Annotated in this window: 50 protein-coding genes (1 of these 50 cut by a window edge); 27 read left to right on the top strand and 23 right to left on the bottom strand. The window is 59.5% G+C overall.

Translation table 11 applies throughout. The features are described 5' to 3' along the window. From nuoE to ACIQU2_RS14235, 16 genes are all read left to right on the top strand, one after another. The coding region (gene nuoE, locus ACIQU2_RS14310) for an NADH-quinone oxidoreductase subunit NuoE (RefSeq protein WP_403141724.1) at positions 1-428 on the top strand (428 nt) is incomplete at its 5' end. Then, complete coding sequence (gene nuoF, locus ACIQU2_RS14305) at positions 425-1,780, top strand: NADH-quinone oxidoreductase subunit NuoF (RefSeq protein WP_008146041.1); 1,356 nt, start codon at positions 425-427, stop codon at positions 1,778-1,780. The genes nuoE and nuoF, both read left to right, overlap by 4 nt. Before the next feature lie 137 nt (positions 1,781-1,917). Continuing rightward, positions 1,918-4,632: an NADH-quinone oxidoreductase subunit NuoG gene (gene nuoG, locus ACIQU2_RS14300; RefSeq protein ID WP_403141720.1), complete on the top strand. Its 2,715-nt coding sequence runs from the start codon at positions 1,918-1,920 to the stop codon at positions 4,630-4,632. After that, on the top strand, positions 4,629-5,636 hold the full coding sequence (nuoH, locus tag ACIQU2_RS14295; protein ID WP_008146046.1) for an NADH-quinone oxidoreductase subunit NuoH: 1,008 nt from the start codon (positions 4,629-4,631) through the stop codon (positions 5,634-5,636). Before nuoG ends, nuoH begins: the two co-directional genes overlap by 4 nt. A 12-nt stretch (positions 5,637-5,648) precedes the next feature. Continuing rightward, positions 5,649-6,194 carry an NADH-quinone oxidoreductase subunit NuoI gene (gene nuoI, locus ACIQU2_RS14290; protein WP_218570730.1) on the top strand — a complete coding sequence of 182 codons (546 nt, stop codon included), beginning with the start codon at positions 5,649-5,651 and terminating at the stop codon, positions 6,192-6,194. 9 nt (positions 6,195-6,203) lie between these two features. Beyond that, complete coding sequence (gene nuoJ / locus ACIQU2_RS14285; RefSeq protein WP_095631557.1) at positions 6,204-6,707, top strand: NADH-quinone oxidoreductase subunit J; 504 nt, start codon at positions 6,204-6,206, stop codon at positions 6,705-6,707. Positions 6,708-6,709: 2 nt separating this feature from the next. Continuing rightward, positions 6,710-7,018 carry an NADH-quinone oxidoreductase subunit NuoK gene (gene nuoK, locus ACIQU2_RS14280; protein WP_133838688.1) on the top strand — a complete coding sequence of 103 codons (309 nt, stop codon included), beginning with the start codon at positions 6,710-6,712 and terminating at the stop codon, positions 7,016-7,018. Beyond that, the gene (gene nuoL / locus ACIQU2_RS14275) at positions 7,015-8,868 is read left to right on the top strand and encodes an NADH-quinone oxidoreductase subunit L (RefSeq protein WP_403141714.1); all 1,854 of its coding nucleotides are present in this window, start codon (positions 7,015-7,017) and stop codon (positions 8,866-8,868) included. The genes nuoK and nuoL overlap by 4 nt, the downstream gene beginning before the upstream one ends. Positions 8,869-8,907: 39 nt before the next feature. Beyond that, on the top strand, positions 8,908-10,440 hold the full coding sequence (gene nuoM / locus ACIQU2_RS14270) for an NADH-quinone oxidoreductase subunit M (RefSeq protein ID WP_403141710.1): 1,533 nt from the start codon (positions 8,908-8,910) through the stop codon (positions 10,438-10,440). A gap of 7 nt (positions 10,441-10,447) precedes the next feature. Further along, a complete protein-coding gene (nuoN, locus tag ACIQU2_RS14265; RefSeq protein ID WP_283180873.1) occupies positions 10,448-11,911 on the top strand; it encodes an NADH-quinone oxidoreductase subunit NuoN in 1,464 nt (487 codons plus the stop codon). 249 nt (positions 11,912-12,160) lie between these two features. Further along, on the top strand, positions 12,161-12,511 hold the full coding sequence (locus tag ACIQU2_RS14260; RefSeq protein ID WP_403141734.1) for a toxin: 351 nt from the start codon (positions 12,161-12,163) through the stop codon (positions 12,509-12,511). Beyond that, complete coding sequence (locus ACIQU2_RS14255) at positions 12,501-12,815, top strand: transcriptional regulator (RefSeq protein WP_347805083.1); 315 nt, start codon at positions 12,501-12,503, stop codon at positions 12,813-12,815. The genes ACIQU2_RS14260 and ACIQU2_RS14255 overlap by 11 nt, the downstream gene beginning before the upstream one ends. A 451-nt stretch (positions 12,816-13,266) precedes the next feature. After that, positions 13,267-13,395, top strand: a complete 129-nt coding sequence (locus ACIQU2_RS14250; RefSeq protein ID WP_256667330.1) for a hypothetical protein — start codon at positions 13,267-13,269, stop codon at positions 13,393-13,395. A 44-nt stretch (positions 13,396-13,439) separates the two neighbouring features. Next, entirely contained in the window at positions 13,440-14,675 is a 1,236-nt protein-coding gene (locus tag ACIQU2_RS14245; protein WP_403141703.1) for a YcaO-like family protein, read from the top strand. After that, positions 14,672-15,631 carry a class I SAM-dependent methyltransferase gene (locus ACIQU2_RS14240; RefSeq protein ID WP_403141699.1) on the top strand — a complete coding sequence of 320 codons (960 nt, stop codon included), beginning with the start codon at positions 14,672-14,674 and terminating at the stop codon, positions 15,629-15,631. Before ACIQU2_RS14245 ends, ACIQU2_RS14240 begins: the two co-directional genes overlap by 4 nt. Then, on the top strand, positions 15,631-16,506 hold the full coding sequence (locus ACIQU2_RS14235) for an alpha/beta fold hydrolase (RefSeq protein ID WP_403141696.1): 876 nt from the start codon (positions 15,631-15,633) through the stop codon (positions 16,504-16,506). Before ACIQU2_RS14240 ends, ACIQU2_RS14235 begins: the two co-directional genes overlap by 1 nt. A gap of 45 nt (positions 16,507-16,551) precedes the next feature. Here ACIQU2_RS14235 and ACIQU2_RS14230 read toward each other — a convergent pair whose 3' ends face one another. Genes ACIQU2_RS14230 through ACIQU2_RS14205 form a run of 6 tightly spaced genes read right to left on the bottom strand, consistent with a single transcriptional unit; the run spans position 16,552 to position 22,489 of the window. Beyond that, positions 16,552-18,294, bottom strand: a complete 1,743-nt coding sequence (locus tag ACIQU2_RS14230; protein WP_403141694.1) for a carbohydrate ABC transporter substrate-binding protein — start codon at positions 18,292-18,294, stop codon at positions 16,552-16,554. A 48-nt stretch (positions 18,295-18,342) separates the two neighbouring features. Next, positions 18,343-18,615: a DUF2160 domain-containing protein gene (locus ACIQU2_RS14225; protein ID WP_008146061.1), complete on the bottom strand. Its 273-nt coding sequence runs from the start codon at positions 18,613-18,615 to the stop codon at positions 18,343-18,345. A gap of 10 nt (positions 18,616-18,625) precedes the next feature. After that, positions 18,626-19,426 carry a carbohydrate ABC transporter permease gene (locus ACIQU2_RS14220; protein WP_017339615.1) on the bottom strand — a complete coding sequence of 267 codons (801 nt, stop codon included), beginning with the start codon at positions 19,424-19,426 and terminating at the stop codon, positions 18,626-18,628. Between the two features lie 8 nt (positions 19,427-19,434). Further along, a complete protein-coding gene (locus ACIQU2_RS14215; RefSeq protein ID WP_283180876.1) occupies positions 19,435-20,301 on the bottom strand; it encodes a carbohydrate ABC transporter permease in 867 nt (288 codons plus the stop codon). A 2-nt stretch (positions 20,302-20,303) separates the two neighbouring features. Continuing rightward, entirely contained in the window at positions 20,304-21,395 is a 1,092-nt protein-coding gene (locus tag ACIQU2_RS14210) for an ABC transporter ATP-binding protein (protein ID WP_403141685.1), read from the bottom strand. Beyond that, the gene (locus ACIQU2_RS14205) at positions 21,395-22,489 is read right to left on the bottom strand and encodes an ABC transporter ATP-binding protein (protein WP_347805077.1); all 1,095 of its coding nucleotides are present in this window, start codon (positions 22,487-22,489) and stop codon (positions 21,395-21,397) included. The genes ACIQU2_RS14210 and ACIQU2_RS14205 overlap by 1 nt, the downstream gene beginning before the upstream one ends. Positions 22,490-22,916: 427 nt before the next feature. Between ACIQU2_RS14205 and ACIQU2_RS14200 the strand changes: the two genes are divergently transcribed. Next, positions 22,917-24,752, top strand: coding sequence for a sigma-54-dependent Fis family transcriptional regulator (locus ACIQU2_RS14200; protein WP_347805076.1), 1,836 nt, complete (start codon positions 22,917-22,919; stop codon positions 24,750-24,752). Between the two features lie 171 nt (positions 24,753-24,923). On the opposite strand, the gene cysS is transcribed toward ACIQU2_RS14200, so the two are convergent. Both cysS and ACIQU2_RS14190 read right to left on the bottom strand, forming a co-directional pair. Next, positions 24,924-26,306 (bottom strand): cysteine--tRNA ligase, encoded by a 1,383-nt coding sequence (gene cysS / locus ACIQU2_RS14195; RefSeq protein ID WP_403141678.1) that lies wholly within the window; start codon positions 26,304-26,306, stop codon positions 24,924-24,926. 17 nt (positions 26,307-26,323) lie between these two features. After that, entirely contained in the window at positions 26,324-28,021 is a 1,698-nt protein-coding gene (locus ACIQU2_RS14190) for a glutamine--tRNA ligase/YqeY domain fusion protein (protein ID WP_403141674.1), read from the bottom strand. Between the two features lie 260 nt (positions 28,022-28,281). Between ACIQU2_RS14190 and ACIQU2_RS14185 the strand changes: the two genes are divergently transcribed. After that, positions 28,282-28,788, top strand: a complete 507-nt coding sequence (locus ACIQU2_RS14185; RefSeq protein WP_347806254.1) for a peptidylprolyl isomerase — start codon at positions 28,282-28,284, stop codon at positions 28,786-28,788. Then, positions 28,785-29,537 (top strand): UDP-2,3-diacylglucosamine diphosphatase, encoded by a 753-nt coding sequence (gene lpxH, locus ACIQU2_RS14180; protein WP_347806253.1) that lies wholly within the window; start codon positions 28,785-28,787, stop codon positions 29,535-29,537. The genes ACIQU2_RS14185 and lpxH overlap by 4 nt, the downstream gene beginning before the upstream one ends. 123 nt (positions 29,538-29,660) lie before the next feature. Here lpxH and ACIQU2_RS14175 read toward each other — a convergent pair whose 3' ends face one another. The 7 genes from ACIQU2_RS14175 to ACIQU2_RS14145 form a co-directional block, all read right to left on the bottom strand. Then, positions 29,661-31,190: a DHA2 family efflux MFS transporter permease subunit gene (locus ACIQU2_RS14175; RefSeq protein ID WP_403141670.1), complete on the bottom strand. Its 1,530-nt coding sequence runs from the start codon at positions 31,188-31,190 to the stop codon at positions 29,661-29,663. A gap of 76 nt (positions 31,191-31,266) precedes the next feature. Beyond that, positions 31,267-32,472: an efflux RND transporter periplasmic adaptor subunit gene (locus tag ACIQU2_RS14170; protein WP_403141669.1), complete on the bottom strand. Its 1,206-nt coding sequence runs from the start codon at positions 32,470-32,472 to the stop codon at positions 31,267-31,269. Between the two features lie 15 nt (positions 32,473-32,487). Further along, a complete protein-coding gene (locus ACIQU2_RS14165) occupies positions 32,488-33,957 on the bottom strand; it encodes an efflux transporter outer membrane subunit (protein ID WP_403141666.1) in 1,470 nt (489 codons plus the stop codon). Further along, positions 33,954-34,427 (bottom strand): MarR family winged helix-turn-helix transcriptional regulator, encoded by a 474-nt coding sequence (locus ACIQU2_RS14160; protein WP_134422670.1) that lies wholly within the window; start codon positions 34,425-34,427, stop codon positions 33,954-33,956. Before ACIQU2_RS14160 ends, ACIQU2_RS14165 begins: the two co-directional genes overlap by 4 nt. 236 nt (positions 34,428-34,663) lie before the next feature. Then, complete coding sequence (locus ACIQU2_RS14155; RefSeq protein WP_403141662.1) at positions 34,664-38,332, bottom strand: translocation/assembly module TamB domain-containing protein; 3,669 nt, start codon at positions 38,330-38,332, stop codon at positions 34,664-34,666. Then, on the bottom strand, positions 38,329-40,056 hold the full coding sequence (locus ACIQU2_RS14150) for an autotransporter assembly complex family protein (protein ID WP_403141660.1): 1,728 nt from the start codon (positions 40,054-40,056) through the stop codon (positions 38,329-38,331). Before ACIQU2_RS14150 ends, ACIQU2_RS14155 begins: the two co-directional genes overlap by 4 nt. A gap of 65 nt (positions 40,057-40,121) precedes the next feature. Further along, the gene (locus ACIQU2_RS14145; RefSeq protein WP_223432571.1) at positions 40,122-40,772 is read right to left on the bottom strand and encodes an N-acetyltransferase; all 651 of its coding nucleotides are present in this window, start codon (positions 40,770-40,772) and stop codon (positions 40,122-40,124) included. Positions 40,773-40,945: 173 nt separating this feature from the next. Between ACIQU2_RS14145 and xthA the strand changes: the two genes are divergently transcribed. Both xthA and ACIQU2_RS14135 read left to right on the top strand, forming a co-directional pair. Continuing rightward, on the top strand, positions 40,946-41,758 hold the full coding sequence (xthA, locus tag ACIQU2_RS14140; protein ID WP_347803385.1) for an exodeoxyribonuclease III: 813 nt from the start codon (positions 40,946-40,948) through the stop codon (positions 41,756-41,758). Between the two features lie 152 nt (positions 41,759-41,910). After that, entirely contained in the window at positions 41,911-43,251 is a 1,341-nt protein-coding gene (locus ACIQU2_RS14135; RefSeq protein WP_347803384.1) for a phosphate ABC transporter substrate-binding/OmpA family protein, read from the top strand. Between the two features lie 163 nt (positions 43,252-43,414). Here ACIQU2_RS14135 and ACIQU2_RS14130 read toward each other — a convergent pair whose 3' ends face one another. Both ACIQU2_RS14130 and ACIQU2_RS14125 read right to left on the bottom strand, forming a co-directional pair. Continuing rightward, the gene (locus tag ACIQU2_RS14130) at positions 43,415-43,933 is read right to left on the bottom strand and encodes an ankyrin repeat domain-containing protein (RefSeq protein WP_123366263.1); all 519 of its coding nucleotides are present in this window, start codon (positions 43,931-43,933) and stop codon (positions 43,415-43,417) included. A 111-nt stretch (positions 43,934-44,044) separates the two neighbouring features. Further along, on the bottom strand, positions 44,045-45,883 hold the full coding sequence (locus ACIQU2_RS14125; RefSeq protein ID WP_403141652.1) for a long-chain-acyl-CoA synthetase: 1,839 nt from the start codon (positions 45,881-45,883) through the stop codon (positions 44,045-44,047). 344 nt (positions 45,884-46,227) lie between these two features. Here ACIQU2_RS14125 and ACIQU2_RS14120 point away from each other — a divergent pair, with 344 nt between their 5' ends. After that, positions 46,228-46,506: a DUF3509 domain-containing protein gene (locus tag ACIQU2_RS14120; RefSeq protein WP_347803381.1), complete on the top strand. Its 279-nt coding sequence runs from the start codon at positions 46,228-46,230 to the stop codon at positions 46,504-46,506. 119 nt (positions 46,507-46,625) lie between these two features. On the opposite strand, the gene mtnC is transcribed toward ACIQU2_RS14120, so the two are convergent. Genes mtnC through aroC form a run of 5 tightly spaced genes read right to left on the bottom strand, consistent with a single transcriptional unit; the run spans position 46,626 to position 50,788 of the window. Then, a complete protein-coding gene (gene mtnC / locus ACIQU2_RS14115) occupies positions 46,626-47,309 on the bottom strand; it encodes an acireductone synthase (RefSeq protein ID WP_403141647.1) in 684 nt (227 codons plus the stop codon). 4 nt (positions 47,310-47,313) lie between these two features. Next, a complete protein-coding gene (locus tag ACIQU2_RS14110) occupies positions 47,314-47,859 on the bottom strand; it encodes a 1,2-dihydroxy-3-keto-5-methylthiopentene dioxygenase (RefSeq protein WP_403141644.1) in 546 nt (181 codons plus the stop codon). Positions 47,860-47,893: 34 nt separating this feature from the next. After that, positions 47,894-48,520: a methylthioribulose 1-phosphate dehydratase gene (locus tag ACIQU2_RS14105; protein WP_403141641.1), complete on the bottom strand. Its 627-nt coding sequence runs from the start codon at positions 48,518-48,520 to the stop codon at positions 47,894-47,896. Further along, complete coding sequence (locus ACIQU2_RS14100; protein WP_403141639.1) at positions 48,517-49,662, bottom strand: MFS transporter; 1,146 nt, start codon at positions 49,660-49,662, stop codon at positions 48,517-48,519. Before ACIQU2_RS14100 ends, ACIQU2_RS14105 begins: the two co-directional genes overlap by 4 nt. Before the next feature lie 34 nt (positions 49,663-49,696). Next, positions 49,697-50,788: a chorismate synthase gene (aroC, locus tag ACIQU2_RS14095; protein ID WP_008146116.1), complete on the bottom strand. Its 1,092-nt coding sequence runs from the start codon at positions 50,786-50,788 to the stop codon at positions 49,697-49,699. Positions 50,789-50,871: 83 nt separating this feature from the next. Here aroC and ACIQU2_RS14090 point away from each other — a divergent pair, with 83 nt between their 5' ends. Then, positions 50,872-51,870 (top strand): alpha/beta hydrolase, encoded by a 999-nt coding sequence (locus ACIQU2_RS14090; RefSeq protein ID WP_403141634.1) that lies wholly within the window; start codon positions 50,872-50,874, stop codon positions 51,868-51,870. A 99-nt stretch (positions 51,871-51,969) separates the two neighbouring features. Further along, positions 51,970-52,761: a hypothetical protein gene (locus ACIQU2_RS14085; protein WP_403141632.1), complete on the top strand. Its 792-nt coding sequence runs from the start codon at positions 51,970-51,972 to the stop codon at positions 52,759-52,761. Positions 52,762-52,862: 101 nt separating this feature from the next. Here the strand turns inward: ACIQU2_RS14085 and prmB are convergent, their stop codons facing one another. Next, positions 52,863-53,771: a 50S ribosomal protein L3 N(5)-glutamine methyltransferase gene (gene prmB / locus ACIQU2_RS14080; protein WP_403141630.1), complete on the bottom strand. Its 909-nt coding sequence runs from the start codon at positions 53,769-53,771 to the stop codon at positions 52,863-52,865. Between the two features lie 238 nt (positions 53,772-54,009). Here prmB and ACIQU2_RS14075 point away from each other — a divergent pair, with 238 nt between their 5' ends. The 3 genes from ACIQU2_RS14075 to ACIQU2_RS14065 all read left to right on the top strand — a co-directional run. Next, positions 54,010-54,600, top strand: coding sequence for a cysteine hydrolase family protein (locus tag ACIQU2_RS14075; protein WP_008146122.1), 591 nt, complete (start codon positions 54,010-54,012; stop codon positions 54,598-54,600). 131 nt (positions 54,601-54,731) lie between these two features. After that, positions 54,732-55,052, top strand: coding sequence for a hypothetical protein (locus ACIQU2_RS14070; protein WP_056740391.1), 321 nt, complete (start codon positions 54,732-54,734; stop codon positions 55,050-55,052). Positions 55,053-55,127: 75 nt separating this feature from the next. Continuing rightward, positions 55,128-55,417, top strand: partial view of a Smr/MutS family protein gene (locus ACIQU2_RS14065; RefSeq protein ID WP_056740389.1) — the 5' portion only. 268 nt of this gene lie beyond the right edge of the window; only the first 290 of its 558 coding nucleotides appear in the window; its start codon is at positions 55,128-55,130; its stop codon lies off the right edge, out of view.

The following is a 55,417-nucleotide window of genomic DNA, read 5'->3' as shown; positions in this document are numbered from 1 at the left end:
AGCTGCATCACTACGAAGACCCGCGCGCGGCGTCGATCGAAGCCCTGAAGATCGTCCAGAAGGAACGTGGCTGGGTGCCTGATGGCGCGCTCTACGCCATCGGCGAGATCCTCGGCATCCCGGCGAGCGACGTTGAAGGGGTGGCGACGTTCTATAGCCAGATCTTCCGTCAGCCGGTCGGCCGTCACATCATTCGCGTCTGCGACAGCATGGTCTGCTACATCGGCGGCCATGAATCGGTAGTCAGCGAAATCCAGAGCAATCTGGGCATCGGCCTGGGTCAGACCACCGCCGACGGTCGTTTCACCCTGCTGCCGGTCTGCTGCCTCGGCAACTGCGACAAGGCGCCGGCGTTGATGATCGACGATGACACTTTCGGTGATGTGCAGCCTGCCGGCGTTGCCAAATTGCTCGAGGGCTACGTATGACCCTGACTTCCTTCGGTCCTGCCAACCGCATCAAGCGGTCGGCCGAGACTCACCCGCTCACCTGGCGCCTGCGTGACGACGGCGAAGCCGTATGGCTCGACGAGTACCAGGCCAAGAACGGTTACGCGGCTGCGCGCAAGGCTTTCGCCGACATGGCTCAGGACGACATCGTCCAGACCGTGAAAGACTCGGGTCTTAAAGGTCGCGGCGGTGCAGGCTTCCCCACGGGTGTTAAGTGGGGCCTGATGCCCAAAGACGAATCCATCAACATCCGCTACCTGCTGTGCAACGCGGACGAGATGGAACCGAACACCTGGAAAGACCGCATGCTGATGGAGCAACTGCCCCATCTGCTGATCGAAGGCATGCTGATCAGTGCTCGCGCGCTGAAAACCTACCGTGGCTACATCTTCCTGCGTGGCGAATACACCACCGCCGCCAAGCACCTGAACCGTGCCGTGGAAGAAGCCAAGGCAGCTGGCCTTTTGGGTAAAAACATTCTGGGCAGCGGCTTCGATTTCGAGCTGTTCGTCCACACCGGCGCCGGGCGTTACATCTGCGGTGAAGAAACCGCACTGATCAACTCCCTCGAAGGTCGCCGTGCCAACCCGCGCTCCAAGCCGCCCTTCCCTGCCGCCGTTGGCGTGTGGGGCAAGCCGACTTGCGTGAACAACGTTGAAACCCTGTGCAACGTGCCGGCGATCATTGCCGACGGCGTTGACTGGTACAAATCGTTGGCCCGCGAAGGCAGTGAAGACATGGGCACCAAGCTCATGGGCTTCTCCGGCAAGGTCAAGAACCCGGGCCTGTGGGAATTGCCGTTCGGCGTTACCGGTCGCGAATTGTTCGAAGACTACGCCGGCGGCATGCGCGACGGTTACAAGCTCAAGTGCTGGCAGCCAGGCGGCGCCGGTACCGGCTTCCTGTTGCCGGAACACCTGGACGCACAAATGTACGCCGGCGGCATTGCCAAAGTGGGCACCCGTATGGGTACCGGCCTGGCCATGGCGGTGGACGACAGCGTTAACATGGTGTCCCTGCTGCGCAACATGGAAGAGTTCTTCTCCCGCGAATCCTGCGGCTTCTGCACCCCGTGCCGTGACGGTTTGCCGTGGAGCGTCAAGCTTCTGCGCGCCATCGAGAACGGTGAAGGGCAAGCCGGCGATATCGAGACCCTGCTGGGTCTGGTCGGTTTCCTCGGCCCGGGCAAGACCTTCTGTGCTCACGCACCGGGCGCCGTGGAGCCGTTGGGCAGCGCAATCAAATACTTCCGCCATGAGTTCGAAGCCGGCATCGCGCCTACCAGCGCCGTCGTCCCGCCTCTGGCAAGGCCGATCGTAGTCGGCGCGTAAACGCTTAAAGAAGCGAAGGGTCCGTGCCCTTCGCTTTGTCGTGTGATGACGCCTTGAACGGCTGTGTTGATTCACGCGAATAACAAGATTCCATTAGCCACGCCCGCTGACACCGGGCCAACGAAGAACTTTGAACCATGGCCACTATCCACGTAGACGGCAAAGAGCTCGAAGTCGATGGGGCAGACAACCTGTTACAGGCATGTCTGTCGCTAGGCCTCGATATCCCTTATTTCTGCTGGCACCCAGCCCTTGGCAGCGTTGGCGCTTGTCGCCAGTGCGCGGTCAAGCAGTACACCGACGAAAACGACAAGCGTGGTCGGATCGTCATGTCGTGCATGACGCCAGCTACCGACGGCAGCTGGATCTCCATCGACGACGAAGAAGCGAAAGTGTTTCGCGCCAGCGTCGTTGAATGGCTGATGACCAACCACCCTCACGACTGCCCGGTTTGTGAGGAAGGTGGTCACTGCCACCTGCAAGACATGACGGTGATGACCGGCCACAACGAGCGCCGTTATCGCTTCACCAAGCGTACTCACCAGAACCAGCAACTGGGCCCGTTCATTTCCCACGAAATGAACCGCTGCATCGCTTGCTACCGTTGCGTACGCTTCTATAAGGATTACGCCGGCGGCACCGACCTCGGTGTATTCGGCGCGCACGACAACGTGTACTTCGGTCGCGTTGAAGACGGCACCCTGGAAAGCGAGTTCTCCGGCAACCTCACCGAGGTCTGCCCGACCGGAGTGTTCACCGACAAGACTCACTCCGAGCGCTACAACCGCAAGTGGGACATGCAGTTCTCGCCGAGTATCTGCCATGGCTGCTCCAGCGGTTGCAACATCTCCCCGGGCGAGCGCTACGGTGAACTGCGTCGCATCGAAAACCGTTTCAACGGTTCGGTAAACCAGTACTTCCTGTGCGACCGCGGCCGTTTCGGCTATGGCTACGTCAATCGCAAGGATCGCCCGCGTCAGGCATTGCTGGCCAACGGCGCCAAGCTGACGCTCGACGAAGCGCTGGATAAAGCGGCCGATCTGCTGCGCGGTCGCAACATCGTCGGCATCGGTTCGCCGCGTGCCAGCCTCGAAAGCAACTACGCGTTGCGCGAACTGGTCGGCGCCGAACACTTCTACTCCGGTATCGAAGCCGCTGAGCTGGAACGCATTCGTCTGGTCATGCAGGTGCTCAAAGACAGCCCTCTGCCGATTCCGAACATGCGCGACATCGAAGACCACGACGCGATCTTCGTCCTCGGCGAAGACCTGACCCAGACCGCTGCGCGTATGGCCCTGTCCCTGCGTCAATCGGTCAAAGGCAAAGCCGAAGACATGGCCGACGCCATGCGCGTTCAGCCTTGGCTCGACGCCGCCGTGAAGAACATCGGTCAGAACGCTCTGAACCCGCTGTTTATCGCCAGCCTGGCTGAAACCAAGCTCGACGACATCGCTGAAGAATGCGTTCACGCGGCGCCAGACGACCTGGCCCGCATCGGTTTCGCCGTGGCTCACGCCCTCGACGCCAGCGCGCCTGCCGTTGAAGGCCTGGACGCTGAAGCTCTTGAGCTGGCCAAGCGCATTGCCGACGCCCTGCTCGCCGCCAAGCGGCCGCTGATCATCGCCGGTACTTCCCTCGGCTCTAAAGCCTTGATCGAAGCCGCGGCAAACATCGCCAAAGCCCTGAAGCTGCGCGAGAAGAACGGTTCCATCAGCCTGATCGTGCCAGAGGCCAACAGCCTCGGCCTGGCCATGCTCGGTGGTGAGTCGGTCGACGCAGCCCTGCAAGCGGTGATTGACGGCAAGGCCGACGCCATCGTCGTGCTGGAAAACGATCTGTACACCCGTACCGATAAAGCCAAGGTCGATGCCGCCCTGAACGCCGCGAAAGTGGTGATCGTGGCGGACCATCAGAAGACCGCCACCAGCGATCGCGCGCACCTGGTTCTGCCAGCGGCCAGCTTCGCTGAAGGCGACGGTACGCTGGTCAGCCAGGAGGGTCGCGCCCAGCGCTTCTTCCAGGTCTTTGACCCGACTTACCTCGACGCTAGCATCATGGTTCACGAAGGCTGGCGCTGGCTGCATGCCCTGCGCGCCACCCTGTTGAACCAGCCGATCGACTGGACCCAACTGGACCACGTCACCGCTGCCTGTGCCGCAAGCACTCCGCAACTGGCCGGCATTGTCAGCGCCGCACCGTCCGCCGCGTTCCGCATCAAGGGCCTGAAACTGGCTCGCGAACCGCTGCGTTACAGCGGCCGGACCGCCATGCGCGCCGACATCAGCGTGCACGAACCGCGTACTTCCCAGGACAACGACACCGCGTTCTCGTTCTCCATGGAAGGTTACTCGGGCTCGGTCGAACCGCGTCAGCAAGTGCCTTTCGCCTGGTCTCCGGGCTGGAACTCGCCGCAAGCCTGGAACAAGTTCCAGGACGAAGTCGGTGGTCACATCCGCGCTGGCGACCCGGGCACCCGCCTGATCGAAAGCACCGGTGATTCGCTGAACTGGTTTGCCAGTGCTCCTCGCGCGTTCAACCCGGCTCCGGGCACCTGGCAGGTTGTGCCGTTCTTCCACCTGTTCGGCAGCGAAGAGAACTCTTCCAAAGCCGCGCCGGTTCAGGAACGCATCCCGGCCGCCTACGTGTCGCTGGCCAAATCCGAAGCCGACCGTTTGGGTGTCAATGACGGCGCCATGCTCAGTTTGAGCGTTGCTGGCCAGACCCTGCGTCTGCCGCTGCGCATCAACGAAGAGCTGGGTGCCGGTCTGGTCGCATTGCCGGCCGGTATCGCCGGCATTCCGCCAGCGATCTTTGGCAAATCCGTTGACGGTCTGCAGGAGGCAGCTCAATGACCTGGTTCACGCCTGAAGTGATTGACGTGATCATCGCGGTCCTCAAGGCCATCGTGATTCTGCTCGCCGTTGTGGTGTGCGGCGCGCTGCTGAGCTGGGTCGAGCGTCGTCTGCTCGCCCTCTGGCAGGACCGTTACGGTCCGAATCGCGTCGGCCCGTTCGGTGCGTTCCAGATTGCGGCCGACATGATCAAGATGTTCTTCAAGGAAGACTGGACCCCGCCGTTCGCCGACAAAGTGATCTTCACGTTGGCACCGGTCGTGGCCATGAGCGCCTTGCTGATTGCCTTCGCGATCATCCCGATCACCCCGACCTGGGGTGTGGCGGACATCAACATCGGCATCCTGTTCTTCTTTGCCATGGCCGGTCTGTCGGTCTACGCGGTGCTATTCGCCGGCTGGTCGAGTAACAACAAGTTCGCCCTGTTGGGCAGCTTGCGGGCCTCGGCACAAACCGTGTCGTATGAAGTGTTCATGGGCCTGTCGCTGATGGGCATCGTGATCCAGGTCGGCTCGTTCAACATGCGCGACATCGTTGAATACCAGGCGCAGAACCTGTGGTTCGTCATTCCGCAGATCTTCGGTTTCCTGACCTTCTTCATCGCCGGCGTCGCCGTGACTCACCGTCACCCGTTCGACCAGCCGGAAGCGGAGCAGGAACTGGCCGACGGTTACCACATTGAATACGCCGGCATGAAATGGGGCATGTTCTTCGTCGGTGAGTACATCGGCATCGTGTTGATTTCGGCGCTGCTGGTGACGTTGTTCTTCGGTGGCTGGCACGGTCCGTTCGGCATTCTGCCGCAGATCCCGTTCATCTGGTTCGCACTGAAAACCGCGTTCTTCATCATGTTCTTCATCCTGCTGCGCGCCTCGATTCCGCGTCCACGGTATGACCAAGTGATGGATTTCAGCTGGAAGTTCTGCCTGCCGCTGACCCTCGTCAACATGCTGGTGACCGCTGCGATCGTGTTGCTCAACACGCCCGCCGTCGCGGCTCAGTGAGGATAGAGAATCATGAAGTACATATTTGACATCGTGCATGGCTTCTTCACCCAGCTTCGCAGCCTGGTGATGATCTTCGGCCACGCCTTCCGCAAGCGCGACACGCTGCAATACCCGGAAGAGGCGGTGTACCTGCCGCCGCGCTTCCGTGGCCGTATCGTGCTGACCCGCGACCCCGACGGCGAAGAGCGTTGTGTAGCCTGCAACCTGTGCGCCGTGGCGTGCCCGGTTGGTTGCATCTCGCTGCAGAAAGCTGAAACCGAAGACGGTCGCTGGTACCCGGAGTTTTTCCGTATCAACTTCTCGCGCTGCATTTTCTGCGGCCTCTGCGAGGAAGCCTGCCCGACCACCGCGATCCAGCTGACACCGGATTTCGAGATGGCCGAGTTCAAACGTCAGGACCTGGTGTACGAGAAAGAAGATCTGTTGATCTCCGGCCCCGGCAAAAACCCTGATTACAACTTCTATCGTGTTGCAGGTATGGCGATTGCCGGTAAGCCAAAAGGCTCCGCGCAGAATGAAGCCGAACCGATCAACGTGAAGAGCTTGCTGCCTTAAGGAAGAAAGATGGAATTCGCTTTCTATTTCGCATCGGGTATCGCTGTTGTGTCCACGCTTCGCGTGATCACCAACACCAACCCCGTGCACGCCCTGCTCTACCTGATCATTTCGCTGATTGCCGTGGCGATGACGTTTTTCGCCCTTGGCGCACCGTTCGCCGGTGTGCTGGAAGTGATCGCCTACGCTGGCGCCATCATGGTGCTGTTCGTGTTCGTGGTGATGATGCTGAACCTGGGGCCCGCCTCGGTTCAGCAAGAGCGCGTCTGGCTCAAGCCCGGCATCTGGCTCGGCCCGGTCGCACTCGGCGCCCTGCTGCTGGTTGAACTGCTGTACGTGCTGTTCAGCGACGCCAGCGGTCAGGCCATCGGCCACACCACCGTAGACGCCAAGGCCGTGGGCATCAGCCTGTTCGGTCCTTATCTGCTGGTGGTCGAACTCGCCTCGATGCTGCTGCTCGCCGCAGCCGTCACGGCGTTCCACTTGGGCCGCAACGAAGCCAAGGAGCAATGACGATGCCTGCTATCCCTATGGAGCATGGTCTGGCGGTCGCCGGCATCCTGTTCTGCCTCGGTCTGGTCGGCCTGATGGTCCGCCGCAACATTCTCTTCGTGCTGATGAGCCTGGAGGTCATGATGAATGCCTCCGCACTGGCGTTCATCGTTGCCGGTAGCCGCTGGGGCCAACCGGATGGACAGATCATGTTCATCCTGGTGATCAGCCTCGCAGCCGCCGAGGCCAGTATTGGCCTGGCGATTCTGTTGCAGCTGTATCGCCGCTTCCACACTCTCGATATCGACGCTGCCAGCGAGATGCGCGGATGAATCTTCTCTATCTGACTTTCGTATTCCCTCTCATAGGTTTCCTGCTGCTGGCGTTCTCACGCGGCCGCCTCTCGGAAAACCTGTCGGCGCTGATTGGCGTCGGTTCCATCGGCCTGTCGGCCATCGTCACTGCTTATGTGATCTGGCAGTTCAACGTTGCGCCACCTGAAGGCGGTCACTACACGCAAGTGTTGTGGCAGTGGATGGCGGTGGAAGGCTTTACGCCTAACTTCGCGCTGTACCTGGATGGTCTGTCCCTGACCATGCTCGGTGTGGTGGTCGGCGTCGGCTTCCTGATCCACCTGTTCGCGTCCTGGTACATGCGCGGTGAAGCCGGTTACTCGCGCTTTTTCGCCTACACCAACCTGTTTATCGCCAGCATGCTGTTCCTGGTGCTGGGCGATAACCTGTTGTTCCTGTACTTCGGTTGGGAAGGCGTGGGCCTGTGCTCGTACCTGTTGATCGGTTTCTACTACAGCAACCGCAACAACGGTAACGCGGCACTGAAAGCCTTCATCGTGACCCGGATCGGCGACGTGTTCATGGCCATCGGCCTGTTCATCCTGTTCGCACAACTGGGCACGCTGAACATCCAGGAACTGCTGGTTCTGGCGCCACAGAAATTCCAGGCCGGCGACTTCTGGATGGTCATGGCGACCCTGATGCTGCTGGGCGGCGCTGTCGGTAAATCCGCGCAACTGCCGCTGCAAACCTGGCTGGCGGACGCGATGGCCGGTCCTACTCCGGTTTCGGCACTGATCCACGCCGCAACCATGGTGACCGCCGGTGTCTACCTGATCGCCCGTACTCACGGTCTGTTTGCCCTGGCGCCGGATATCCTGCACCTGGTTGGCGTCGTCGGCGGTGTGACCCTGGTACTCGCCGGTTTTGCCGCACTGGTTCAGACCGACATCAAACGTATCCTCGCCTACTCGACCATGAGCCAGATCGGCTACATGTTCCTGGCCCTGGGCGTGGGTGCGTGGGATGGCGCGATCTTCCACCTGATGACCCACGCCTTCTTCAAGGCGCTGCTGTTCCTTGCGTCCGGTGCGGTGATCGTTGCCTGCCACCACGAGCAGAACATCTTCAAGATGGGCGGTCTGTGGAAAAAACTGCCACTGGCCTACGCCAGCTTCATCGTCGGCGGCGCGGCTCTGTCGGCCCTGCCACTGGTCACCGCAGGCTTCTACTCCAAGGACGAAATCCTCTGGGAAGCGTTTGCCAGCGGCAACCACGGTCTGCTGTACGCAGGCCTGGTCGGTGCGTTCATGACTTCGCTGTACACCTTCCGCCTGATCTTCATCGCGTTCCACGGTGAAGTGAAGACCGAAGCACACGCCGGTCACGGCATCGCTCACTGGCTGCCACTGTCGGTGCTGATCGTGCTGTCGACTTTCGTCGGCGCGATGATCGTTCCACCGCTGCACGGTGTGCTGCCGGAAAGCGTCGGCCATGCCGGCGGCGAAGCCAAGCACAGTCTGGAAATCGCCTCGGGCGCCATCGCCCTGGCCGGTATCCTGCTGGCCGCGCTGCTGTTCCTCGGCAAGCGTCGTTTCGTCACTGCAATCGCCAACAGCGGCATCGGCCGCTTCCTTTCGGCCTGGTGGTTCGCTGCCTGGGGCTTCGACTGGATCTACGACAAACTGTTCGTCAAGCCCTACCTTGCGATCACCCACGGACTGCGCAAAGACCCGCTCGACCAGACCATCGGTCTGATCCCGCGTATGGCCAAAGGCGGCCACACCGCCCTGAGCCGTACCGAAACAGGTCAACTGCGTTGGTACGCGGCATCCATGGCTGCCGGCTCCGTGCTGGTCATCGGCGCCATCGTGCTGGTAGCGGTCTGATATGAACCTTGCGAACTTGCGAAAGGAATTGAGCCCGTCATGATTCTGCCTTGGCTAATCCTGATCCCCTTCATCGGCGGCCTGCTGTGCTGGATGGGTGAGCGCTTCGGCGCTACCCTCCCCCGCTGGATTGCGCTGTTGACCATGACCCTGGAACTCGCACTCGGCCTCTGGCTGTGGGCCCATGGTGATTATTCATTTGCTCCGGCCCCTGGCGCCGATCCGAGCTGGGTGCTTGAGTTCAAGCACGTCTGGATCGAGCGCTTCGGCATCAGCGTGCACCTGGCCCTCGACGGCCTGTCGCTGTTGATGATCCTGCTGACCGGTCTGCTGGGTATCCTCTCGGTACTCTGCTCGTGGAAAGAGATCCAGCGTCACGTTGGCTTCTTCCACTTGAACCTGATGTGGATCCTGGGCGGTGTCGTCGGCGTGTTCCTCGCCCTCGACCTGTTCATGTTCTTCTTCTTCTGGGAAATGATGCTGGTGCCGATGTACTTCCTCATCGCGCTCTGGGGTCACAGTTCTTCGGACGGCAAGAAAACCCGGATCTACGCGGCGACCAAGTTCTTCATCTTCACTCAGGCTTCCGGCCTGATCATGTTGGTGGCGATCCTGGGTCTGGTCCTGGTCAACTTCGACGACACCGGCGTGATTACTTTCAACTACGCCGACCTGTTGAAAACCAAGATGTCGCTGACCACCGAGTACATCCTGATGCTCGGCTTCTTCATCGCCTTCGCGGTCAAGTTGCCAGTCGTGCCGTTCCACTCCTGGTTGCCTGATGCTCACGCCCAGGCGCCGACGGCGGGTTCGGTCGACCTGGCCGGTATCTTGTTGAAAACGGCTGCTTACGGTCTGCTGCGTTTCGCCCTGCCGCTGTTCCCGAATGCCTCAGCCGAGTTTGCGCCGATCGCCATGACCCTCGGTCTGATCGGGATTTTCTACGGTGCGTTCCTGGCCTTCGCCCAAACCGACATCAAGCGTCTGATCGCCTACTCCTCCGTTTCCCACATGGGCTTCGTGTTGATCGGCATCTACTCCGGCAGCCAACTGGCGCTGCAGGGTGCGGTGATGCAGATGCTGGCACACGGTCTGTCGGCGGCGGCACTCTTTATCCTCAGTGGTCAACTGTACGAGCGCACCCACACCCGCGACATGCGTGAGATGGGTGGCCTGTGGTCGAAGATCGCTTACCTGCCGGCCGTCAGCCTGTTCTTCGCCGCCGCGTCCCTGGGCTTGCCGGGTACCGGTAACTTTGTGGGTGAGTTCCTGATCCTGATCGGCACGTTCCCGAGCACCCCATGGATCACTATCATCGCGACGTCCGGTCTGGTGTTCGGTTCGGTCTACTCGCTGATCATGATCCACCGTGCCTACTTCGGCCCGTCCAAATCGGACGCGGTGCTGCATGGCATGGATGGTCGCGAACTGATCATGGTGGTCGGTCTGGCAGCGTTGCTGATTTACATCGGCGTGTACCCGCAACCGTTCCTCGATACCTCTGCTGCGACGATGCATGGCGTGCAGCAATGGCTCGGCACCGCCTTCACTCAACTCGCTTCGGCCCGGTAAGAGCGCTATGGAATTCACGACTCAACACTTTATCGCGCTTGCGCCGTTGTTGATCACCAGCGCCACGATCATCGTGGTGATGCTGGCAATCGCCTGGCGCCGCAACCACTCGCAGACCTTCCTGATTTCCGTGGCGGGTCTGAACCTGGCGTTGCTGTCGATCCTGCCAGCCCTGAAAGTCGCGCCTCTGGCCGTGACTCCACTGCTGCAGATCGACACCTTCGCTTGCTTGTACATGGCGCTGATCCTGGTCGCCACCCTCGCTTGTGTGACCCTCGCCCACGCCTACCTCGGCGATGGCGGCTCGGGTTACCCGGGCAACCGTGAAGAACTTTACCTGCTGATCCTGATGGCCGCCGCCGGTGGCCTGGTGCTGGTCAGCGCGCAGCACCTGGCCGGGTTGTTCATCGGTCTGGAACTGCTCTCGGTACCGGTTTACGGTCTGGTGGCTTACGCCTTCTTCAACAAGCGTTCGCTGGAAGCCGGTATCAAGTACATGGTGCTGTCGGCCGCCGGTTCCGCGTTCCTGTTGTTCGGCATGGCCCTGCTCTACGCTGACTCCGGCAGCCTGAGCTTCGTCGGTATCGGCCAAGCCCTCGCGGCCACCGGCCTGCCAAGTTCGCTGGCGCAACTGGGCCTGGGCATGATGCTGATCGGCCTGGCGTTCAAGCTGTCGCTGGTGCCATTCCACCTCTGGACCCCGGACGTTTACGAAGGTGCTCCGGCACCGGTGGCCGCGTTCCTGGCCACCGCTTCGAAAGTCGCTGTGTTCGCAGTGATGGTGCGTCTGTTCCAGATCTCGCCCGCGGCGAGCAGCGGTGTACTGAGTGACGTGCTGACCATCATCGCCATCGCGTCGATCCTGTTCGGTAACCTGCTGGCACTGACCCAGAGCAACCTCAAGCGTCTGCTGGGTTACTCGTCCATCGCTCACTTCGGTTACCTGCTGATCGCCCTGGTGGCGAGCAAGGGTCTGGCCGTGGAAGCCATCGGCGTGTACCTGGTCACCTACGTGATCACCAGCCTCGGCGCGTTCGGCGTGATCACCCTGATGTCCTCGCCGTACAACGGCCGTGATGCGGATGCCCTGTACGAATACCGCGGCCTGTTCTGGCGCCGTCCGTACCTGACCGCCGTACTGACCGTGATGATGCTGTCCCTGGCCGGTATCCCGCTGACCGCGGGCTTCATCGGCAAGTTCTACATCATCGCTACCGGTGTCGAGTCGCACCAATGGTGGCTGGTCGGTTCCCTGGTACTGGGCAGCGCCATCGGCGTCTTCTACTACCTGCGTGTGATGGTCACCCTGTACCTGATCGAACCGAACCTGCGTCGCCACGATGCGCAACTGCACTGGGAACAGCGTGCAGGCGGCGTGATGCTGCTGGCGATCGCTGCACTGGCGTTCTTCCTCGGTCTGTATCCGCAGCCGTTGCTGATCCTGGTTCAGCAGGCGGGGTTGGCGGGTTGATCGCTTAGCGTTGCTGGGTAAAAACAGAAACGGCACCTTCGGGTGCCGTTTTTGCGTTTGTGGGATTTGTTACTACCAGCCTCCCCTACTTCTGCAATCCCCGAAAGCTCGCGCGGGATTGTCCGTTTCGTCCTACAGCCAGAACCAAGCACTTGGCTCTACCTTGGAGACCAGGACGAAAAGGATGGCTTCGATGCCTTGACCTATTCGATTATCGAGACAACACTATACGTAGGTAGCGTACAGAACATGGATGCTCTTTTTATCGAATTGCCTGCGTTCCAGAAACACCGAAACGACTATCTGGATGACGATCTGTTTCGCAGCTTTCAACTGGAGTTGCTGAAAAACCCTGAAGCGGGCGATCTCGTGGAAGGTACGGGCGGTTTGCGCAAAGTCCGCTTCTCCGACCAGCGACGAGGCAAAGGCAAGCGCAGCGGATTACGGGTGATTTATTACTGGTGGTCAGGTTTCGATCAATTCTGGCTGTTCACGGTGTTCAGCAAAAACGAGCAAGACGACCTGACGCCTGCCCAGAAAAAACTTTTCAGACAAACGCTGGATAGAGAAATCAATACGAGAACCCACTATGAAACGTGACATTTTTTCCGAACTGATGGAGGGCCTCGAAGCCTTGGCCGACGAGCGCCAAGGTAAGGTCACGCTGCGGAGCCACAAGGTTCAGTTGCCAAAACTTGTACCCATCACTGCCGAGGAAGTGGTAGCCATCCGCCAACAGCTCAACCTTTCCCGTTCGGTGTTCGCCATGTACCTGCGCACCAACACCCGGACGCTGGAAAACTGGGAGCAAGGGCGAGCTAAACCAAATGCTCAGGCGACAACGCTGATTCGGTTGGTTGAGCGCTTTCCCGAAACAGTGGAACGGCTCGCAGCGTTAACCTGAACCGACTCAAACACTACAGAAACGGCACCTTCGGGTGCCGTTTTGCATTTTTGGGTCCGAGCGCAGATTCGGCGGTAAAAAGTCGCTGACTCAACACGCCGTTTTGTTTGAAACGACTTTAAGCGCCATAGGAAAAATCGTTGCGCAAAGCATCCAAAGGACCACAAATCTCAGTCATCACGATTTAACTCCTCCATACCGCTGAAATCTCCGACACGTACATACGCTGAAATCGTTGGACGAGTATGTTTTGAAATACCGTCTTATTCAGCGCCCGCCCATTGACCACGATAAAAATCGTCAACCCGACAAATAATGTGTACGTATTTCATCTCCCCTTGAAAAATGACATTGAAACGTTCTGTCATTTTTGACCAACCCAACACCTGACTTATACATTTGCTCCGTGCTCGATACGGCACATCCAACTTCTAACAAAGAGAGTTTAATCATGGGTTACATGAGCAGCTGGAACGCCAACAAAGTGATCGATCTTGAACAACAGGAAGCCCCTACGGCAGAGCAAATCGAAGAGCTGCAACTGACTGAGGCTGAACAGGCCGAACTGGAAGCTGTATAAAAAACGGGGGGGCCACTGCCCCCCGTTTCTCAAGGGAATGGACAATGGACAGGTTCACAATAGCTGAACGAGAACTCAACCTGGAGCAGGCCGAGCAGAGGATTCATGCCGAACTGGATGGCTTGGGACTCAGCGTCGACACCCGCACACTTGGCCGGCAGATCGTCGCGGTCCATGTTTCTGTCAGCGCCACCGATCCACACCGTACCGCCAGAGGATCGGGTAAAGGTTACCTGCAACACGCCCGTGTCGGTGCGCTTTATGAAACGCTGGAACATTATTTAAGTGACCCGTTCAATACTTCCGATATTCACTATGTAGCCCCTCGGTATTTTTCCAATACGCCACTATTTGCCGACGATACTGTCCTTGCACATATCGTCAAACAACCCAATGCCTTAACAGGCTGCCGAACGTATACGAGCGTTCTAAATCACACTTCATTTTCTTATCCGGTCGCTCTGAGCACTCCCGGATACTCACGGCAGACGCTGGAACAAGACACAACGAACTATGGCGCACTGCAGCGTTATGCCAGTAATAGTGGAACGGCTATTGGCGCAAGTTATAACGAGGCGGTCTTGCATGCGGCCAATGAATGCATAGAGCGTGATGCACTTTCGTTGTTTCTACTGAAACACTTTTACTACGAAGTCCACCCTCCCTTGCGCCGCGTCGCGCGTATGTCCCCTCAAGACGCTCTGGGTCGGCTATGGCTGGACGCCGAAGCGGAGATCGGCGCCGAGATTATCCTTGTCGACATCAGCACTGAATTTCTTGCGCGAACCTTTCTGGCCTTTTCAACCGCATCTTGCGCCCAGCCACGAGTCTTCGGCACCGGTTGCTCGATCAGTGCCCGGCATGGTGCCTGGCGAGCGCTAACCGAACTGGTGCAGTTGCATCACTCGGCCTCGGAGCCTGAACTGAGAGACTATCTGAGTAACGCACAACGCCATCTGACTAAATTCCCTCGCCTTTTGCGCTGCCTGCGATTCGATCTGTATCCACTGTTGAACCTGTGCGAGCAGCAAACGGTGATCTTGCCCGCTGCCCCCGATGAGCCGCCATTGGCCGAGCAGATTGGGCTTCTGGCCGAGGACCTGCACCGGCATGGGCGCACGCTGGGCATTGCACAGCTTCATCAGACCGAACTCGGGACCACGCTAGTCAATGTCGTCATTCCGGGGCTGGAGCGTTTTTTCGTTGTTTCCAGCGGCAATGTGGTGATCCCGCAGGCGCGGGGGCGGCGACTGGAAAACAGGCATGGAGTGCCGGCATGAACCCTCGATTCGATACGAGCGACTCCCTTCGAGAACAACGGCTGGCTGATACCTTCGCCCATTCCTTTGCATCCCCGGGCGAACTCAATCGCTACATCGAGCCCTTGGGGCCAGGACTGCACCATCTCTTCGTTTTGCGTATTAATGACCGCAACTGGGTAGGCCGAAAAGTCCTGCAACCTACTGAACCTGACGGCTGGCACATCAACAGCCTGCTAAGGCCCTGGATGTTGCTCGGCCCGCTGGCTCAACTGCATTGGGGTAATGAAGGTGCAGTGATCTCTTTTCGAGGGGTTACCCCGCAAGAAAAGGAAATGGCTTTCCACATCGCGCAGACTCAGCCGGACAGCGAAATCTATTTCCCGTTTCCTGCCACTGATGACACAGGGCAGGAGTTTGTATGCCCGTCCGAATACTGGCAGTGCACTGAGTCGCTCGTCACACAGCTGGATGCCGACGAAAGTCACTTTCGCCAGCATTGTGCAGTCTTGCTCAAAACGATATCGAGCGCCGGCACAGTGATCCATGATCCGGCGTGTTCGACTGGCGAGTTCATTGCGCACCTGGCCCGCGAGCTCCCGGATCGTCGTTGTCTGGGCTCTGATCGATCGGTTTCGATGATCGAGCACGCCAAAATTCGTCATGGCACCTCATCCGCCGAGTTTTACCTGGCCGATGCCCGCAACGCCGCCTCAACCGGCGTTAAATGTGATGTTCTGATACTGCGTTTCCTCAATGCCGAAGTGATGACTCGCACCGACGCGCAGCAAACATTGCACGATATGGCACCGTGCGTGAATCCGGGAGGCACGATTATCATTTTCGGTCATACGCCAGTATTGATCGCTGTTCCCTACATGGCCCAGCTACTAAAACTGCAGCTGATTTCCAGCGTAGCGGCCCGCCCTGGGCACAGGGAATTGTTCCAGTTCTATAGGCTGAGGGTTCCCCTCTGATGGCTGCCTTCCTGAACAAAGGCTACTACCCAACCGGCGACGGCCACCATCTCTACTGGGAGCGGCACGGTACACCGGGCAGCGAACCGATATTTTTCCTGCACGGTGGCCCGGGTGGTCGCTGTACTCCCCATCACCTTGAGTTCTTCGATCTGCGATGTTTCGACATCATTGTGTTCGACCAGCGTGGCTGCGGGCGCTCCCACCCCCTTGGCGAACTTCAGCACAACAACACCGGACTATCCATTGAAGACATCGATGCCCTGCGTCGGCATTTTGGTTTCGACAAAATCAGCTTGCTGGGCGTTTCATGGGGAAGCTGGCTGGCCATTCAATACCAGCAGCGCTATCCCGAGGCCGTTCTGAAAACCACGCTGGTCTCGGTGTTTGTGCCGTTTTCGGCGAATGTCAGTGCCTACGATAAAACCTTGAGCGAAGGCTTATCTGAAATAACCAATGGCTCCAGCGGCAACAGTGCGCGAGGTATCTACCAGATACTGAGCCATGGTTGCGAGGTACAACAGCGTCAGGCAGCCATCCATTGGCTGCGGGCCATTTTGCAATTGAACGGGCAATCAATGGGTTTGCGCGCACTCGAAGACTTCGTCAATGAGGAGGCCGTGCGCGCCATCCGGATGGAGTTGCATTACCACGTTAATCGTTACTTCTTCACATCGCTAGACGAGAGTCTTTCGCTCGACGCCAATACCCTGGTGATACAAGGCATCAGGGACACCTTCGGCATGTCCAGCGTACGCTGGCTTCGCCAGCGCCAGAACATCCATTGCCGGCTGCTCCACGCCGGACACAACGCCTTCGACCTCCCGATACTGAAAGCCGTGCAGCAGTCACTGAAACGTGAAAGTGACCGTTAACAAAAACGGCACCCGAAGGTGCCGTTCAACACTGCTGATGGTCTGTTATTTGCGCGCCGCTTCCCACGATTTCAGCAATTCGGCATAGCTCACGGTTTCACCTTTAGGCTTCTCGTTCGCCAGTTTCGGCTTCGGTGCACCCGGCTGATCGAGCCAGTACTGCGCGTCGCGCTCGGGGTTCATCTTCGGTGCGCAGGTGGCTTGCGCCTTCGAGCGTTCCAGGCGGGTCATGATCGCGTCCTGATCCTTGGCCAAACCATCCAGCGCCTGTTGCGGGGTTTTCTCGCCGCTGGCGGCTTCGGCGATGTGGCTCCACCACAGTTGCGCCAAACGCGGATAGTCCGGCACGTTGGTCCCGGTCGGGGTCCATTGCACACGGGCCGGGCTGCGATAGAACTCGACCAGACCACCGAGTTTCGGTGCCAGGTCGGTCATGGCTTGCGAGTTGATGTCCGACTCGCGGATTGGCGTCAGGCCAACGATGGTTTTCTTCAGGGATACGGTTTTCGAGGTCACGAACTGCGCGTACAGCCAGGCTGCGAGTTTTTGCTTCTCAGGCGTGGACTTGAGGAAGGTCCAGGAACCGGCGTCCTGATAACCGAGTTTCATGCCCTCTTCCCAATACGGACCTTTCGGCGATGGCGCCATGCGCCATTTCGGCGTGCCGTCAGCGTTCATTACCGGCAGACCCGGTTTGGTCATGTCGGCGGTAAACGCGGTGTACCAGAAGATCTGCTGCGCGATGTTGCCCTGGGACGGCACCGGACCTGATTCGGAGAAGGTCATGCCCGCCGCTTCCGGTGGCGCATATTTCTTCAGCCAGTCGACGTATTTGGTGGTTGCATAGACCGCCGCCGGGCCGTTGGTGTCGCCGCCACGGGTCACGCTGGAACCAACCGGATGGCAGTCCTCGACGCGGATGCCCCACTCGTCCACCGGCAAGCCGTTGGGAATGCCCTTATCGCCAGCGCCGGCCATGGAGAACCAGGCATCGGTGAAGCGCCAGCCCAGGGACGGATCTTTCTTGCCGTAGTCCATGTGACCGTAGACGCGCTTGCCGTCGATTTCCTTGATGTCTTCGCTGAAGAATTTGGCAATGTCTTCATAAGCCGACCAGTTCACCGGCACGCCCAGTTCATAACCGTATTTTTCTTTGAATTTTGCTTTCAGATCCGCCCGCTCGAACCAGTCAGCGCGGAACCAGTACAGGTTGGCGAACTGCTGGTCGGGCAGTTGATAGATCTTGCCGTCCGGCGCGGTAGTGAACGAGATGCCGATGAAGTCTTTGATATCCAGGGTCGGCGAGGTGTAGGCCTTGCCTTCGTTGGCCATCAGGTCGGTGATCGATTCGGTTTTGCCGTAGCGAAGGTGCGTGCCGATCAGGTCCGAGTCGTTGACCCAACCGTCATAGATGTTCTTGTCCGATTGCATCTGGGTCTGCAGCTTTTCCACCACGTCGCCTTCTTGCAGCAAGTCGTGGGTCAGCTTGATCCCGGTGATCTCGGTAAAGGCTTTGGCCAGCGTTTTGGATTCATATTCGTGGGTCGCGATGGTTTCCGAGACCACCTTGATGCTCATCCCGCGAAACGGCTCGGACGCCTTGATGAACCACTTCAGCTCTTCGAGCTGCTGGGCTTCGGTCAGGGTGGACGGTTTGAATTCGCTGCCAATCCATTTCTTGGCCGCGTCTTCATAGGCATCGGCCCAGGCTGCCGCACTCAGCCCGCTGAGTGCCAGCATGGCTGCCAATGAAACGCTATGTCGCAGCTTATTGTTTTTGTCGAACATAGAGACCTCCTGTTTGGGTTTCGGAGCAACATTGCCGATCGATTTCGACTAGCCCCAACGCATCACAGCCAACAGCCACACCAGGGACAACGCGAACGCAACCCAGATGCTCCAGTCGGTGACGCCGATTACCAGCAAATGCAGGTAGGCGCTGCCGAGAAGACCGATAAACAACCGATCGCCACGGGTGGTGGCAATCGGCAACAAACCACGCCGAAGAATGCTCGGCGAACGCAATTCCCAAGTCGTCATGCCCACCAGAATCAAGGCAATGACGCTGAAGAATGCCGCCGTAGGGCCGGTCCAACTCATCCATTCCATCATCAGCTCCTCAGACCCGGCCCAGGGCAAAGCCCTTGGCCACGTGGTTGCGAACAAACCAGATCACCAGCATGCCTGGCAGGATAGTCAACACCCCCGCCGCCGCCAGCACGCCCCAGTCGATGCCGGACGCCGAGACCGTGCGCGTCATCACCGCCGCAATCGGTTTGGCGTTGACCGACGTCAGCGTCCGCGCCAACAGCAGTTCGACCCAAGAAAACATAAAGCAGAAAAATGCCGTCACGCCGATCCCGGAACCAATCAGCGGAACGAAAATCTTCACGAAGAACTTGGGAAAACTGTAGCCGTCGATGTAGGCGGTTTCGTCGATTTCCTTGGGAACCCCGGACATGAAACCTTCGAGGATCCACACCGCCAACGGCACGTTAAACAGGCAGTGAGCCAACGCGACGGCGATGTGCGTATCGAACAAACCGATCGAGGAATATAGCTGGAAGAACGGCAGCAAAAACACCGCCGGCGGCGCCATACGATTGGTCAACAGCCAGAAGAACAGGTGCTTGTCACCGAGGAACCGATAGCGCGAGAACGCATACGCCGCCGGCAATGCCACGCTCAGCGAAATCACCGTGTTCAGGCTCACGTAGTACAGCGAGTTGAGGTAACCGGTGTACCAGGCCGGATCGGTGAAGATCACCTTGTAGTTGGCGAAGGTGAAATCCTGCGGAAACAAGGTCAGGCCGCTGAGGATTTCGGTGTTGCTCTTGAAGGACATGTTCAGCAGCCAATAGATCGGCACCAGCAGGAACAGGATGTAGATCAGCAACGGGATCAGCTTTCTCTTGCTCATGGCAGACCTCAGCGGTTGGCGTCAGAGTGAGTCATGGCCGTATAAAACAGCCAGGACACCAACAGGATGATCAGGAAGTACACCAGCGAGAAAGCCGCCGCCGGGCCGAGGTCGAACTGCCCGATCGCCATTTGCGTCAGGGTCTGACTCAAGAAAGTCGTGGCATTCCCCGGACCGCCACCGGTCAGCACAAACGGCTCGGTGTAGATCATGAAACTGTCCATGAACCGCAACATCACCGCGATCAACAGCACGCTCTTGAGCTTGGGCAATTGGATGTGTCGGAAAACCGCCCAGGCCGATGCCCGATCAATCCGCGCCGCTTGGTAGTACACGTCCGGAATCGCCCGCAGCCCCGAGAAACACAACAGCGCCACCAACGACGTCCAGTGCCAGACGTCCATCACCAGCACCGTGACCCAGGCGTCCATGGTGTTGGCCGCATAGTTGTAGTTCAGACCCATGGCCTTGAGGCTGGCGCCGAGCAGACCAATGTCCGCCCGACCGAAGATCTGCCAGATCGTCCCCACCACGTTCCACGGAATCAGCAACGGAATCGCCAGGATAATCAGCACCAGCGACGACCAGCGACCCTTGGTCGGCATGGTCAGGGCGATGGCGATGCCCAGCGGGATTTCGATCAGCAGCACACAGCCGGAGTAAATGAACTGGCGCAGCAACGAGTCATGCAGGCGCGGATCGAGCAGCACTTGCCTGTACCAGTCGGCGCCGACGAAGTAGCGGCTGGACTGGTCGAAGATGTCCTGCACCGAGTAGTTGACCACCGTCATCATCGGGATCACCGCACTGAACGCCACCAGCAAAAACACCGGCAACACCAGCCACCAGGCCTTGTTGTTCTGCACCTTGTTCATGGCTACGTCTCCAGGAGATATTCGTCGGCATACACCATCAACCATTGAGCCGGGAAGCTGATGTAGGCGGTTCCCTCAGGCACTGGCTTGTCTTCGGCCAGGCGCACTTTCAAAGGGGCGCCGTCGAGGTTCAGGGTCATGATCTTGTAGGTGCCAAGGTCTTCAACGTGTACGACCTGTGCCTGCATCGCCTCATCAAACGGCTCGTCCCACACGTGCACGAACTCCGGACGGATGCCGACTTTCAGGGTTTTCCACTCGGACTCGGCGATGCGTTTCTGCTGAGCATCGGAAAGCGGCAAATGAGTCGAGGCGAAACCGACACCGCCGGGCTGCGGCTGTACCTCGATCAGGTTCATCCCCGGACTGCCGATGAAATAGCCGACAAAGGTGTGGCTCGGCCGCTCGAACAGTTCTCTCGGCGTACCGAATTGCACAATCTGCCCGCCATACATCACCGCGATCTTGTCGGCGAAGGTCGAGGCCTCCAACTGATCGTGGGTGACGTAGACCATGGTGATGTTGAACTGCTCGTGGATCTGCTTGAGCTTGCGTCGCAACTTCCACTTCAGGTGCGGATCGATCACGGTCAGCGGTTCATCGAACAGGATCGCCGAGACGTCATCGCGCACCAGCCCACGGCCCATGGAGACTTTCTGCTTTTCGTCGGCGGTGAGGTTGCGCGCCTTCTTGCTCAGCAGCGTCTGGAGATCGAGAACTTCGGCGATTTCCTGCACCTTGCTGTGAATTTTCGCCTCGGCCATGCCCTGATTGCGCAGCGGGAAGGCCAGGTTGTCGAACACCGTCATGGTGTCGTAGACCACCGGAAACTGGAAAACCTGGGCGATGTTGCGCTTCTCCGGGGTCAGTTCATTCACCACTTTGCTGTCGAACAGCACCTGACCCTGAGACGGACTGAGCAATCCGGAAATGATGTTGAGCAAGGTCGACTTGCCGCAGCCCGAAGGCCCGAGCAAGGCATAGGCACCGCCCTGCTCCCAGACGTGGTCCATCTCGCGGATCGCGTAGTCCTCGGGGCCGATCGGCGTGCGGGTGTAACTGTGGGCGAGGTGTTGCAAACGAATTTCGGCCATCAGGCAACCCTCGCGATACGGCGACCGGGCGCCTGGACCAGCCGCCCCTGCGTATCGAAGACAAACAGTTTATGGGTCGGGATATAGATACGAATCGGCGCGTCGACGTCGTATTCGTGGACGCCCGGCAAGTGCAGCACCAGCAGGAAATGTTCGTTGCGCACGTGCAGGAAGGTTTCCGACCCACTGATCTCCGCCACCTCGACGGTTACCGCCAGTTCCAGATCATCATCGTTGCTCGGCACCAGCGAAATATGGCTGGGCCGTACGCCAAAGCGGAACTCGCCCTCGCCCACCGGCCGCAAATCGACGTTGAGCGGAAAGTGCACGAAATTGGCGAAGCTGACTTCGTTACCGGCGATACGTCCCGGCATCAGGTTGATCGGCGGCTCGGAGAACAGCTCTGCCGCCAGCACGGTTTGCGGCTGGTGATAAACCTCGGAAGACTTGCCGCTCTGAATCACCCGGCCTTCGTGAAGAATGGTGGTGGTGCCGCCCAGCGCCAGGGCTTCGTTGGGTTCGGTGGTGGCGTAGATGGCGATGGTGTGGTGAGCCTTGAACAGCTCGCGCATTTCCTGACGCAGTTCTTCGCGCAGTTTGTAGTCGAGGTTCACCAGCGGTTCGTCGAACAGGATCAGCTCGGCATCCTTGACCAGCGCCCGGGCCATGGCCGTGCGCTGTTGCTGACCGCCGGAGAGTTCGAGGGGGTGGCGCTGGAGGAATTTCTCGATGCGCAACATCTTCGCGGTTTCCAGCACCTTGCTCTGGATCAGCTCATTGGAAACGCCGCCCTGGCGCAATGGCGAAGCGATGTTCTCGAACACCGTCATGGTCGGGTAGTTGATGAATTGCTGATAGACCATCGACACATTGCGCAAACGCACCGGGCGCTGGGTGACGTCGACGCCGTTCATCAGGATGCGACCGCTGTCGGGCTTGTCCAGACCGGCCATCAGGCGCATGAGACTGGTTTTGCCGGACAGCGTGCGCCCGAGCAAAACGTTGAAGGATCCGGCTTCGAAAGTAAGGCACGCATCGTCGATCCAGGTCTGGCCCTCGACGGTGCGGCTGACGTGCTCCAGGGTTAATGACATGGCTCGGCCTTTTTATTATTGGAGTCAAGCGACCTGACCAACAGAGCGACATTCGTGCCAGAAATTGCAAGCCGTTGATCCGGCTTGAGAATCTTGCAAATGGAAGAAAAACTGCGTTCGTTGCTGAACAGAAATGAACAACCGCGACTGAACAATTGAACAATCCGCCGGTTGACAATGAACAATAGTGAACAACACTCTACGGATGCTTTTACTGCGGGAAATTCTGAATTGCGCGCGCCCTTGTAGCAGCTGCCGAAGGTTGCGTCCGGCGACGCAGTCGTCGTGAAATCAGGCATCGCGGTGTATCAGGATGACCGCGTTTACAGGTTTGACGACGACTGCGTCGCCGAACGCAGGCTTCGCCAGCTGCTACATGGATCGCGTTACTCATAACAAAAATAATAATGCTCAGAGATCGACTGCCATGGCCGCACCCGCCTTGCCGCTCTCCCACGACGCCATCATCCAGGACTCCTGGTCCCGTTGCCGCGCGTTCGGCCTCAATCATCAGAGCACACCGGCGTTCGATCAGTTGCCGGCCGAGGGCATTGCGCAATTGCTGGAGAGCCAGCACTCACTGGTGCAAACCACTCACCAGGAAGTCCTGCCGTATTACGAGAACATCCTCAGCAACTCCAACTGCCTGATCATGCTCGCCGACAATCAGGGCCAGGTGCTGACGTCCTGGGGCACCCAGCGTTTTATCGAGCCGAACCTGACCCGCGGTTTCAGTGCCGGCGCCAGCTGGATGGAACGCTGCAGCGGCACCAATGCGATCGGCACCGCGCTGGCCTGCGAGCAGGCGGTGCACATCGAGCACGACGAACATTTCCTCAAGGCCAACCGTTTCATGACCGGTTCCGCCGCACCGATTTTCGATGCCGACCGCAAAGTCATCGCGGTGCTGGATGTGTCCAGCGACAGCTACCTGCCACCGTCCCACACCCTCGGCATGGTCAAGATGATGAGTCAGACCGTGGAAAACCGGCTGATCCTCAACCTGTTCCATGGCCAGCATTTCCAACTGACCTTCAACACCGGACTGAACAACCTCGACAGCCAATGGGCGGGCCTGTTGATCTTCGACGAGACGGGCCAGGTGCTGTCCGCCAACCGCCGGGCCGACAATTTGCTGGGTATCAGCCTGTCGCGGGTCAGTGTCGAAAGCCTGTTCAAGGTCTCGCTGCTGGAGTTGTTGAACCAGCCGGACGGCCTGCCCTTCGCCTTGCAAACCTCGGGACGCAACCGCTTCCAGTGCCTGTTGAAGCGGCCGAAACAGACAGTGATTCAGGCGCGGCTGTTTGCAGAACCCACGGTTGCGACACCGGTAGCGATCAGCCTCAATACCCTGCATTTCGGTGACAGCCGCGTGGAAAAAGCCGTGCGCCAGGCCGAGCGGTTGCTGGAAAAAGACATTCCGTTGTTAATCCACGGCGAAACCGGGGTCGGCAAGGAAGTCTTCGTCAAAGCCCTGCATCAGGCCAGTTCGCGGAGCAAAAAACCCTTCATTGCCGTCAACTGTGCAGCCATCCCCGCCGAACTGGTGGAGTCTGAGCTATTTGGCTACGAGAAAGGCGCGTTCACTGGCGCCAACCAGAAAGGCAGCATCGGGCTGATCCGCAAGGCTGACAAAGGCACGCTATTCCTAGATGAAATCGGTGATATGCCGTTGCCGACTCAGGCCCGACTGCTGCGAGTTTTGCAGGAGCGTTGCGTGCAACCAGTGGGTAGTAGCGAGTTGTTCCCGGTGGATATACGTATTATTTCGGCAACCAACCGCTCGTTGCGCGAACAGGTTCAGCTCGGGCGGTTTCGTGAGGATCTTTATTACCGCATCGGCGGTTTGACCCTCGAACTACCTCCTCTGCGCGAACGCAGTGACAAGGAAGCACTGTTCAAACGCCTGTGGGAGCAACACCGCGAGCCGAGCCAATGGGCCGGACTGAGCCGAGAGGTGCTGGAGTTGTTCAGCCGTCATCCGTGGCCGGGGAATTTAAGACAGGTCAGCAGCGTGATGCAGGTAGCGCTGGCCATGGCCGAGGAACAACCGGTACGGCCGGAGCATTTGCCGGATGATTTCTTTGTTGATTTGGAGCTGGAGCCGGTGGATTTACCGGAGCCGTTGGCGGTGGATTTGAATGATGCCGAGGATTTGAATCGGCAGCTGCAGGCGGCCGGGGGGAATATTTCGCATTTGGCGCGGCGGTTGGGGGTTAGCAGGAATACCCTTTACAAGCGATTGCGGCAGTTGGAGGGTTAACGGCGAAGATCAAAAGATCGCAGCCTTCGGCAGCTCCTACACAGGTGTGTATCCCACCGTCGTGGACGAACCCAATCCCGTAGGAGCTGCCGAAGGCTGCGATCTTTTGATCTTCAACCAAACAAACAAAAACCCGCACAAGGCGGGTTTTGTTTGGGGCAAACGCAGCAATCAGTCAGCGAGACGCCAGGTCGTGCCGCCCTTGCCGTCTTCCAGCACCACGCCCATGGCGGTCAGCTGGTCGCGGATGCGGTCGGATTCGGCCCAGTCTTTACCAGCACGAGCTGCCAGACGCGCGGCAATCAGCGCATCAACCTCAGCCGCATCAACCCGCCCTTCGGCACCGGCCTGCAGGAAGTCATCGGCTTCAAGTTGCAACACGCCCAGCACGCTGGCCAGTTCTTTGAGACGCGCCGCCAGACCCGCCGCCGCATCAAGATCGCTCTCACGCAAACGGTTGATCTCGCGCACCATCTCGAACAGTACGGCACACGCTTCCGGCGTGCCGAAGTCGTCGTTCATCACCTGAGTGAAACGCTCGACAAAGGCTTCGCCACCGGCCGGCGCCACGCTCGGCAGGCCTTTCAACGCATGGTAGAAACGCTCGAGCGCGCCTTTGGCGTCCTTGAGGTTGTCTTCCGAATAGTTGATCGCGCTGCGGTAGTGGCTCGACACCAGCAGGTAACGCACGACTTCCGGGTGGTACTTTTCCAGCACGTCGCGAATGGTGAAGAAGTTGTTCAAGGACTTGGACATCTTCTCGCCATTGATGCGAATCATGCCGCAATGCATCCACGCGTTGGCGTAGGTCTTGCCGGTCGCCGCTTCGCTCTGGGCGATTTCGTTTTCATGGTGCGGGAACTCGAGGTCACTGCCGCCACCATGAATGTCGAAAGTCTCGCCGAGGCAGCAGGTCGACATCACCGAGCACTCGATGTGCCAGCCCGGGCGACCGTCGCCCCACGGCGATGGCCAGCTCGGCTCGCCCGGCTTGGCGCCTTTCCACAGCACGAAGTCCAGCGGGTCCTGTTTCGACTCGTCGACTTCGATCCGCGCACCGATGCGCAGGTCTTCGATCTTCTTGCGCGACAGCTTGCCGTAGCCCATGAACTTGGCGACGCGGTAGTACACGTCGCCATTGCCCGGTGCGTAGGCGTAACCCTTGTCGATCAAGGTCTGGATCATGCTCAGCATGCCGGGGATATGATCGGTGGCCCGCGGTTCCATGTCCGGCTTGAGGATGTTGAGGCGCGCCTCGTCCTCGTGCATCGCGGTGATCATGCGCTCGGTCAGCACGTCGAACGGCTCGCCGTTCTCTTTGGCCCGATTGATGATCTTGTCTTCAATGTCGGTGATGTTGCGCACGTACGTCAGGTTATAACCGCTGAAACGCAACCAGCGGGTCACCAGGTCGAACGCGACCATGCTGCGGCCGTGGCCAATGTGGCAGTAGTCGTACACGGTCATCCCGCAGACGTACATGCGCACATTGTTGCCATCCAGCGGCTTGAAGACTTCTTTGCTCTTGGTGAGCGTGTTGTAGATCGAAAGCACGTTAGAGGTTCCTTGAATCACTGGCCCCACGAATCACGCAAGGTCACGGTACGGTTGAACACCGGATGACCGGGTTTCGAGTCCTTGATATCCGCGCAGAAGTAACCTTCGCGCTCGAACTGGAAACGGTCTTCCGGCTGTGCATTGCCCAGCGAAGGCTCGGCACGACAACCGGTGAGGACTTGCAGCGAGTCAGGGTTGATGTTGTCCAGGAAACTGGCGCTGTCTTCGGCCTTCTCTGGGTTAGCCGAACGGAACAGGCGATCGTACAGACGCACTTCACACTCGACGCTGGCCGCGGCCGGCACCCAGTGCACCACGCCTTTGACCTTGCGGCCTTCAGGGTTCTTGCCCAGGGTTTCCGGGTCGTAGGAGCAACGCAGTTCGACGATGTTGCCATCGGCGTCCTTGATCGCTTCGTCGGCGCGAATCACGTAGCTGCCGCGCAGACGCACTTCGCCGTTTGGCTCAAGGCGTTTGTAGCCTTTTGGCGGCTCTTCCATGAAGTCTTCACGGTCGATGTAGATCTCACGGGCGAACGGCAGGACGCGCACGCCCATGTCTTCTTTCGGGTGGCACGCCAGTTCGAGGTTCTCGACCTGGTCTTCCGGGTAGTTGGTGATCACGACTTTCAGCGGACGCAGCACGCACATGGCACGCGGGGCGCTGTGGTCGAGGTCATCACGGATGCTGAATTCCAGCATGCCGAAGTCGACCACGCCGTCGGATCGGTTGGTGCCGACCATTTCGCAGAAGTTGCGGATCGATTTCGGCGTGTAACCACGGCGGCGGAAGCCGGACAGCGTGGACATGCGCGGATCGTCCCAACCGTGAACGTGCTTTTCATCGACCAGTTGCTTGAGCTTGCGCTTGCTGGTGATCGTGTAGTTCAGGTTCAGACGGCTGAACTCGTACTGACGCGGTTGCGCCGGCACGGGCAGGTTCTCGAGGAACCACTCGTACAGCGGACGATGGCTTTCGAACTCCAGGGTGCAGATCGAGTGGGTGATGCCTTCGATGGCGTCCGACTGACCGTGGGTGAAGTCGTAGTTCGGGTAGATGCACCACTTGTCACCAGTCTGGTGGTGGTGAGCGTGACGGATGCGATACATGATCGGGTCGCGCAGGTTCATGTTCGGCGAGGCCATGTCGATCTTGGCTCGCAGCACGCGTGCGCCGTCCTTGAATTCACCGGCCTTCATGCGGGCGAACCAATCGAGGTTTTCTTCCACGGAGCGGTCGCGGAACGGGCTGTTCTTGCCCGGCTCGGTCAGGCTGCCACGGTATTCCTTGGCCTGTTCAGGGCTCAGGTCATCGACGTAGGCCTTGCCGGCCTTGATCAGTTCAACGGCCCAGTCATGCAATTGGTCGAAATACTGCGAGGCGTAGCGCACTTCACCGGACCATTCGAAGCCCAGCCATCTGACGTCGCTTTCGATCGCGTCGATGTATTCCTGGTCTTCCTTGGCCGGGTTGGTGTCGTCGAAACGCAGGTGCGTGACGCCGCCAAATTCCTGGGCCAGACCGAAGTTCACGCAAATCGACTTGGCGTGACCGATGTGCAGGTAACCGTTGGGCTCAGGCGGGAAACGGGTGACGATCTGCGTGTGCTTACCCGAGTCCAGGTCCGCCTGGATGATCGGGCGCAGGAAATTGACCGGCACGGCAGGGCCGGTCTTGGAATTCGAGGTAGGGTCGACAGTGGGCTTGCTCATAGGATCCTTGAACGTACAAGTGCGCGGCCAGTTGGCCAAATCAAAGCGGCGGTTAAAACAAAGGGGCTTATCATAGCCGATGCTGTCAAGCCGCTGACAGAGCAGGCCAAAAAACGCCTGCATTTAATCGGATGCAAATGAAAAACAGCCTCGAAATTCGCGCCCGGCACGCTAAACTGCGCACCTTGGCCAAAATTGGCCGGACCGGTTGAGGGCAGCAAAGCCCCTAAACCCACGAATTCATATAAAGAGTACCGATCATGACCCAAGTCAAACTGACCACCAACCATGGCGACATCGTCCTGGAACTGAACGCTGAAAAGGCACCGCTGACCGTTGCCAACTTCATCGAGTACGTCAACGCCGGTCACTACGAAAACACTGTTTTCCACCGCGTCATCGGTAACTTCATGATCCAGGGCGGCGGTTTCGAGCCAGGCATGAAAGAAAAGAAAGACAAGCGCCCAAGCATCCAGAACGAAGCCGACAACGGCCTGCCGAACGAGAAGTACACCGTGGCCATGGCGCGCACCATGGAGCCGCATTCGGCTTCCGCCCAGTTCTTCATCAACGTGGCTGACAACAGCTTCCTGAACCACAGCGCCAAGACCACTCAAGGCTGGGGCTACGCCGTGTTCGCTAAAGTCGTTGCAGGCACCGACGTCGTCGACAAGATCAAAGGTGTTTCCACCACCATGAAGTCCGGTCACCAGGACGTTCCAGCAGAAGACGTGATCATCGAGAAAGCCGAGATCATCGAAGCGTGATACTGCTGATTTCAGACTTGCATCTGGAAGAGGAGCGCCCGGACATCAGCCGGGCGTTTCTGGATTTGCTCGCCGGACGCGCCCGCTCGGCGAGTGCGTTGTACATCCTGGGCGACTTTTTCGAGGCGTGGATTGGCGACGATGCCATGACGCCCTTTCAGCGCTCCATCTGCCAGGCCCTGCGCGAACTCAGCGACAGCGGCACGGCCATTTTTCTGATGCACGGCAACCGCGACTTCATGCTCGGCCAGGCCTTCTGTAAACAGGCCGGCTGTACGTTGCTGAAGGACCCGAGTGTCGTGCAGTTTTACGGCGAGCCGGTGCTGTTGATGCACGGCGACAGCCTCTGCACCCGTGACGTCGGCTATATGAAGCTGCGACGCTACCTGCGCAATCCCGTTACCTTGTTCATCCTGCGCCATTTGCCCCTGGGCACCCGGCAGAAACTGGCACGCAAGCTACGCAGCGAAAGCACGGCCCAGGTGCGGATGAAGGCCAATGACATCGTCGATGTCACGCCGGAAGAAGTACCGCGGATCATGCAGGCATTTGGCGTGAAGACCTTGATCCATGGGCATACCCATCGCCCGGCCATCCACAAGTTGCAGATTGGCGAGCAGGCGGCCAAGCGGATTGTATTGGGGGATTGGGATCGTCAGGGCTGGGCGTTGCAGGTGGATGAGAATGGGTTTGCGCTTGCACCATTCGACTTCGCCCCGCCGCCGCAACTGGCAGCCCCCGCAATCTGACTGCCGAACACAGAACCCTGTGGGAGCGAGCTTGCTCGCGATAGCGGATTCATATTCAACATCGTTGTTGACTAATCCACCGCTATCGCGAGCAAGCTCGCTCCCACAGGGACTGTGTTTGGCTTAATGGCCTGAGGCAGCAGGGCCTGCTTTAGCGGCAAACGGCGGTTTCGCCAGCCACACCAGCACAATCAAGCCCATGAATGCCCACCCCAGCAACGTGAAGTAATCCACGGTGGAGAGCATGTACGCCTGACTGGTCAGCACATGATCCAGCTGCGCATACGCCGGATTGCTCGCCCCGCCCAGGCTGTTCAGCGCGTCGCGGGTAGCCGGCTCATAGGTGCTGATGCTTTCGCTCATATAGGCGTGGTGCTGATCCGCCCGGCGAATCCAGATCCACGTCGTCAGTGAGGCCGCAAAACTACCGCCCAAGGTCCGCAGGAACGTCGCCAGGCCCGCGCCGTCGGCGATCTGGCTCGGTGGCAGGTCCGACATCAGAATGCTCAAGGTCGGCATGAAGAACAGCGCCACGCCAATGCCCATGAACAGCTGCACCAGAGCGATGTGCTGGAAGTCCACTTCGTTGGTAAACCCGGCACGCATGAAGCAGCTCAGGCCAATCGCCAGGAACGCCAGGCCGGCCAGCAGCCGCAGGTCGAATTTGTGTGCGTACTTGCCGACAAACGGCGACATCAGCACCGGCAAAATACCGATCGGCGCCACCGCCAGACCCGCCCACGTCGCCGTGTAACCCATCTGGGTTTGCAGCCATTGCGGCAGAATCAGATTGATCCCGAAGAACCCGGCGTAACCCAACACCAGCACGATGGTGCCGATGCGGAAGTTGCGGTAAGCGAACAGCCGCAGATTGACCACCGGGTGCTTGTCGGTCATTTCCCAGATCACGAACACCGCCAGCGCAATCACCGAAATGGCCGCGCCGATGAGGATGAAGTTCGACTCGAACCAATCCAGGTCGTTACCCTTGTCGAGGATCAGCTGCAACGCGCCGACGCCAATGATCAGGGTGATCAAACCGACGTAATCCATCGGCTGGTAACTGGTTTCCACCGGCCGCGCCTTGAGTTGCTGGCGCACCACCATCACCGCGAAAACACCGATCGGCACGTTGATAAAGAAGATCCACGGCCAGCTATAGCTGTCGGTAATCCAGCCGCCGAGGATGGGACCTGCAATCGGCGCCACCACCGTGACCATCGCCAGCAACGCCAGGGCCATGCCACGCCTGGCGGGTGGATAGACGGCAATCAGCAGCGTTTGAGTCATCGGGTACAAGGGACCTGCCACCAGGCCTTGAAGCACCCGAAAGCCAATCAGTTCCGGCATCGAGGTCGAGATACCGCAAAGAAACGAGGCCAGCACGAACAGGATCGTCGCCCACAGAAACAGCTTCACCTCACCGAAGCGTCGGCTGAGCCAACCGGTCAGCGGCAGCGCAATCGCATTGCTCACGGCGAACGAAGTAATCACCCAAGTGCCCTGCTCCGAACTCACGCCCAGGTTGCCGGAAATCGTCGGCAGCGCCACGTTGGCGATGGTGGTGTCGAGTACTTGCATGAAGGTCGCCAGCGACAGGCCAATGGTGCTGAGCAGCAGGCTGGGCGGCGTGAAAGACGCATTATTGCTCATCGCGAATCCTTTGAAACCTGGCTGACGCGACACCTTTTAACGGGCGTCGCTCCCACAGGATCGGTGTGATGACCAATCAGCGTTGAACGGTTTTACTGACCGCAGCGCTGTTGTCATGGATCAACTGAGTGATCATCGCGTCGGCCTCGGCCAACTGACGGTCATACACATTGGTGCTGAACGAGGCCTTTTGCGGTGGCTGTTGCGCCAGCACCGGGCCGCTCTGGTCACGCAGGTTCACATCGACCTGAGTCGACAGGCCGACCCGCAACGGGTGCTTGGCCAGTTCTTCGGCGTTGATGTGAATCCGCACCGGCACACGCTGGACGATCTTGATCCAGTTACCGGTGGCGTTCTGCGCTGGCAGCAAGGCAAACGCGCTGCCGGTACCGGCGCCGAGGCTGTCGATGGTGCCGCTGAACTTCACGTCGCTGCCATACAGGTCGGCTTCGATGTCCACTGGCTGACCGATGCGCATGTCACGCAGCTGGGTTTCCTTGAAGTTGGCGTCGATCCACAGCTGATCCAGCGGGATGACTGCCATCAGCGCCGTGCCCGGCTGGACGCGTTGGCCCAGTTGCACGGAGCGCTTGGCGACATAACCGGTGACCGGCGCGATCAAGGTGCTGCGGGAGTTGTTCAAGTAAGCCTGACGCAATTGCGCGGCAGCGGACATCACGTCCGGGTGCGACGACACCACGGTGTCATCCACCAAAGCACTGGTGGTTTTCAGTTGCTGTTTGGCGTTGGCCAGGGCGTTTTGCGCCGAGGTCAGGTCGTCGCGAGCATGGGACAGTTCTTCCTGGGAAATCGCACCGCCAGCGGCAAGGTTTTTCCGGCGATTGAAGTTGTCCTGAGCCTTTTGCACTTCAGCCTGTTGGGCATTAACCTGGGCTTTCATGCCGTCGACATTGCTGTACAAGCCGCGAACCTGACGCACGGTGCGGGCCAGATTGGCCTGCGCACTTTGCAGACCGACTTCGGCGTCGTTCGGGTCGAAGTTGATCAGCACCTGTCCTTCATGGACCAGGTCGCCATCGTCGGCACCGATGCTGACTACGGTGCCGGTGACCAGCGGAGTGATTTCCACCACGTTGCCGTTCACATAGGCGTCGTCGGTGCTTTCGTTCCAGCGCCCGTAGAATTCGTGATAACCCCAGACGCCGACACCGGCGAGGATCACTACGATCGCGAGCACTACCAGCAGGACTTTGCGTTTGCGCGGGTTGCTCGTGTCTTGAGCGTTGTCAGGGGTTTGTGTTGTTGTATCGGCAGTGGCCATGACAAGTACCTTGAATTAGTTGTGCTGCGTGGCTGGGGTTGCGTTGGCTTCGGCCAGGGTTTCGCCCTGGAAGCCGCCGCCCAGCGCCTGCATCAGTTGGATCGACAGGTCGATCTGCTCGGCATTCAAGTTGGCCAGCTGACGCTGGGCCTGGAGCAATTGCTGCTCGATGCTGAGCACGTCCAGGTAATTCCCGATGCCGGAACCGTAACGCTGGACCACGGTGTTGTAAGAATCCTGGGCAATGTCGGTGGCGTGCTGCTGAGCGCCAATCTGCCGACCGATATCGCGTAACTGGTTGATGGTGTCGCTGACATCGCCCAGCGCTTTCACCAGGCTTTTGTTGTACTGCGCCACCGCGAGGTCGTAATCGGCGTCGCGGGAATCGAGGTCGGCACGCAGGCGGCCACCGTCGAAAATCGGCACCGAGATCGTCGGCGCGATGTTGAAGAAACGACTGGCCGAACCGAACATCGCATCGCCCAGCAACGACTCGGCACCGGCCGCGGCGCTCAGGTTGAGGTTGGGGTAGAAGCGGGTTTTGCCGGCGTCGATGTTCTTGCTCGCCGCCTCGACCCGCCAACGCGCGGCCACCAGGTCTGGACGACGACCGAGCAACTCGGCCGGCAGCACCGATGGCAACGCGACTGCGCTGGCCTGGAGGATTTTCGGCCGGGCGATTTCGTTGCCGCGATCCGGGCCTTTACCGAGCAAGACGGCCAAGGCGATTTTCGCGCTTTGCAGGCGTTTCTCGGCGTCGATCAGGCTGGCTTCGGACGTGGCTTCCAGACTCTCGGTTTGCTGGAACTGGTACTGACTGTCGATCCCCGAGCTCAGGCGGCGCTGGCTCAGGTCGAGCATTTGTTTGGTGCGCTTGAGGTCTTCACTGGCCAGGTCGTAGACGATGTGCGCCTGACCCAGATCGCTGTAAGCGCGAGCCACGTCGGCGGACAATGTCAGCTGAGCGGCTTGTTGATCGACTTCGGCAGCACGGGCCTGGCCCAGTGCGGCTTCCCAGGCATCACGCTGACCGCCCCAGAGGTCGAAGTTGTAATTGAAACTGGCACTGATGTTGCGCACGGTGGAGTAGGTACCACCCTGCCCGCTTGGGTCCTGATCCCGGGCCAGACGCGAACGGCTGACGCCGGCACTGGCATCGAGGGTCGGCATGCGTGCGGCATCCGCTGCATAAGCGGCGGCGCTGGCCTGGTGAGCACGGGCGTCGGCGATTTGCATGTCGGGGCTGTCGTGCAGGGCTTCGCGGATCAAGCCGTCGAGCTGTGGGTCGCCGAGGCTTTTCCACCAGTCGCTTTTCGGCCAGGCCGCGGGCGAGAGGGTTACACCGCTGAGGGATTGCCCGGCCTTGAGGTTTTTCGCATCGAGGCTGACGCCTTCAGTGGTCAGGCCGCTGTAGCTGGCGCAACCGGCCAGGGTCATGGCCGCCAGCACCAGGCTCAAGCCGGTACGCAGGGTTTTACTGCTCATTTGTCACCTACCCGCAGCAGGGTGATCGAGTCACCGGCTGCCACCAAAATTTTCTTCAGGATCTGTTCGAGGGTTTTCAACTCCTCTGGGGTGATCGCGCCGGCCAGTTCATTCATGGCGTCGGCGCCGATCTCCGGCAGGCGATCAGTCAACTGCTGGCCTTGCTCGGTCAGCACCAGCTGAACCTGACGGCGATCCGCTTCGGAGCGTTGGCGGGCGAGGAAGCCTTTCTGTTCCAGACGATCGAGCATGCGGGTCATCGAACCGCTGTCCAGCGATAGGTGACGGCACAGCTCCGCCGGCGTATCGACGCCGAACTGGGCCATGATGATCAGCACTTTGAACTGCGCGGCAGTGATGCCGTGGGGTTCCATGTGCGTGTCGATGATCCGGTCCTTGAGCAGCGCAGCGCGCCCGAGCAGGAGGCCGAGATGGCAAGTGTGGAATGCGTCTGGGGTGAAATGTTTCATCTGACCACCAATTAGCTGCCTAGGCAGAGAATGTATGACGAGATGTTACTGCCTAGGCAGCGAATGTCAACGTAATAGTTAGGTTGCTTGCTATTTAGTTGATAAATGGCGATGGATTATGCGGTGACCGATCTGACGCCATCGCGAGCAAGCTCGCTCCCACAGGGATCACACTTAACCTTGTGGGAGCGAGCTTGCTCGCGATGGGAGCGACTCGGTTTTGGAGGAGAGGGAGTTTAAAAGTCCCGCTTGTAGAAGATGTCCAGCGAACTGGCCACGCCGCCCGCCGCTTCGAGGTAGACCTTTTTGCTCAGCTTGTAACGCAAGGCGATGGTGTTGGCCGGCTCGAACACGCCAACGCCATAACGCAGGCTGAGCTTCTCGGAGATATTGCCGCTGGCCACGACGCTGGTTGCGTTGCCGCTGCCCTGGGTATCGAGCTGGAAATCCTGAATCCCCAGGTTCTTGGCCAACCCGCTGGTCACCCCCGAACTGCCCATCAGGCCCAGCCCGAGCGCCGCCTGGGCCAGCATGTTGTTGTCTTCACCGTTGGTGCTCAGCGGACGTCCCAGCACCAGATAGGACAAAGCCTCTTCCTGACTCATGGCCGGCTCGGAGAAGATCTGTGTGGTCGGCTGCTCGGCGCTGCCGCTCAGGCGAATGCCGGCGATCACGTCGTCGGTCTGGCGAATCGCTTCGATGTCCAGATACGGCTGGTCGATCGGGCCGGCAAACAGCAAACGCGCCCGGCGCACCGTCAATCGCTGACCGTAGGCGCGATAACGCCCATCGTTGAGCCAGAGCTCGCCGCGGGTGTCCATGTTGTCGCCGATGTGCACATGACCTTGCAGGTTGGCGGTCAGGCCAAACCCGGCGAAGCTGAGTTTGTCCTGACCGACCACCACATCGATGTCCATCGCCATGGCCATCGGTGGTTTGCCCTCTTCGGTCTGCTGGCCGACGATCACCGTGTCATCGGACACCTTGACCGTCGAGGGCGGCAACTCGCGCACGGTGATCTCGCCTTTTGGCACCAGCACCTTGCCGGCGATCGCCAGTTTGTCGTCCTTCATCGAAATCTTCAGGTCCGGCGCCATTTCCAGCTTGGCGTACGGCTCGACGGTGACTGGCAATTGCGTGCCTTTGAGCGCCAGGTCCACCACCAGCGCCTGACCCCAGGCGATGTTGCCGCTCAAGGTGCCCTGCCCGGTCTTGCCACTTTTCCAGCCGCCGTTCAACTGCACGGTTTCGCCGGCAATTACGGCTTGAAGTTGCAGCGCTTCAAGGTCCATCGGCAGTTCAGGCCCGGAAATCTCGCCATCGCTGAGCAGCAGATTGCCGTTGACCTGCGGCGCCAGCAGCGTACCTGCGAGCGTGCCACTGCCATTCAAGCGTCCGGTCAGTTTCTCGACCATCGGCACAAACGGCCGCGCTACCGACAGGTCCAGCCCATTCAAACGGAACGAGCCGGTCAGTGGTTTGTCCTTCGGCAACGGATTGATCTGCGCCTGGAGCATAAGCTCACCGAGCTTGCCGCCGACGAAATTGAGGTCAGTGTCGATGCGCTTGGGCGTGAGTTTGCTGTTCAGTTTCAGGGTCTGGTACGGGAAGTCCAGCCACTGGTCCTTTTCCTTTATGCGCAACGTGCCGCCGCTGGCATCGACGCTGATCTGGCCGTTCGGGCCACTGGCCGGCAGATCCAGTTGCAGGTCGGCGTTGAGTCGTCCCTTCCAGGCGAAATCCTTGGGCAACCACTGCGCCAGGCTGTCGATCGGGAATTGTTTGAGGTGATAACGCAGCTTCGGCTCAGGCATCAGGCGCTGATCCTCACCGCACAGACTGGCCGGGCCGGACGTCCAGCAGTGAGCGCCAAAATTGATCTTGCCGTCCGCCAGCCGCTCCAGCTTCGCCGGACCTTGCAGCTTCCAGTCTTGACCGCCGGCCTGGATATCGCCGCTGGCCAGGCGCCCACGCCAATTGCCTTTGTCCAGATTGCCGTCGAGGCCGAGCGCGAGTTTCAGCTTCGGCCCTTGCAGGTCGAGGGTGAGTTTCTGGTTTTTGATATCGCCCTGGCCACTGGCGGTCAGCGTCCCCAGTGACGTCTCACCGGCCTGAATGCCGCTCCCTTTGAGGTCGATTTTTGCCCGTTGCGCGCTGTCGAGGGTGGCGCCCAGATTCAGGCTTTGCAGGCGATTGTCTTCGAAGGCCAGTTGCGTACCTTGCAGCCCGAGCTTGCCTTGCGGGGCCTTGAGTGTCCCGGCGACATCGACGCGACCATTGAGCTGACCGCGCAGTTGCGGCCACAGCTGAGCCAGGCGCGGCAGCTTGATATCGATCTGACCGGCGAGCTTTTGTTGCAGGCTGGCCTTGCCGTTGATGCTGTTGTCGCCGAGGCGAATTTGCAACGCGCTGAGATTCCATTGCTCGCCACCGCCATCGGCTTTGGCCCGGATCACTGCCGGTTGGCCGCGCAGTTTGCCTTTCAAGTCGAGATCAGCGGTCAGGCTGAGTTTTTCATTCTTCATCTCGCCTGTGCTGCGCAGCGGTCCGGCCAGGGTGCCCGGTAACTCAGCGACCCAATACGCCGGGTTGATCGCCGACAGGTCCAGCGCGGTGTCCCAGGCAATGCCGTCGGCGAACTGCAGGTTCAGGTGCCCTTCGGCCTTGCCCTGCCCGGCTTCAAGTTGAATTTGTTGCAGGTAGATTTTCGTCAGGTCACCGCTGAACGGGCTGGTCAGGCTGAACGCCCCGGCCGGGCCGTCGAGTGCGGCTTTGAAGTTGCCGAGGTATTTACCGTCGGTGTAGGAGACTTCACCGTTGAAGCTGCGCAACGCCACTTCTGGCTCGTCGATCAGCGGATAGAGGCGATACCACGGAAAATCCAGCCAGTCGATTTTTGCGTTGGCGTTCAGGCCTTTGCTCCAATCGAGATTGCCGGTGAGTTTTAGGCTTTGCTTGTCGTTGGCCGTGAGGTCCAACCCGGCGATCTGGGCGCCGTTGGCGTCGACCTTGCCTTGCAGCAACAACGCGACCGGGCCAAGTTCTGCGGGCAACGTGGCTTTGCCGAGCAACTGGTAACCGTTTTTCAGGTCGCCGTCGCCGGTGAGCTCCAGTTGGTTGAGTTGCAGGGTGTCCGGCAGATCGGCGCTGGGCTTGAAGCCGTCAGCGGTGATCCGCACTTTGGCCGGCAGATTATCAATCAGCGGTTGCAGCTCGCCGGTCAGTTGCCCGTTCAAGTAACCGCTGCTGTCGGCTTTCAGCTTCAGGGTTTTCAGCAGGTCGCCGTCGATCTTCAGGGCCAACGCCCAAGGCTCGGGGGCCCGCAACGTCAGGTTGCCTTCAGCCTTGAGCGGCCAGTTGCCGCGGGGTTGCAGCAGGCCGGTAAGATTCAGGCTGAGCTCATCACGCTGCAACTTCACCGAGTCGATCTGCAACCCTTGCGCCGTCCAGTGCGCGGCCAGTTGCAACCCCTTGAGTGCTTCGCTGCCGTTGAACAGCAGGCTGCCGACCTGGACATCGCCCAGTTCGATGGCCAATGGCAAGTCCAGGTCCGGAAGCTCGATCGAACCGCTGCTGTCTTCATCCGTGCCCGGTGGAAACTGCAGGCTGACTTGATCGGCCTTCAGTTGCTCGATGCACAGTGCCATGCGCGTCAGGCACAGTGGCGACCAGGCGAAAATGACCTTGTTCAACTCGACTCGACTGGCGTCTTGCTGCCACAACACCCGGTCGGCGCTCCACTGCCCGGCCAAGCGGCCCTGGAAGTTTTCGAGGGTCAACCCCGGGACGAAACCCAGTGCCCAGCGACTGCCCGTTGCCGTGCCCAGCACTGTGGCCACGGTCAGGACGACCAGCATCAGCAGCGCCAGAATCGCCAGCAGCGTTATTTTCAAACCACGATTCACAGCTCAGGCCCCATGGAAAAGTGCAGTCGAATGCCGCCGTCGTCGTCCATCGCATGGGCCAGGTCGAGGCGTATCGGTCCGACCGGAGAAACCCAGCGCACACCGATGCCGACGCCGGTCTTGAGGTTCGGCAGTTCGAGGGTATTGAAGGAGTTGCCTTGGTCGATGAAGGTCGCGACCCGCCATTTTTCGGCGATGGAGTACTGATACTCGACGCTTCCGGCGATCATGTAGCGGCCACCGATGCGGTCGCCCTCGGAGTTTTCCGGGGACAGGCTCTGATAGTCGTAACCGCGCACGCTCTGATCGCCACCGGCGAAGAAGCGCAACGACGGCGGTACCGATTTGTAGCCGTTGGTGGCGCTGCCGCCGACCTGCACCCGACCGAGCAAGCGGTGTTTGTCGAAGACCGTGGTCAAGCCTTTCACCAACGCGGTGCCGTAAAGCAGGTTGGTGTCAGAGCCCAAACCTTCCTTGGCCACTTTTGTCTCGAATTCCAGGCGATAACCGTTGTGCGGGTCGATGCGGTTATCACTTTTAAGATAGGAATAGCTGACGCCAGGCATCAGCAACGTGCTGAGCCCCGAGTCGTCGCCGAGCCTGTATTCCTCGCGCTGCCATTTAAGCGACACCACCCGCTGCCAACCGCTGGGCAGCTTGCTGTGCCACTCGGGGCCGATGGTCAGCAGTTTGCTGAGGGAGTCCTTGTCGGCGATTTCTTCATTCTGATAGCCACCGGCGAACCGCAATTTGTCGGTCAGCGGCGGGTCCAGGGGAATGTCGTAGAACACACCGACGTTCTGCCGGGGCGCCGAAACTTCGGTCTCCCAGCCATAGCTGTGCCCCTGAGGGTTGACCCAGTGCCGGGTCCAGTTGGCCTTGACCCGTGGGCCGACGTCGGTGGAATAACCCAGCCCCAGACCCATGGTCCGTGGTTTGCGCGTTTCGAGTTTGACGTCCACCGGGATCACGTCGTTCTTGGACGCCGTCGGCGCCGCATCCACCCGCACGCTTTCGAAATAGCCGCTCGATTGCATGGCTTGATTGAGCTCCGCGATCAGTTCGGAATCATAAGGCGCGCCCGCCTTGAATGGCACCATACGCCGCAGCAGGTCTTCGTCGAACGGCGTGTCGCCTTCGAAACTGACCTTACCCAGTGAATAACGCGGGCCGCTGTTGTAGATCAGTTCGATGTCGGCAACGCCGGCCCGCGGGTCGACCGACAATTTCTGGCTGCTGAAGTAACCGCTGAAAAAACCGTAGCGCGAGGCCTGGTTCTGAATCAGGCGCTTGGCGTCTTCGTAATGGCCGTGGTTGAGCACTGCGCCGGTTTTCAGTGCAGCGCTTTTGGGTACACGAAAGGATTTGAGGGCGGCGGCCGGGCCGTCGATGCGAATAGTGACGTTGCGCAAATGCACCGGCTCGCCGGGATCGATGCTCAGCACCAGGCGAGGCGTCTTGCCGCCCTTCACATCCGTGTCGATCTGCGGCTGGTAATAACCCAAGGCCTGGGCGGCCTTGCGTGCCTGTTCTTCGGCGCCACGACTGAAGCGCAGCAAGGCTTCTTCGTCTCGATCGCCGAGGCTGCCGATATAGCCCTCTATATTGGCCTTCAGTTCATCGTTGGACGGTTTGATCCGCACATCCAATTCACTTTGCGCCAGCGCCGCGCAGCTGGTAATCAGCATCAGCACGCCGCTGGTAATTCTTCCTGGAAAATTCATAGGCGCGGATGCTATCACGAGCTTGGGAGCGTGATGGAGCCTGGCGTGCGGTGAAAGTTCTACCTTTATGCCGTTGCTGTTTGTAACACCTGCGGATTGGCGTGGAAAAATACGTGCTCGCGAATCGGTCCTACGGCGACCTCACCAATTTCCTCATAGCCCTGACGCTTATAGAACTCCAGATAACGAGGATTCCCGGTATCGAGGATCACGCCCTCGGAGTGTTCATCCACCGCGCACCAGTTGTGCACCGCTTGCAGCAATTGTTCGCCAAAGTGTTGGCCCTGGAATTGCGGATGAACCCCCAGCAACGGCAGCAGGTGCACCGAATCGGACGGCACGCAAGCCATCACGGCATCGTGATACTCGAGATAGCGACGGGTGCAGCGAAACCCGGTGCTGAGCACCATGCGCAAACGCCAGGCCCAACTTTCGGTGATGCCCAGGCGACGTTGCGGCGGCGCGATCAACGCGATGCCGATCAACCGGTCGTTGACCAGCAGGCCGATGGCCGGCAAGTCCTGAAGAAAGTGTTGTTTGACCAACTCGCGCACGGTGGCGCGGACCCGCTGTTCATAACCGGGACGCTCCGCTTCGAACAGGTAACCGAACGTCGGCTCATGCCGGTAAGCCTGGTACAACAGCGAACGTGCTTCGCGGGAATAGCCGTTGTCGAGCATGTGAATATCGGCGATGACGGTCGAGGTTTCGGGCATAACGGTAGATCTCCCCGGGCGCAGCTCAAAATGGCGGCGCTCTTATTGGTACGAGCCTTTGGGTGGTAATACAGTTCCCCCACAGGTATAGACCAAGGCTGGATCTTCATCGACTGGACTGGCCCCCTTCCTACATGTCAGCTAGCATCGCCCTTTTGCCAGGACTGCCGACCATGAAGATCGTCTCCTTCAACATCAACGGGCTGCGCGCTCGCCCCCATCAGCTGTCGGCGCTGATCGAAAAGCATCAGCCAGATGTGATCGGACTGCAGGAAACCAAGGTTCACGACGACCAATTCCCGCTGGCCGAGGTTCAGGCGCTGGGCTATCACGTGTATTTCCACGGTCAAAAAGGTCACTACGGCGTCGCCCTGCTCTCGCGTCAGGAACCTGTCGCGTTGCACAAAGGTTTCTCCAGCGATGAAGAAGACGCTCAGCGCCGCTTCATCTGGGGCACGTTCACCGACGCCAATGGCGTGCCGGTGACCATCATGAACGGCTATTTCCCACAGGGCGAAAGCCGCGATCACCCGACCAAGTTCCCGGCCAAGGAACGCTTTTACAGCGATCTGCAGCAACTGCTGGAAAGCCAGTTCAGCAACGATCAGCCGGTGGTGGTGATGGGCGACGTGAACATCTCCCCGGAAGACTGCGACATCGGTATAGGCCCGGACAACATGAAACGCTGGCTGAAAACCGGCAAATGCAGCTTCCTGCCGGAAGAACGCGAGTGGATGGCCCGTTTGAAGAACTGGGGCCTGGTGGACAGCTTCCGTCACTTGAACCCGGAGGTGGCCGACCGTTTCAGCTGGTTCGACTACCGTAGCCGCGGTTTTGAGGATGAGCCCAAGCGTGGGCTGCGGATTGACTTGATCATGGCGTCCCACGGGTTGTTGCCACGCGTGAAGGATGCGGGTGTGGATTACGAATTGCGCGGGATGGAAAAGCCGTCGGATCACGCGCCGATCTGGCTTGAACTGAGCTAAAAGCAAAAGATCGCAGCGTTGCGCAGCTCCTACAATGGGTCGGCGTACCCCCTGTAGGAGCTGCGGAACGCTGCGATCTTTTGATCTGTCATCTTTCAGAAACCTTACTGACTTATTCTCCCGGCACTTCCTTTGGCTTATAAGGTGCCGGCATGACGCTGCGCGTGTTGTTCCTGTTGATGCTGTGCGCCTGCCTGCCGCTGACGGCGTCGGCTGGCGCTTTGCCGACGCCCGAGGCTGGCCCGGTGCTGCGCATCCAGGGTTCCAACACCATTGGCGCGGCATTGGGCCCGGCGCTGGTTGAAGGGTTGATGAGCGAACAGGGCCTGCTCAAGGTTCACAGCGAGGCTCCGGACAAAGCCAACGAACTGCGCGTCATCGGCGAAACCGTTCAGGGCCGCCGGGTCGCGGTGGACATCGCGGCCCACGGTTCCAGCACCGGTTTCACCGCCCTGAAAACCGCCACCGCCGACCTCGCCGCCTCCTCGCGCCCGATCAAGGACAGCGAACGGGCAGACCTTGCACGCTTGGGCGACTTTAAAAGCGCCGGCGCTGAGCAAGTCATCGCCATCGATGGCCTGGCGATCATTCTCCATCCGCAAAATCCGTTGAGTGAACTGAACACCGAACAACTGGCGCGAATCTTCAGCGGCGAGGCAAAAACCTGGGAAGAACTCGGCGGCAGCGGTGGGACGATTCATCTCTATGCGCGGGATGACCAATCGGGCACCTACGACACGTTCAAGGAACTGATCCTCAGCCGTCGTGGGAAAACGCTGAGCAACGCTGCGAAACGTTTCGAATCCAGCGAACAATTGTCCGATGCGGTCAGCCTCGACCCGCAAGGTATTGGCTTCATCGGCTTGCCTTACGTGCGTCAAGCCAAAGCCGTGGCGATTGCCGATGGCCAATCCCAAGCCATGTTGCCGCTCAATAGCTTGATTGCTACGGAAGACTATCCGTTGTCGCGCCGGCTGTTCTTTTACCTGCCGCCCAACGGGAAAAATCCTTGGGCCGAAGCACTGGTGGCGTTCGCCCAAAGCAGCAAGGGTCAGGCGATTGTCGCAGCCAATGGCTTTATCGCCCAGACCATCCAGGCCATGACCGTCACACCGAACGCGCTGATGCCCGAGGGTTATCAGGCGCTCAGCCGTCACGCCCAACGACTGACGGTGAATTTCCGTTTCGAAGAAGGCAGTGCGACGCTGGACAACAAGGCCCGGCAGGACCTGTGGCGGGTACTCGACTATATAAAGCAGCACGAGAAAACCAATCGCCAGGTGGCGCTGGTGGGGTTTGGCGACGCCAAAAGTGATCCGGCGCGGGCCGATCTGCTGTCGAAACTACGCGCCATGGCGGTGCGGCGGGAACTGGTGAAAAGCGGCGTGGTAGTTCGCGAGATTCGTGGTTTTGGCGCTGAGATGCCAGTGGCGGCCAATAGCGCGGATGAGGGGCGAATCAAGAATCGGCGGGTTGAGGTGTGGGTGTACTGACGCCGTGTGTAGCAGCTGTCGAGCTTGCGAGGCTGCGTTCGGCTGCGCAGCAGTCGTAAAACGTGTATGTGCAGTCTCCCTGAAACACCGCATCGTCTGATTTCACGACTGCTGCGCAGCCGAACGCAGCCTCGCAAGCTCGACAGCTGCTACACGGCGGAGATCAGCCGAGCAGTTTCTGCAACTGCGCCGTGGTGTCCACCGCGCCCATGGTCTTGGCGGCATCCAGCGCAGAGACGCCATTGGCGTCCTTGGCTTTCGGGTCGGCGCCCTTGCTGATCAGGTAGTCGACGATTTCGACGCGATTGAACATCGCCGCCATCATCAGCGCAGTGCGACCGTCGAAGGACGAGCCCTCCACTTGCGCGCCGCCTTCAACCAGTGCCTTGACCACCGCCAGATCACCCTTGAACGCCGCGCCGGCAATCGGGCTCTGGCCGTTGTCGTTGCGGATTTCCGGGTCGGCCTTGTGTTCGAGCAGGACTTTTACCGTCTCCACATGGCCGTGGTACGCAGCCAGCATCAGCAAGGTGTCGCCCTTGTGGTTACGCAGGTTCGGCGGCAGGCCCTTGGTCAACAGCGCAGCCATCATGGCCGCATCGCCCTCGCGCGCTTTGTTGAATACCTGTTCGGCAAATTCAGCGGCTTCTTCGGGGGTCATCTGGCGGCTTTGGTCTGACATTGGGCACTCCACGTTCTGTTATTTGCAAAGCCGACAGTTTCCCGAGCAGCCCCGAGGCTGTCACTTCTTTTTTCTCATGGAAGGCCATAGGCACATTCAATAGCGCTGCATTCAATAACGAAAAGCGCCGCCGTGAATATCCGCCAGCAACTGCGGAGTGACCTGCACGTAAGTCTGGGTCCCCGGCAGCCAGGCGTAGATCGGATCATCGCCGGTTTTGCCGGGGTCGAAGGCTTCGTCCCTGAGGCGGGTCTTCTGGTATTTGAACGTGCCGGTGGTCTCCATTTTCACCTTCACTCGCAAGAACAAAGGCACCGCATAGGCCGGCATTTGCTCACGGGCGAAGGCCAGCAGCTCACTGAAATCCAGAGTCGCCAGGGACTCGGCTGGCGTAATCGCCGCCATCCCGGCACGCCCGTTGGTGTTGCGGATTTCCACGCCGTAGGCCACGGCTTCGGAAATATTCGGGTGTTGCAGAAGGATGTTCTCGACCTCGGTGGTCGAGACGTTTTCGCCCTTCCAGCGATAGGTGTCACCCAAACGGTCAACAAACTGAGCGTGGCCAAAACCGATGTTGCGCAGCAGGTCACCGGTATTGAAGTAACGGTCGCCCTTCTCGAACACGTCGTGCAGCACAACCTTTTCGGTCTTCTGCGGATCGGTGTAGCCGTCGAGCGGTGCCTTGTCGTCGATCTTCGCCAGCAACAGCCCCTGCTCGCCTTTGGCAACCTTGCGCATGAAGCCCTTGGCATCCCGAATCGGCGCACCGCTGTCGTGGTCGTACGCCGCCAACTCCCATGACATCAGGGAAAAACCGACGGTGTTATCAAAATTGAGGATGTTGGTGAAGCCGATGTTGCCGTCGCTGGCGGCGTAAAGCTCGCAGATGTGATTCACCGCAAAACGTGTCTTGAACTCGCCCCACGCGCCGGGGCGCAGACCATTGCCGATCATCTTCGTCACGCGGTGCTTGCTGTCGTCGACGCTCGGCGGTTGATCCACCAGGTAGCGGCACAATTCGCCGACGTAACCGAGGGTAGTCGCGCGGTACTTGCGCACATCGTTCCAGAATTGACTGGCGCTGAACTTGCGGCGAATGGCAAAGCCCGAGGCGCCACTGATCGCCGAGCCCCAGCACACGCACAGCCCGGTAGCGTGATAGAGCGGCAAGGTGCAATAGACGACATCCTCCGGGCGCATATCCAAGGCGATCAGCCCGAAGCTCGCGGAGCTGCGCATCCAGCGGCCGTGCTTGAACACCCCGGCCTTGGGCAAGCCGGTGGTGCCCGAGGTGTAGATGTACAAACAAGGGTCGTCGAAAAAAACCTGCTGACTGCTGGCGGGGTTGTCGCTGGAGCTGCCGGCACTGGCCGTCATCAGGTTGATGAACCCGTCGGGCGCAATGCCCGGATGGCTGAAGGTGTCTCGATCAGCGACGAACCAGGTGCGCGCCGCGTCGATCGATACCCGTTCCCGAACCGCCGAAAACGCCGGTACCAGTTCTTCTCCGACAATGATCGCCGCGGGTGCCACCAGGTTCAGGCTGTGAGCCAGGGTATCGCGGGTCTGCGAAGTATTGAGCAAGGCACTGATCGCGCCAACCTTGGCCACCGCCAGAATCGTCACCAGCAGTTCCGGGCGATTCTCGATAAATACCGCCACCACATCGCCCTTGCGGATGCCTTGGGCAATCAGATGATGGGCAATGCGATTGGCCCATTGATTGACCTGAGCATACGTCAGCGCCACCTCGCCCTGCAGCAATGCCGGGCCATCGGGATTGCGCAACGTCGCTTGCTCGAAGCTCCAGCCCAGGCCGCACGGTTGGGTCGGGTCCTTGATGTTGGCGGCTTTCATACCTTTCACCACGCGAGGAATGGCTTTGGCAATGGAAGGCAGCTTGCGGAGCATCATGCCCCAGGTAATCGTGTCGTTCGGCGTGCGGCTCATGGTTGCTCCCGGTCGATCTTTTTATTGTTCGGGCGGCGTTAATTGAGGCCGAAAATACGTCAGCGGTTCCTGAGCTGTACACGCGGTTTTTGAAATGATTTGTATCCACGTCTGCGGCATTCGAAATCGTGAGCTTGCGCCGGGCAATTGGTTCCATCGAATCGATGTCGACCACGCAAAATGCAGGATGCACGATGGCCATTCATGCAGATTGCACGAAAGTGCAAAAGCACTGAAAACACAACTTATTGATATATAAGGATTTTTTAAAAATCAGGTGCTGGCACAATCACTGCAACTACCTCTGCATGCTTGCCATTCAAGAGCTAACGGAGCTGATAGACATGAGCCTGATCCAAGAAAAATTTTCGTCCCTGTTCTCCAACTTCGAAGTGACCACCCAGCCACGTCCGGACGGCGGCATTCTGCTGACCTTGAGCAGCACCGACGGCAAAGTCTTCAAACGCTCGATTTCGTACCAGCAATTGCATGCTGGCGATCAGCTGTCCTGGGTGATCAGTGCCATTCGCCGTGACATCGCCGAACAAGCCAGCGAACTGCCGCAGATTTCCATGCTGCAAAGCCAGCAGCGGTTTGCCCTGCCGACGTATCACTCGGTGTAAATCCTAAAACACTGTGGGAGCGAGCTTGCTCGCGATGGCGGCTGAACATTCAACACTTGTGTTGACTGACAGACCGCTATCGCGAGCAAGCTCGCTCCCACAGGTATGTGCTATATGCCTTAAAACGTCGAAGGATCGATCCGCGCAAAACTGTCGACGGTCACATGCCCCGCCAGCTCCCCGCCCTCTCGGGCCAGCCCGCACGTCGCCATTCCCGCCGTGCGCGCCGCGTCCAGTTCCTCGACGATGTCGGACAGAAACAAGATCTGCGAAGCGTCCAGGCCAATAGTCTGGGTAATGCGCTCGTAGGACTGCGCATCACGCTTGGGCCCCGAGGTGGTGTCGAAATAGCCACTGAACAGTGGTGACAGATCCCCCGCTTCCGAGCAGCCAAAGATCAGCTTTTGCGCCTGAATCGAACCGGACGAATAAACAAACAGTTTGAAGCCGTGCTGATGCCAGCGTTTGAGCGCGTCAACGGCGTCCGGATAAATGTGGCCTTTCAACTCTCCGGCCTGATAGCCCTGCCCCCAGACCATGCCTTGCAACGCTTTCAGCGGCGTGGCTTTGCGGTCTTCGGCGATCCAGTTCAGAAGAATGTCGATCACCCGCTCGATGTCGGCGTTCGGCTCGTTGGTATCCCGGCGAACGGCGGCCAGTTGCTCGGCAACATCCGCACGCGCGGCGTGCTGGAGAACAAAATCCGGCAAGTGTTTGGCGGCGTAGGGAAACAGCACGTCGAACACAAAACTCACCGCACTGGTGGTGCCTTCGATGTCGGTGAGAATCGCTTTGATCGGCATCGCCTCAGTCCTCAAGACGCGGGAAGCGGCTGGCGATGTCTTCTCCGGTGAAATTGGCCACCCAGCCTTCAGGGTTGTTGAACAGACGGATCGCGACGAAATGCGGATGCTCGCCCATGTCGAACCAATGCGGCGTGCCGGCCGGCACCGAGATCAGGTCGTTTTTCTCACACAGCACGGCATAGACGTAATCGTCGACGTGCAGGGTAAACAGCCCACGGCCAGCGACGAAAAATCGTACTTCGTCTTCGCCATGGCGATGTTCGTCGAGAAACTTGGCGCGCAATTCGGATTTTTGCGGGTGATCGCTGGTCAGGCTGATGACGTCGACGGTGATGTAACCGCGTTCGGTCATCAGTTGGTCGATTTGCTCCTGATACGCGGCGATCACTTCTTCCTGACTGGCGCCGGGCTGGATTTTCGCCGTGGCTTGCCAGCGGTCGAAGCGCACACCTTGTTCGGCCAGGGTCGAGGCGATGTCTTCGAAATGCGTCAGCACCTTGTTAGGCAAATCAGGGCTTGAGACGTGGTAAACGGACAGGCTGCTCATCAGGGCAACTCCTTAACGGTTCATGCTTTGCGGTTCATGCTTGACGGTTTAAAACCGAGCGCGTCTTCAACTCGCACTCGAACAAAAATTCAAAGGCCTCGATCTGCCGCAGTGCATCGCTCATGCGCGCGCCCCAGGTGTAAAGACCGTGGCCGCGGATCAGGTAGCCGACGCAATCGGGATGGGCCTGGAGCCAAGGCTGCACCTTGGCGGCGAGGCGCGCAATGTCCTGGTCGTTATCGAAAATCGGCACACGTACCCGGGATTCGTGGGTCGACACACCGCTAAAGGCTTTTTGCAGTTCATAGTCTTCGAACTCGATGAAGTCTTGCGGCGTCAGGCGCGACAGCACCGTGGCGTTCACCGAATGCGTGTGCAGCACCGCGCCGATCTCCGGGCGCCAGCTATAGAGCTGGGTGTGCAGCAGGGTTTCGGCGGACGGTTTTTTGCCCGGTTCCAGGCTATTGCCGGACAGATCGGTGGCCAGCACATCGTCGAGGCCGAGTTGGCCTTTATGCTTGCCGGACACCGTCAGCAGCGCTTCAGTCGGCGACAGGCGCGTCGAGTAGTTGCTGCTGGTGGCCGGCGACCAGCCGCGGCCATACAGAAAACGCCCGGCATCGATGATTTCCTGGGCGAGGTGCTCACGGGTGAGGCTCATGGCCTGTCCTCTTGCATACGTGTGGCAATGATACCGGCAGCCGCCAGGGCTGCGAGACTGGCAATACTAAAGGTCAATGCAGGGCCGAGGGCATTCCAGCTGTAGCCGGAATACAACGCGCCCAGTGCGCCGCCGGTGCCGGCCAGTGCGGCGTACAACGCCTGGCCCTGCCCTTGCTGACGCGCGCCGAAGCTACGTTGCACGAACTGGATGGCAGCCGCGTGAAAGCTGCCGAATGTCGCCGCGTGCAGTACCTGGGCAAACAACAGCACCCAAAGGAACTCAGCGAACGAACCGAGCAACAACCAACGCAACGCCGCCAGCAGAAAACTCGCCAGCAACACCCGACGCACGGAGAAGCGCGCGAGGATCTTGCTCATGGCCAGAAACATCAAGACTTCGGCGACCACGCCGACCGCCCAGAGCACGCCGATCAGCCCACGGCTGTACCCGAGCCGTTCCAGATGCAAGGTCAGAAAGGTGTAATAAGGGCCGTGGCTCATCTGCATCAGCGCCACGCAACCGTAAAACGCCAATACGCCAGGATTGCGCAATTGCTTGAGAAACCCATCTCCCGCTATTCGATTGCCCTGAGCCGGTTGGGCGTTCGGCACCCACAAACTGCTGACCACGATCCCGGCCATGATCAGCACCAGCGCCACCGGATAGATATCCAGACTCAACCATTCGAACAACCGGCCAAGCGCGACCACGGTGATGATAAAACCGATGGAACCCCACAGGCGGATCTGACTGTAACGGTTAGTCTGGCCCTGCAAGTGCGCCAACGTGATGACTTCGAACTGCGGCAACACCGCGTGCCAGAAAAACGCGTGCAAGGCCATGACCATCGCCAGCCAGGCGTAGGTCTTGCTGACGAAGATCAGCGAAAACGTCAGTAGCGTGCAGACCGCACCGAAGCGCACGATGGCCAGGCGTCGGCCGGTGTAATCACCGAGCCAGCCCCAGATGTTCGGCGCCACGCAGCGCATCAGCATCGGGATCGCCACCAGCTCGCCGATCCGTGCGCTGGAAAAGCCCAGGTGATCGAAGTACAGCGCCAGAAACGGCGCTGTCGAACCGAGCAAGGCGAAATAGAACAAATAGAAACTGGAGAGCCGCCAGTACGGGAGCGCCGCCACAGTCGTCAGACCGCAGCGGCTGTGAGGTCAGCCATTAAAGCTGACCCAGCACCGGCGTGCTCACGCGCACGTCCAGGTTCTGCCCACGGTGACGCAGCAGGTGATCCATCAGCACGATGGCCATCATCGCTTCGGCGATCGGTGTGGCGCGGATGCCGACGCACGGGTCATGACGACCCTTGGTGACGACTTCCACCGGGTTGCCATGGATGTCGATGGAACGGCCCGGCGTGGTGATGCTCGAGGTTGGCTTGAGTGCCAGGTGCGCGACGATCGGCTGACCCGACGAAATGCCACCCAAAATGCCGCCCGCGTTGTTGCTGAGGAAACCTTGCGGGGTCATTTCATCGCGGTGCTCGGTGCCGCGTTGGGCAACGCTGGCGAAACCGGCGCCGATTTCCACGCCTTTGACCGCGTTGATGCTCATCAGCGCATGAGCGAGTTCGGCATCGAGACGGTCGAAGATCGGCTCGCCAAGGCCCGGCATCACGCCTTCAGCGACCACGGTGATCTTCGCACCGACCGAATCCTGATCACGGCGCAACTGGTCCATATAGGCTTCCAATTCCGGGACCTTGTCCGGATCAGGGCTGAAGAAGGCGTTCTCTTCCACCGAATCCCAGGTCTTGAACGGAATTTCGATCGGGCCGAGCTGGCTCATGTAGCCACGAATGACGATGCCCTGAGTGGCCAGGTATTTTTTCGCAATCGCACCGGCGGCCACGCGCATGGCCGTTTCACGGGCCGAGCTGCGACCGCCGCCGCGGTAATCGCGCTCGCCGTACTTATGGTGATAGGTGTAGTCGGCGTGGGCCGGGCGGAACAGATCCTTGATCGCCGAGTAATCCTTGGACTTCTGGTCGGTGTTGCGGATCAACAGACCGATGGAGCAACCGGTGGTGCGTCCTTCGAACACGCCGGAGAGGATTTCGACTTCGTCGGCTTCCTGGCGCTGGGTGGTGTGGCGGCTGGTGCCGGGTTTGCGGCGGTCCAGGTCACGCTGCAGATCCTCCAGAGAGATCTCCAGGCCCGGCGGGCAGCCGTCGACAATGGCGACCAACGCCGGGCCATGGCTTTCGCCCGCGGTGGTGACAGTGAACAGCTTGCCGTAGGTATTGCCGGACATGCAGGACGCTCCGTGAATTCGAACCAAATACGTAATGCGCGCCAGTATACGCAGGCTACCCAACTAGTTCATCCTCGAACCTTATGGGTGCCTGCGAGTCCAACCGGCATCTTGTTCATGATGGCGTGATGATGCTGCGAGTTATAGCCTTGAGCCTTACCCTGTTTACCGGCTTTGTACAGGCCACTGTCCTGCAACGCCCGATCACGTTGGACACCGGCACCGGCGAGCTTTTCGGCTCGTTACTCCTGCCAAAATCCGACAAACCTGTGCCGGTTGTCCTGATCATTTCCGGCTCCGGTCCTACGGATCGTGACGGAAACAACCCTGACGGCGGACGCAACGACAGCCTCAAGCGTCTCGCTTGGGTACTGGCCAAACACAACATCGCCAGCGTGCGTTATGACAAACGCGGCGTGGCGGCGAGCCTTGCGGCGACCCCGGATGAACGCAATCTGTCGGTGGAAGCCTATGTGGCCGACGCCGAGGCCTGGGGCCAGAAGCTCAAAACCGACCCGCGCTTTGGCCAACTGATCCTGCTGGGCCACAGCGAAGGCGCCTTGATCGCCAGCCTCGCGGCGCCGAGCCTGGACGCCGCCGCGGTCATCTCCATGTCCGGCAGCGCCCGGCCGATCGATCAGGTGCTGCGCCAGCAATTGAGCAATCGCCTGCCGCCACCGCTGATGCTGCGCAGCAATGAACTGCTCGACAGCCTCAAGGCCGGCCGCACCGACGACAACGTGCCGCCGCAGTTGCAGGTGATTTTCCGCCCGAGCGTGCAGCCGTATCTGATTTCATTGTTCCGCCAGGACCCGGCGGCGGCGTTCGCCAAGTTGAAGATGCCGGCGCTGATCATCCAGGGCAGCAACGACATCCAGGTCGGTGTCGGTGACGCCAGGCTGTTGAAGGCCGCCAAACCGGACGCCGAGCTGGCGCTGATCGAAGGCATGAACCACGTGATGCGCATTGTGCCCAACGATGTAAAACGGCAATTGGCCTCTTACAAAGATCCGCAATTGCCACTGGCGGCCGAACTCGGCACGCGAATCCTCGGGTTTATTGACGGACTTCGCGCCCGTTAAGGGCTGTTTGCCCTCCAGTCCTGAAAAAAACGGCCGATAAGCCTTTGTCGCCAGCGCTATGACTGGCGGCAAGCAGAGCTTGGACAGGATCTCGCCGTTATGACTGATACCCAGACTTCACCCGACACCACTGCTGAAAAAGACGCACCACCAGTGGTCGAGCTGCCATGGGCGGATGTCCACGCCGAGCACCACAAGATGCTCCGTCTGGCGCCATTGCAAACCGACCGCAACACCGGTGGACGGCCGCTGCGCTTTGTTGAGTTCGGTTACGCCGAACGCAACAACAAGGAACACAGCCTGATGCGCATGAGCATTTCGCTGCCCGGCCAGCGCGTGCGCAAGGAACAGAATCATCTGGACGTGTGGGTCGATCACGCCACCAAGCGCGTGCATTTCGGGCCTGACAGCGGTTTGCAGATCGAACCGATGAACCGTGGCATCGGCCGATTCATGGCCGCTCAGGGCATTACCTGGGCGAAAAAGAGATGGCCCGGCTACACCGTCGACGGCACAGACCTGAACAACAAGGATGCGCTGAACGAAGACACTCGTCTGCGCCGCGATCACTTTTTGCGGATGCATGGTTTCGATGTGATCTACGCCGACGCCCAGCATTTGAAGGGCAGCGTCAAAGAAGTGCAGGTCGGCGACCTGTTGGGTGACTGGAGTACGGAAAAATTGCAGGTCGTGGAAATTCTTGAGGCGGCGCAGATGCTCCAGCAAGCCGAGCAAAATCTGGCCGAGCAGGAAGTCAAACTCAAGAAGCACGAAGAAAAGGTCAGTAAGTACAAGCGCGAAGACGCCGGGCTGCGCTTTACCATTAGCTGCCTGGTGGCGTTTGCGGTGTTTCAGGCGGGGTTGTTGATCTGGATTGCCACGCACCGGTAATCGGTGTCGAACCCAAAAAGATCGCAGCCTGCGGCAGCTCCTACACAGGTGTACACATAACTCTGGAGCTGCCGCAGGCTGCGATCTTTTGCTTGTAAGGGTCAGACGCGGGAAGCGAACAGCGCCTGATGATCACGGCACTGTTCCGCCGTCAGCATGAACACGCCATGTCCTCCGCGCTCGAAATCAAGCCAGGCGAAGTCGACTTCGGGGTACAGCGCCTCAACGTGAACCTGGCTGTTGCCCACTTCGACAATCAGCAAGCCCTTCTCGGTCAGGTGATCCGCCGCTTCGGCGAGCATGCGACGCACCAGGTTCAAACCATCATCACCGCAGGCCAGGCCCAGCTCCGGTTCGTGCTGGTATTCGTCCGGCATGTCGGCGAAATCTTCCGCATCGACGTAAGGCGGGTTCGACACGATCAAGTCGAAACGCTGACCCGGTAAACCATCAAATCCGTCGCCCTGCACCGTGTACACCCGCTCGTCGACGCCATGGCGCTCGATGTTCTGGTTCGCCACTTCCAGTGCTTCGAACGACAGGTCGGCCAGCACCACTTCGGCGTTCTGGAACTCGTAGGCACAGGCGATACCGATGCAGCCGGAACCGGTGCACAGGTCGAGAATCCGCGCAGGCTCGGCGCCCAGCCACGGCTCGAAACGCTTTTCGATCAGTTCGCCAATCGGCGAACGCGGGATCAATACGCGCTCATCGACAATGAACGACATGCCGCAAAACCAAGCTTCCCCCAACAGGTAGGCGGTAGGAATGCGCTCTTCGATACGGCGCTTGAGCAAGCGTTGCAGCTTGACCAGCTCGTCTTCTTCCAGATTGCAGTCGAGGTAGCTGTCGGCGATTTCCCACGGCAAGTGCAAGGCACCCAACACCAACTGACGCGCTTCGTCCCAGGCGTTGTCGGTCCCATGGCCGAAAAACAGATCCTCCCCATGGAAGCGGCTGACGGCCCAACGGATATGGTCACGCAGGGTACGAAGTCGGGAAGTGATCACGGGGCAAACTCCAAAAAAAACGACTGGCGATTCTAACAGCCAAAACGCGTCTCGACGACGCGGGAAAACTACCGGCGCAAATGTAGGACTATTCTATTTTTTCGACTGGCTATTGAACAAAACGAGCCTATTGACAAGGCTGCGAGCCAGCAAAGACGGCGCCTACGATGGTAGCGATTCACAGAAACGCTCAGCCAGAGGACAATGTCGCAAAAGCCCCACCCGAAGGAGCCCCAGAATGTCCGTTCCAAAAACGATGTTTCAACTCAGCGGCCGCGGTTATGCAGCAGCCGTTCTGAGCCATGCGACCCTTGTCATCATCGATGCCCAGAAAGAATACCTCAGCGGTCCGTTGGCCTTGAGCGGCATGGATGCTGCCGTTGCGAACATCAAGCAACTGGTGGCCGCTGCCCGTGCAGCCGGCCGGCCGATCGTCCATGTCCGCCACCTCGGCACCGTCGGTGGGCTGTTCGATCCACAAGGTGAGCGCGGTGAGTTCATCCCGGGCCTGGAACCACAGGGCGACGAAACCATCATCGGTAAATTGCTACCGAGTGCGTTCCACGGCACCGAACTGCTGGAACGCCTGCAGAATCTCGGTTCGCTGGACCTGATCGTATGCGGTTTCATGAGCCACTCCAGCGTCAGCACCACGGTGCGCGCCGCGAAGAACCTGGGCTTTCGTTGCACGCTGGTGGAAGACGCCTGCGCGACTCGCGACCTGCCTTACAAGGGCGGTGTATTGAGCGCAGACCACGTTCAGCAGACCGAAATGGCGATCATGGCGGACAACTTTGCCACCCTCGCGCTGACTCACGAACTGATCTGATCGACGCTCGATGAGCGGTCCATGCCGCCGCTCATCCGCAAAAGCCTATCATTTGCTGTAATTGTCTTAGCCTCAGGAACATCCCGGTCAACTCCCGGTCGAAGGGCCGATACCCATTGAGGAAGGTCGGAATGAAGTTATCCGATGGTTTTGACGCTCGCCGCTTGCGGCCCAAAGGCCAACGCAACTGGCGTTTTCGAATCGGCGCGGCATTTGCTGCCTTGCTGTCGATGAGCGGTGTGTTGCTGGCGATGGCAGGCATAGCCAGCCTGCTTGGCCACGCACCCGCCCTGGGCGAGTTGAATACCAACCGGGTCGGTTCGGCAGTGATTCTGGCGATTGGCCTGTTCGTGCTGTACCTCGGCGTGTGGCTGTGGCGTCGCTGCCGTCGCCGCTCGCGGCAGTCGCAAGAACTGAACATCTCCCCGCATTTGATGAAAAAGCACGACTGAGCCGAGCGTTGCGCGTTTTCTCGCGCCCCATTCGCCTCGAGTTGGGTAAACTGGCCGCCCTTCGCGGAGGCTGACATGCAAGACGACGATTTTTCCCTGTTCAAAAGCGCGATCCAAGGCGTCAAGCCGATCAAACACGATCGCGCCGAAACCGGTAAACCCAAAGCTGACCGCGCGCAAATCGCCAAGTTGCGTCAGGCCGCCACTGTGCGCACCGATGCCACTACCGTTGACGGGCTGTCCGATCAGTTCGTCATCGATGTTGGCCCGGAAGACGAGCTGATGTGGGCGCGTGACGGTGTTCAGGAAAGCCAGATGCGCAAGCTCAAGATCGGACAGATCCCGTTCGAAGGCAGCCTCGACCT

Origin of the sequence: Pseudomonas sp. NPDC098740 (assembly GCF_044760065.1) — a bacterium.
In the GTDB taxonomy this organism is placed as follows: domain Bacteria; phylum Pseudomonadota; class Gammaproteobacteria; order Pseudomonadales; family Pseudomonadaceae; genus Aquipseudomonas; species Aquipseudomonas rossensis.
The sequence above is the reverse complement of the archived record's forward strand: the minus strand, read 5'-3'. Positions and strand labels throughout refer to the sequence as shown.

Coding starts and splice junctions, on each gene's coding strand:
- ACIQU2_RS14210 (WP_403141685.1), bottom strand. CDS start 21,395: ATGGCCGAAATTCGTTTGCAACACCTCGCCCACAGTTACACCCGCACG.
- ACIQU2_RS14120 (WP_347803381.1), top strand. CDS start 46,228: ATGAGCCTGATCCAAGAAAAATTTTCGTCCCTGTTCTCCAACTTCGAA.
- ACIQU2_RS14130 (WP_123366263.1), bottom strand. CDS start 43,933: ATGTCAGACCAAAGCCGCCAGATGACCCCCGAAGAAGCCGCTGAATTT.
- ACIQU2_RS14200 (WP_347805076.1), top strand. CDS start 22,917: ATGGCCGCACCCGCCTTGCCGCTCTCCCACGACGCCATCATCCAGGAC.
- nuoI (WP_218570730.1), top strand. CDS start 5,649: ATGAAGTACATATTTGACATCGTGCATGGCTTCTTCACCCAGCTTCGC.
- ACIQU2_RS14150 (WP_403141660.1), bottom strand. CDS start 40,056: ATGAATTTTCCAGGAAGAATTACCAGCGGCGTGCTGATGCTGATTACC.
- ACIQU2_RS14145 (WP_223432571.1), bottom strand. CDS start 40,772: ATGCCCGAAACCTCGACCGTCATCGCCGATATTCACATGCTCGACAAC.
- ACIQU2_RS14215 (WP_283180876.1), bottom strand. CDS start 20,301: ATGAACAAGGTGCAGAACAACAAGGCCTGGTGGCTGGTGTTGCCGGTG.
- xthA (WP_347803385.1), top strand. CDS start 40,946: ATGAAGATCGTCTCCTTCAACATCAACGGGCTGCGCGCTCGCCCCCAT.
- ACIQU2_RS14075 (WP_008146122.1), top strand. CDS start 54,010: ATGTCCGTTCCAAAAACGATGTTTCAACTCAGCGGCCGCGGTTATGCA.
- nuoF (WP_008146041.1), top strand. CDS start 425: ATGACCCTGACTTCCTTCGGTCCTGCCAACCGCATCAAGCGGTCGGCC.
- ACIQU2_RS14240 (WP_403141699.1), top strand. CDS start 14,672: ATGAACCCTCGATTCGATACGAGCGACTCCCTTCGAGAACAACGGCTG.
- ACIQU2_RS14170 (WP_403141669.1), bottom strand. CDS start 32,472: ATGGCCACTGCCGATACAACAACACAAACCCCTGACAACGCTCAAGAC.
- ACIQU2_RS14230 (WP_403141694.1), bottom strand. CDS start 18,294: ATGTTCGACAAAAACAATAAGCTGCGACATAGCGTTTCATTGGCAGCC.
- ACIQU2_RS14225 (WP_008146061.1), bottom strand. CDS start 18,615: ATGGAATGGATGAGTTGGACCGGCCCTACGGCGGCATTCTTCAGCGTC.
- nuoM (WP_403141710.1), top strand. CDS start 8,908: ATGATTCTGCCTTGGCTAATCCTGATCCCCTTCATCGGCGGCCTGCTG.
- mtnC (WP_403141647.1), bottom strand. CDS start 47,309: ATGCCGATCAAAGCGATTCTCACCGACATCGAAGGCACCACCAGTGCG.
- ACIQU2_RS14165 (WP_403141666.1), bottom strand. CDS start 33,957: ATGAGCAGTAAAACCCTGCGTACCGGCTTGAGCCTGGTGCTGGCGGCC.
- ACIQU2_RS14110 (WP_403141644.1), bottom strand. CDS start 47,859: ATGAGCAGCCTGTCCGTTTACCACGTCTCAAGCCCTGATTTGCCTAAC.
- nuoJ (WP_095631557.1), top strand. CDS start 6,204: ATGGAATTCGCTTTCTATTTCGCATCGGGTATCGCTGTTGTGTCCACG.
- ACIQU2_RS14135 (WP_347803384.1), top strand. CDS start 41,911: ATGACGCTGCGCGTGTTGTTCCTGTTGATGCTGTGCGCCTGCCTGCCG.
- ACIQU2_RS14070 (WP_056740391.1), top strand. CDS start 54,732: ATGAAGTTATCCGATGGTTTTGACGCTCGCCGCTTGCGGCCCAAAGGC.
- ACIQU2_RS14250 (WP_256667330.1), top strand. CDS start 13,267: ATGGGTTACATGAGCAGCTGGAACGCCAACAAAGTGATCGATCTTGAA.
- ACIQU2_RS14220 (WP_017339615.1), bottom strand. CDS start 19,426: ATGAGCAAGAGAAAGCTGATCCCGTTGCTGATCTACATCCTGTTCCTG.
- ACIQU2_RS14125 (WP_403141652.1), bottom strand. CDS start 45,883: ATGAGCCGCACGCCGAACGACACGATTACCTGGGGCATGATGCTCCGC.
- nuoK (WP_133838688.1), top strand. CDS start 6,710: ATGCCTGCTATCCCTATGGAGCATGGTCTGGCGGTCGCCGGCATCCTG.
- ACIQU2_RS14205 (WP_347805077.1), bottom strand. CDS start 22,489: ATGTCATTAACCCTGGAGCACGTCAGCCGCACCGTCGAGGGCCAGACC.
- ACIQU2_RS14245 (WP_403141703.1), top strand. CDS start 13,440: ATGGACAGGTTCACAATAGCTGAACGAGAACTCAACCTGGAGCAGGCC.
- ACIQU2_RS14105 (WP_403141641.1), bottom strand. CDS start 48,520: ATGAGCCTCACCCGTGAGCACCTCGCCCAGGAAATCATCGATGCCGGG.
- ACIQU2_RS14160 (WP_134422670.1), bottom strand. CDS start 34,427: ATGAAACATTTCACCCCAGACGCATTCCACACTTGCCATCTCGGCCTC.
- ACIQU2_RS14260 (WP_403141734.1), top strand. CDS start 12,161: ATGGATGCTCTTTTTATCGAATTGCCTGCGTTCCAGAAACACCGAAAC.
- ACIQU2_RS14185 (WP_347806254.1), top strand. CDS start 28,282: ATGACCCAAGTCAAACTGACCACCAACCATGGCGACATCGTCCTGGAA.
- ACIQU2_RS14255 (WP_347805083.1), top strand. CDS start 12,501: ATGAAACGTGACATTTTTTCCGAACTGATGGAGGGCCTCGAAGCCTTG.
- aroC (WP_008146116.1), bottom strand. CDS start 50,788: ATGTCCGGCAATACCTACGGCAAGCTGTTCACTGTCACCACCGCGGGC.
- nuoL (WP_403141714.1), top strand. CDS start 7,015: ATGAATCTTCTCTATCTGACTTTCGTATTCCCTCTCATAGGTTTCCTG.
- ACIQU2_RS14090 (WP_403141634.1), top strand. CDS start 50,872: ATGGGTGCCTGCGAGTCCAACCGGCATCTTGTTCATGATGGCGTGATG.
- ACIQU2_RS14175 (WP_403141670.1), bottom strand. CDS start 31,190: ATGAGCAATAATGCGTCTTTCACGCCGCCCAGCCTGCTGCTCAGCACC.
- nuoH (WP_008146046.1), top strand. CDS start 4,629: ATGACCTGGTTCACGCCTGAAGTGATTGACGTGATCATCGCGGTCCTC.
- nuoG (WP_403141720.1), top strand. CDS start 1,918: ATGGCCACTATCCACGTAGACGGCAAAGAGCTCGAAGTCGATGGGGCA.
- ACIQU2_RS14085 (WP_403141632.1), top strand. CDS start 51,970: ATGACTGATACCCAGACTTCACCCGACACCACTGCTGAAAAAGACGCA.
- ACIQU2_RS14190 (WP_403141674.1), bottom strand. CDS start 28,021: ATGAGCAAGCCCACTGTCGACCCTACCTCGAATTCCAAGACCGGCCCT.
- nuoN (WP_283180873.1), top strand. CDS start 10,448: ATGGAATTCACGACTCAACACTTTATCGCGCTTGCGCCGTTGTTGATC.
- ACIQU2_RS14235 (WP_403141696.1), top strand. CDS start 15,631: ATGGCTGCCTTCCTGAACAAAGGCTACTACCCAACCGGCGACGGCCAC.